The organism is Streptomyces sp. NPDC046727 (assembly GCF_040645635.1).
Classification (GTDB): Bacteria; Actinomycetota; Actinomycetes; order Streptomycetales; family Streptomycetaceae; genus Streptomyces.
In genome coordinates this window covers 68,380-126,050 of sequence record NZ_JBEYYR010000028.1, presented here as the reverse complement: position 1 = coordinate 126,050, position 57,671 = coordinate 68,380, and the positions used below count along the sequence as shown (strand labels likewise).

Annotated in this window: 44 protein-coding genes (1 of these 44 running past the window's edge); 25 read left to right on the top strand and 19 right to left on the bottom strand. The window is 73.1% G+C overall.

Annotation, left to right across the window (positions count from 1 at the left end):
* Positions 1–1,214 carry the 5' portion of an acetoacetate--CoA ligase gene (locus ABZ937_RS29470; protein ID WP_361696369.1) on the bottom strand. The gene continues 754 nt to the left of window position 1, outside the view, so 1,214 of the gene's 1,968 nt are visible here — the first part of the coding sequence; it begins with the start codon at positions 1,212–1,214; its stop codon lies off the left edge, out of view.
* Positions 1,215–1,427: 213 nt separating this feature from the next.
* Here ABZ937_RS29470 and ABZ937_RS29465 point away from each other — a divergent pair, with 213 nt between their 5' ends.
* Positions 1,428–3,788 (top strand): glycoside hydrolase family 31 protein, encoded by a 2,361-nt coding sequence (locus ABZ937_RS29465; RefSeq protein ID WP_361696368.1) that lies wholly within the window; start codon positions 1,428–1,430, stop codon positions 3,786–3,788.
* Between the two features lie 10 nt (positions 3,789–3,798).
* Here ABZ937_RS29465 and ABZ937_RS29460 read toward each other — a convergent pair whose 3' ends face one another.
* Positions 3,799–4,335 (bottom strand): NUDIX domain-containing protein, encoded by a 537-nt coding sequence (locus ABZ937_RS29460; RefSeq protein WP_361696367.1) that lies wholly within the window; start codon positions 4,333–4,335, stop codon positions 3,799–3,801.
* Positions 4,336–4,559: 224 nt separating this feature from the next.
* On the opposite strand from ABZ937_RS29460, the gene ABZ937_RS29455 reads away from it, so the two are divergent.
* The 5 genes from ABZ937_RS29455 to glpK all read left to right on the top strand — a co-directional run bounded on the left by ABZ937_RS29455 (position 4,560) and on the right by glpK (position 10,732).
* Complete coding sequence (locus ABZ937_RS29455; RefSeq protein WP_361696366.1) at positions 4,560–5,012, top strand: zinc ribbon domain-containing protein; 453 nt, start codon at positions 4,560–4,562, stop codon at positions 5,010–5,012.
* A complete protein-coding gene (locus ABZ937_RS29450) occupies positions 5,009–6,199 on the top strand; it encodes a lipid-transfer protein (RefSeq protein ID WP_361696365.1) in 1,191 nt (396 codons plus the stop codon). Before ABZ937_RS29455 ends, ABZ937_RS29450 begins: the two co-directional genes overlap by 4 nt.
* A gap of 134 nt (positions 6,200–6,333) precedes the next feature.
* Positions 6,334–7,986: a GGDEF domain-containing protein gene (locus ABZ937_RS29445; protein ID WP_361696364.1), complete on the top strand. Its 1,653-nt coding sequence runs from the start codon at positions 6,334–6,336 to the stop codon at positions 7,984–7,986.
* A gap of 348 nt (positions 7,987–8,334) precedes the next feature.
* A complete protein-coding gene (locus ABZ937_RS29440; protein ID WP_361696363.1) occupies positions 8,335–9,084 on the top strand; it encodes an MIP/aquaporin family protein in 750 nt (249 codons plus the stop codon).
* Between the two features lie 127 nt (positions 9,085–9,211).
* Positions 9,212–10,732: a glycerol kinase GlpK gene (glpK, locus tag ABZ937_RS29435; protein ID WP_361696362.1), complete on the top strand. Its 1,521-nt coding sequence runs from the start codon at positions 9,212–9,214 to the stop codon at positions 10,730–10,732.
* Positions 10,733–10,891: 159 nt separating this feature from the next.
* Here glpK and ABZ937_RS29430 read toward each other — a convergent pair whose 3' ends face one another.
* The 5 genes from ABZ937_RS29430 to ABZ937_RS29410 are packed head-to-tail and all read right to left on the bottom strand — an operon-like array spanning position 10,892 to position 18,847.
* The gene (locus tag ABZ937_RS29430) at positions 10,892–11,497 is read right to left on the bottom strand and encodes an ATP/GTP-binding protein (protein ID WP_361696361.1); all 606 of its coding nucleotides are present in this window, start codon (positions 11,495–11,497) and stop codon (positions 10,892–10,894) included.
* Positions 11,478–15,116 (bottom strand): hydantoinase B/oxoprolinase family protein, encoded by a 3,639-nt coding sequence (locus ABZ937_RS29425; RefSeq protein ID WP_361696360.1) that lies wholly within the window; start codon positions 15,114–15,116, stop codon positions 11,478–11,480. Before ABZ937_RS29425 ends, ABZ937_RS29430 begins: the two co-directional genes overlap by 20 nt.
* A 24-nt stretch (positions 15,117–15,140) precedes the next feature.
* Positions 15,141–15,536, bottom strand: coding sequence for a DUF742 domain-containing protein (locus tag ABZ937_RS29420; RefSeq protein ID WP_361696359.1), 396 nt, complete (start codon positions 15,534–15,536; stop codon positions 15,141–15,143).
* Positions 15,537–15,545: 9 nt separating this feature from the next.
* On the bottom strand, positions 15,546–15,980 hold the full coding sequence (locus ABZ937_RS29415) for a roadblock/LC7 domain-containing protein (RefSeq protein ID WP_361696358.1): 435 nt from the start codon (positions 15,978–15,980) through the stop codon (positions 15,546–15,548).
* Entirely contained in the window at positions 15,977–18,847 is a 2,871-nt protein-coding gene (locus tag ABZ937_RS29410) for a nitrate- and nitrite sensing domain-containing protein (protein WP_361696357.1), read from the bottom strand. Before ABZ937_RS29410 ends, ABZ937_RS29415 begins: the two co-directional genes overlap by 4 nt.
* Before the next feature lie 419 nt (positions 18,848–19,266).
* Between ABZ937_RS29410 and ABZ937_RS29405 the strand changes: the two genes are divergently transcribed.
* On the top strand, positions 19,267–19,800 hold the full coding sequence (locus ABZ937_RS29405) for a hypothetical protein (RefSeq protein WP_361696356.1): 534 nt from the start codon (positions 19,267–19,269) through the stop codon (positions 19,798–19,800).
* A gap of 117 nt (positions 19,801–19,917) precedes the next feature.
* Here ABZ937_RS29405 and ABZ937_RS29400 read toward each other — a convergent pair whose 3' ends face one another.
* Positions 19,918–21,150: an FAD-dependent oxidoreductase gene (locus ABZ937_RS29400; RefSeq protein WP_361696354.1), complete on the bottom strand. Its 1,233-nt coding sequence runs from the start codon at positions 21,148–21,150 to the stop codon at positions 19,918–19,920.
* Between the two features lie 112 nt (positions 21,151–21,262).
* The gene (locus tag ABZ937_RS29395) at positions 21,263–21,586 is read right to left on the bottom strand and encodes a bifunctional 3-phenylpropionate/cinnamic acid dioxygenase ferredoxin subunit (RefSeq protein ID WP_361696353.1); all 324 of its coding nucleotides are present in this window, start codon (positions 21,584–21,586) and stop codon (positions 21,263–21,265) included.
* A gap of 397 nt (positions 21,587–21,983) precedes the next feature.
* Here ABZ937_RS29395 and ABZ937_RS29390 point away from each other — a divergent pair, with 397 nt between their 5' ends.
* From ABZ937_RS29390 to ABZ937_RS29355, 8 genes are all read left to right on the top strand, one after another.
* The gene (locus ABZ937_RS29390; RefSeq protein ID WP_361696375.1) at positions 21,984–22,727 is read left to right on the top strand and encodes an IclR family transcriptional regulator; all 744 of its coding nucleotides are present in this window, start codon (positions 21,984–21,986) and stop codon (positions 22,725–22,727) included.
* Between the two features lie 260 nt (positions 22,728–22,987).
* Positions 22,988–24,073: an S-(hydroxymethyl)mycothiol dehydrogenase gene (locus ABZ937_RS29385; protein ID WP_361696352.1), complete on the top strand. Its 1,086-nt coding sequence runs from the start codon at positions 22,988–22,990 to the stop codon at positions 24,071–24,073.
* Positions 24,074–24,075: 2 nt separating this feature from the next.
* Entirely contained in the window at positions 24,076–24,267 is a 192-nt protein-coding gene (locus ABZ937_RS29380) for a hypothetical protein (protein ID WP_361696351.1), read from the top strand.
* Between the two features lie 45 nt (positions 24,268–24,312).
* Positions 24,313–26,775 carry an FAD-dependent oxidoreductase gene (locus ABZ937_RS29375; protein ID WP_361696350.1) on the top strand — a complete coding sequence of 821 codons (2,463 nt, stop codon included), beginning with the start codon at positions 24,313–24,315 and terminating at the stop codon, positions 26,773–26,775.
* Positions 26,776–26,903: 128 nt separating this feature from the next.
* Positions 26,904–28,064, top strand: coding sequence for an aromatic ring-hydroxylating dioxygenase subunit alpha (locus tag ABZ937_RS29370; RefSeq protein ID WP_361696349.1), 1,161 nt, complete (start codon positions 26,904–26,906; stop codon positions 28,062–28,064).
* The gene (locus ABZ937_RS29365) at positions 28,057–29,523 is read left to right on the top strand and encodes an aldehyde dehydrogenase family protein (RefSeq protein WP_361696348.1); all 1,467 of its coding nucleotides are present in this window, start codon (positions 28,057–28,059) and stop codon (positions 29,521–29,523) included. Before ABZ937_RS29370 ends, ABZ937_RS29365 begins: the two co-directional genes overlap by 8 nt.
* Positions 29,524–29,542: 19 nt before the next feature.
* Positions 29,543–31,114 carry an amino acid permease gene (locus ABZ937_RS29360; protein WP_361696347.1) on the top strand — a complete coding sequence of 524 codons (1,572 nt, stop codon included), beginning with the start codon at positions 29,543–29,545 and terminating at the stop codon, positions 31,112–31,114.
* Positions 31,115–31,156: 42 nt separating this feature from the next.
* Positions 31,157–32,707 carry a GMC family oxidoreductase N-terminal domain-containing protein gene (locus ABZ937_RS29355; protein WP_361696346.1) on the top strand — a complete coding sequence of 517 codons (1,551 nt, stop codon included), beginning with the start codon at positions 31,157–31,159 and terminating at the stop codon, positions 32,705–32,707.
* Between the two features lie 24 nt (positions 32,708–32,731).
* Here ABZ937_RS29355 and ABZ937_RS29350 read toward each other — a convergent pair whose 3' ends face one another.
* The 4 genes from ABZ937_RS29350 to ABZ937_RS29335 form a co-directional block, all read right to left on the bottom strand.
* On the bottom strand, positions 32,732–37,375 hold the full coding sequence (locus tag ABZ937_RS29350) for a hypothetical protein (RefSeq protein ID WP_361696345.1): 4,644 nt from the start codon (positions 37,373–37,375) through the stop codon (positions 32,732–32,734).
* Positions 37,376–37,411: 36 nt separating this feature from the next.
* Positions 37,412–38,290, bottom strand: coding sequence for a hypothetical protein (locus ABZ937_RS29345; RefSeq protein WP_361696343.1), 879 nt, complete (start codon positions 38,288–38,290; stop codon positions 37,412–37,414).
* 133 nt (positions 38,291–38,423) lie between these two features.
* Complete coding sequence (locus ABZ937_RS29340; protein WP_361696342.1) at positions 38,424–39,953, bottom strand: hypothetical protein; 1,530 nt, start codon at positions 39,951–39,953, stop codon at positions 38,424–38,426.
* A 75-nt stretch (positions 39,954–40,028) separates the two neighbouring features.
* Complete coding sequence (locus ABZ937_RS29335; RefSeq protein ID WP_361696341.1) at positions 40,029–40,730, bottom strand: GntR family transcriptional regulator; 702 nt, start codon at positions 40,728–40,730, stop codon at positions 40,029–40,031.
* A 126-nt stretch (positions 40,731–40,856) separates the two neighbouring features.
* Here ABZ937_RS29335 and ABZ937_RS29330 point away from each other — a divergent pair, with 126 nt between their 5' ends.
* From ABZ937_RS29330 to ABZ937_RS29315, 4 genes are all read left to right on the top strand, one after another.
* Positions 40,857–42,179, top strand: a complete 1,323-nt coding sequence (locus ABZ937_RS29330; RefSeq protein ID WP_361696340.1) for an MFS transporter — start codon at positions 40,857–40,859, stop codon at positions 42,177–42,179.
* A 159-nt stretch (positions 42,180–42,338) separates the two neighbouring features.
* Positions 42,339–43,097, top strand: coding sequence for a 5-oxoprolinase subunit PxpA (locus ABZ937_RS29325; RefSeq protein ID WP_361696339.1), 759 nt, complete (start codon positions 42,339–42,341; stop codon positions 43,095–43,097).
* Positions 43,094–43,711, top strand: a complete 618-nt coding sequence (locus ABZ937_RS29320) for an allophanate hydrolase subunit 1 (RefSeq protein ID WP_361696338.1) — start codon at positions 43,094–43,096, stop codon at positions 43,709–43,711. The genes ABZ937_RS29325 and ABZ937_RS29320 overlap by 4 nt, the downstream gene beginning before the upstream one ends.
* On the top strand, positions 43,708–44,592 hold the full coding sequence (locus ABZ937_RS29315) for a biotin-dependent carboxyltransferase family protein (RefSeq protein WP_361696337.1): 885 nt from the start codon (positions 43,708–43,710) through the stop codon (positions 44,590–44,592). The genes ABZ937_RS29320 and ABZ937_RS29315 overlap by 4 nt, the downstream gene beginning before the upstream one ends.
* Here ABZ937_RS29315 and ABZ937_RS29310 read toward each other — a convergent pair.
* From ABZ937_RS29310 to ABZ937_RS29290, 5 genes are all read right to left on the bottom strand, one after another.
* On the bottom strand, positions 44,589–45,557 hold the full coding sequence (locus ABZ937_RS29310) for an SGNH/GDSL hydrolase family protein (RefSeq protein WP_361696336.1): 969 nt from the start codon (positions 45,555–45,557) through the stop codon (positions 44,589–44,591). The genes ABZ937_RS29315 and ABZ937_RS29310 overlap by 4 nt on opposite strands.
* On the bottom strand, positions 45,554–46,729 hold the full coding sequence (locus ABZ937_RS29305; RefSeq protein ID WP_361696335.1) for a glycosyltransferase: 1,176 nt from the start codon (positions 46,727–46,729) through the stop codon (positions 45,554–45,556). The genes ABZ937_RS29310 and ABZ937_RS29305 overlap by 4 nt, the downstream gene beginning before the upstream one ends.
* The gene (locus tag ABZ937_RS29300; protein WP_361696334.1) at positions 46,726–47,853 is read right to left on the bottom strand and encodes a glycosyltransferase family 1 protein; all 1,128 of its coding nucleotides are present in this window, start codon (positions 47,851–47,853) and stop codon (positions 46,726–46,728) included. The genes ABZ937_RS29305 and ABZ937_RS29300 overlap by 4 nt, the downstream gene beginning before the upstream one ends.
* Before the next feature lie 184 nt (positions 47,854–48,037).
* Complete coding sequence (locus ABZ937_RS29295) at positions 48,038–49,456, bottom strand: HEAT repeat domain-containing protein (RefSeq protein WP_361696333.1); 1,419 nt, start codon at positions 49,454–49,456, stop codon at positions 48,038–48,040.
* A 299-nt stretch (positions 49,457–49,755) separates the two neighbouring features.
* Positions 49,756–50,148 carry an ankyrin repeat domain-containing protein gene (locus ABZ937_RS29290; RefSeq protein ID WP_361696332.1) on the bottom strand — a complete coding sequence of 131 codons (393 nt, stop codon included), beginning with the start codon at positions 50,146–50,148 and terminating at the stop codon, positions 49,756–49,758.
* 323 nt (positions 50,149–50,471) lie between these two features.
* Between ABZ937_RS29290 and ABZ937_RS29285 the strand changes: the two genes are divergently transcribed.
* Both ABZ937_RS29285 and ABZ937_RS29280 read left to right on the top strand, forming a co-directional pair.
* Positions 50,472–50,666, top strand: a complete 195-nt coding sequence (locus ABZ937_RS29285) for a hypothetical protein (RefSeq protein ID WP_258781179.1) — start codon at positions 50,472–50,474, stop codon at positions 50,664–50,666.
* A gap of 52 nt (positions 50,667–50,718) precedes the next feature.
* Complete coding sequence (locus tag ABZ937_RS29280) at positions 50,719–52,329, top strand: ABC transporter ATP-binding protein (RefSeq protein ID WP_361696331.1); 1,611 nt, start codon at positions 50,719–50,721, stop codon at positions 52,327–52,329.
* A 119-nt stretch (positions 52,330–52,448) separates the two neighbouring features.
* Here the strand turns inward: ABZ937_RS29280 and ABZ937_RS29275 are convergent, their stop codons facing one another.
* The gene (locus ABZ937_RS29275; protein WP_361696330.1) at positions 52,449–53,957 is read right to left on the bottom strand and encodes a PLP-dependent aminotransferase family protein; all 1,509 of its coding nucleotides are present in this window, start codon (positions 53,955–53,957) and stop codon (positions 52,449–52,451) included.
* Positions 53,958–54,058: 101 nt separating this feature from the next.
* On the opposite strand from ABZ937_RS29275, the gene ABZ937_RS29270 reads away from it, so the two are divergent.
* The 4 genes from ABZ937_RS29270 (at position 54,059) to ABZ937_RS29255 (ending at position 57,560) form a co-directional block, all read left to right on the top strand.
* Positions 54,059–54,730, top strand: a complete 672-nt coding sequence (locus tag ABZ937_RS29270) for a hypothetical protein (RefSeq protein ID WP_361696329.1) — start codon at positions 54,059–54,061, stop codon at positions 54,728–54,730.
* Positions 54,727–55,503, top strand: a complete 777-nt coding sequence (locus tag ABZ937_RS29265; RefSeq protein ID WP_361696328.1) for a glycerophosphodiester phosphodiesterase — start codon at positions 54,727–54,729, stop codon at positions 55,501–55,503. Before ABZ937_RS29270 ends, ABZ937_RS29265 begins: the two co-directional genes overlap by 4 nt.
* Before the next feature lie 57 nt (positions 55,504–55,560).
* On the top strand, positions 55,561–56,907 hold the full coding sequence (locus tag ABZ937_RS29260) for an MFS transporter (protein ID WP_361696327.1): 1,347 nt from the start codon (positions 55,561–55,563) through the stop codon (positions 56,905–56,907).
* 278 nt (positions 56,908–57,185) lie between these two features.
* Positions 57,186–57,560 (top strand): RNA polymerase-binding protein RbpA, encoded by a 375-nt coding sequence (locus tag ABZ937_RS29255; RefSeq protein ID WP_009187548.1) that lies wholly within the window; start codon positions 57,186–57,188, stop codon positions 57,558–57,560.
* Positions 57,561–57,671: the final 111 nt, after the last annotated feature.

Genomic DNA, 57,671 nt, shown 5'->3' with positions numbered 1-57,671 from the left:
TGCAGCCAGCGGAATCCGTCGGGGGGCAGGGGGGATCCGGTGGTGGCGACGCACCGCACCTTGGAGAGGTCGTGGTCGCGGGACGGGTGGACGCCGGCCTTGCGGCAGGCCATGACGTAGGCGGCGGAGGTGCCGTAGAGGGTGGCTCCGGTGCGTTCGGCCACCCGCCACTGCGCGCCCGTGTCCGGGTAGCCGGGGCTGCCGTCGTACAGGACGATCGTGGTGCCGGTGAGCAGGCCGGAGACGAGGAAGTTCCACATCATCCAGCCGGTCGAGGTGTACCAGAAGAAGCGGTCCTCGGGGCCGAGGTCGCAGTGCAGGCCGAGCTGCTTGAGGTGTTCGATCAGGATGCCGCCCTGCGACTGGACGATGGCCTTGGGGAGGCCGGTCGTGCCGGAGGAGTACAGCACCCAGAGCGGGTGGTCGAACGGGACCGGTTCGAAGACCGGCTCGGCGTCCCCGGCGGTCAGTGCGGACCACTCCAGGGCGCCGTCGGGGGCCTCGGTGCCCAGCAGCGGGATGTGGACGACGGCGCGCAGGGTGGGCAGCTCGCGGCGCAGCTCGGCGACGATCTCGCGGCGGTCGTGCTCCTTGCCGCCGTAGCGGTAGCCGTCGACGGTGAACAGGACGACGGGTTCGACCTGCTGGAAGCGGTCGAGGACGCTGCGGGCGCCGAAGTCGGGGGCACAGGAGGTCCAGACGGCGCCGACGGCCGCCGTGGCGAGCAGCGCGACGACGGCCTGGGGGATGTTGGGGAGGTAGCCGCTGACACGGTCGCCGGGGCGGAGGCCGAGCGCGCGGAGTTCGGCGGCGAGGGAGCCGACCTGGCGGCGCAGCTCGGACCAGGTCATCGGGCGCGGCTCGTGCGTCTCGTCCACGTACAGGAGGGCGGGTTCGTCCCCGCGGTCGGCCGCGGCGCGCAGGGCGTGTTCGGCGTAGTTGAGGGTGGCGCCGGGGAACCACTGGGCGCCGGGCATGGCGCGGTCGCCGAGCACGCGCGCGTAGGGCGTCGAGAACCGCACGTCGAACCACTCCGTGACGGCTTTCCAGAAGGTGTCCAGCTGGTCGACGGACCACCGGTGCAGGGCCGGGTAGCCGCCCTTGTCCGGGGCGCCGTGGTGTTCGGCGGCCCATGCCTGGAACTGGGTGATGCGCGCCTGGGCGATCCGCTCGGGATCGGGCTGCCAGAGCGGCTGGGGGTTCGCGGTCGACATGGGAGGCTCCCGGACTGTGCGCGTCGTGTGCGTCGGTCCGCGCACGGGCTGGGGTGTGCGCGTGACGCGGCTGACAGGGACGATGCCATGTGATCGACTTCTGCACCAGGGTGCGCTCCACATAGTCCATGTCATGGAGATGTGGTCTGGGCACGGGTGAACGACAGTTGAACGACACGCGCGCGTGGGGCGCTCAGTGGCAGGGTGAGCAGCATGGACGGTCGTGACCTGGTGCGTTCGATGAGTGTGGTCGGTTCGGGAAGGGCGGCTCGGGGGTTGCGTACCGTGCGGGCGGCGTGGCGCAGGAGGCGCATCGACGCGGCAGGGCTGCCGCGGCGGGGACCCGAGCGGGCCCGGGTGCCGGGGCAGGTGCAGGGCGTGGAGCCGGGTCCGGGCGGTGGTCTGATCCGGTTCAGCCGCTCCGAGCTGCGGATCCTCGTGGCGGTGAACGGAGCCGTGTTCTGGGGGTGGGACGGCGCGGGCCCGCAGCCGTCGTACGCCCTCGCGGGGGACGGTCCGGAGCCGGATTCGCGGGCGGTGCTGGAGCCGGACAAGGACGGCGGCTGGCGGGTGGTGGCCGAGCGGGTGACGGTCGTCGTGTCGCGGCACGGCGCGGTGCGGGTGTGCACGCCGGGCGGGGTGATGCTGCGGCAGGAGCTGCCGCCGCGCTGGTGGGAGCCGGTCGACGGGGGCGCGGCGCGGTGGATGCAGCGGTCGGAGGTGGCGGCGGACGCCCGGTTCTTCGGTCTGGGCGGGCGCGCGTCCGGGCCCAGGCTGCGGGACGGCAGCTACCGGCTGTGGAACACGGATCCGGGCCGTGCGTTCGGGATCGGTGACGATCCGCTGTATCTGACGATGCCGGTGCAGCTGGTGGTGGCGGACGCCGGCACACATCTGGTGTTCCACGACACCACCTGGGACGGCACGGTGGTCCTGCGGGAGGGTGAGGAGGGCGCCGGGTCGGGCCACGACCGGGCGGGGCGCTGCGAGCTGCGGATGGACGGCGGTCCGCTGCGCTGCTGGGTGATGGTCGGGACTCCCGCGCGCGTGCTGCACACGTGGGCCTCGCTGACCGGGGCGCCCGCGCTGCCGCCGGCGTGGGCGCTGGGGCACCATCACGCGCGGTGGGGCTTCGGCAGCGAGCAGGAGGTGCGCCGGGTCGTCGCGGGCTACCAGGAGCGCGGGCTGCCGCTGGACGCCGTGCACCTGGACATCGACCACTACGACGACCACCAGGTGTTCACGGTCGACCAGGAGCGTTTCCCCAAGCTGCCGGTGCTGGCGGAGGAGCTGCGCCGGGACGGGATCCGGCTGGTGTCGATCGTCGATCCGGCGGTGCGGGCGGAACCGGGCAGCGCCGTGTACGAGAGCGGTTCGGCCGGGGACGCCTTCGTGCGGGACGCGCAGGGCCGTGCGGTGCGGGGTGTCGTGTGGGCCGGCGAGTCGGTCTTCCCTGATTTCACGGACGCACGCGTGCGTGCCTGGTGGGGCGGGCTGTACGAGGAGCGGCTGGAGCAGGGCTTCGCGGGCTTCTGGCATGACATGAACGAGCCGACGTCGTTCAGTGCCTTCGGAGAGACGACGCTGCCGCGGTCGGCCCGGCATGCCCTGGAGGGGCGCGGCGGCGACCACCGGGAGGCGCACAACGTGTACGCGCTGTGCATGGCCCGGGCTGCCTACGAGGGGCTGCGCGAGCTGACGCCCCGGGAGCGGCCCTTCCTGTTCTCCCGCTCGGGCTGGGCGGGGCTGCAGCGGTACGGGGGCAGCTGGTCGGGGGATGTGGCGACGGGTTGGCCGGGGCTTCGGGCGTCGCTGTCGCTGGTGCTGGGGCTCGGGCTGTGCGGGGTGCCGTACTCGGGTCCGGACGTGGGCGGCTTCGACGGCAGTCCGTCGCCGGAGCTGTATCTGCGGTGGTTCCAGCTGGGCGCGTATCTGCCGCTGTTCCGCACCCACGCGAGTCTGCGGGCGGGGCGCAGGGAGCCCTGGGAGTTCGGTGCCGAGGTGCTGGAGCACGCGCGCGTGGCGCTGCTCGAACGCCGGCGGCTGCTGCCGTACTTCATGACGCTGGCGCATCTGGCCCGGCGGACCGGTGCTCCTTATGTGCGGCCGCTGTGGTGGGGGGCGCCGGAGGACCGGGCTCTGCGCGACTGTGAGGACACGTTTCTGCTGGGCGACAGTCTCCTGGTGGCACCGGTCCTCGATCCCGGTGCCGAGCGGCGCGTGGTGCACCTGCCGCGGGGCCGCTGGTACGACACGGCGACGGAGGAGGTCCACGAGGGGCCGGGCCAGGTTCTGGTCGACGCGCCGCTGTCCCGGATACCGGTGCTCGCGCGCGCGGGGGCGGTGCTGCCCGTGCGCGGTGCCGACGGCGGGCTGGAGCTGGAGGTGTGGGCACCCGCGCGCGGACGCACCGGGGGCGGCCTGGTCGTGCCGGGCGCGGGCGAGGGGTGGGAGGAACCGGAGATCGAACGCTACGTCGCCCGGCGGCAGGGCGGCCGGGTGGTGGTCACCCGGGACCGGGAGGACGGCGTGGCCGAGCCGCCCTACCCGGTGCGTGTGCGAGGGCTCGGCTGAATCGGCCGGCTCACACGTAGCGGCCCTCGAACCATGCCTTGACGGCCACCGTGTGCAGCGGGAAGGCCAGTTCCTCGGGCCTGCGCAGGAGCTGCCAGCCCTCGGTCTCGTCCGTGGGACCGGAGGGCGGCAGTCCGTCGGCCGGGCGTTCCGGCAGCAGTCCGAACAGCAGCAGGTGCCCGTCGGGTGAGCTCATGGCGTCCACGAGCCGCACGTCGCGGGCGGCCGCGTCGATGCCGGTCTCTTCCTTGAGTTCGCGTACGACGGCCTGCTTCCAGTCCTCGCGGTCGTCGATGTAGCCACCGGGCAGGGCGATGCCTCCGCGCGCGGGGGCGATGGTGCGGGTGATGACGACCAGGGCCGTGCCCTCGGTGTCGTACACGGGCTGGAGCGCGATCGCGACCGGCAGTGGGTTGCGGTAGGCGACGGCCCCGCAGGACGGGCAGGTGCGCGGCCAGCCGGAAACGCCCTCTCCATAGGGCGCTCCGCAGCTCGAACAGTGGGAGTCCGGTGCGGAGTTGTCAGTTGGGTGCTGAGTTTCGGACACGCGCGGACTGTATCCGATCAGAGGAGGGACGTGTTCCGGCAGTGACGCGTCAGGAACGAGCGGGTCAGGAAGGGCGGCCGGAATCACCCCCGTCGGTCCCGGCCGCCCCTCGTGTACCACGACGCCGTCCGGGGCCGTTCGGTTCACCGAGACGGCCTGCCCATTTCCGGTTGCCCGTGGCACACTTCTGACGCCCTGTCAGATGACGCCACGAGGAGGCCCCTTTGCCGCACACACGCGAGCCCGCGGTCGCCGGCTGGTTCACCGGTGAGGGTGACGGCTTCCGCCTGCTGGGCACCCGGTGCTCGGCCTGCGCCTCGGTCTTCTTCCCCCGCGAGGACGTCCACTGCCGCAACCCGCACTGCGGGGGCGCTCCCCTTGAGGAGGTCCCACTGTCACGAACAGGGCGAATCTGGTCGTACACCGACAGTCGGTACCGGCCACCGTCACCCTATGTGAGCAACCCGGAACTTCCGTGGGAGCCGTACGCGTTGATCGCTGTGGAGCTGGCGGCCGAGCGGCTCGTGGTGCTGGGCCAGGCGGCTCCCGGGATCACCGTCGCCGATCTGACGGTGGGCATGGAGGTGGAGGTCGTCCCCGGTGTGCTCCAGGAGGACGAGGGCACGGAGACGACCTGGACGATCTGGCACTGGCGGCCGACGGGGGTGGCGGCATGACGGTTGACGTGGCGGTGCTCGGCGCGGGCATGCACCCATGGGGCAAGTGGGGTCGCGACTTCGTGGAGTACGGGACGGCGGCGGCCCGCGCGGCGCTCGCGGACGCGGGTCTCGACTGGCGGGACATCGATTCCGTCGTGGGTGCGGACACGGTGCGCGGCGGGTACCCCGGGTATGTGGCGGGAGCCACGTTCGCCAAGGCCCTGGGCTGGCAGGGAGCCCGGGTGACCAGTGTGTACGCGGCGTGCGCGTCCGGAGCCCAGGCCATAGCGGCGGCACGGGCGCAGATCCTCGCCGGCCTCGCGGAGGTGGTCCTCGTGGTGGGTGCGGACGCCGCCCCCAAGGGATTCTTCCGGCCCGCGGGCGGGGACCGCCCCGACGATCCGGACTGGCTGCGGTTCCGCCTGCTGGGCGCGACGAATCCGGCGTACTTCGGGCTGTACGCGCGGCGGCGGATGGCGGTGCACGGGGACACCCCGGAGGACTTCGCGCTGGTCAAGGTGAAGAACGCCGCGTTCGGGTCACTCAACCCGTACGCCCGCTACCGCAAGCGGGTCACCGCCGAGGAGGTGGCCGCCTCCGCGGTGGTCGCCGACCCGCTGCGGCTGCTGGACATCTGCGCCACCTCCGACGGCGGGGCCGCCCTGGTGCTGTCCAGCCTGGACTTCGCGCACCGCCACGGCGTCGGGAGGCCGGTGCGGATCAGGGCGGTGTCGACGGTGACCCCCCGCTTCCCGAACACCGTGCTGGACCTGCCGGACATCGCCACGGACTCGGCGGTCGCGGTCGCACCCCCGGACGAGACCTTCCGGGCGTCCATCGCCCGCGCCGCCTACGAGGAGGCGGGCATCGGGCCCGAGGACCTGTCGCTCGCCGAGGTGTACGACCTGTCCACGGCTCTGGAGTTGCAGTGGTACGAGGATCTGGGACTGTGCGGGGAGGGGGAGGGCGCGAAGCTGCTCCGGGAAGGCGCGACCGCCCCGGGCGGCCGGACACCCGTGAACACCAGTGGCGGACTGGCCTCCTTCGGGGAGGCGGTGCCGGCGCAGGCCATCGCCCAGGTGTGCGAGCTGACCTGGCAGTTGAGAGGCACGGCGGGGGACCGCCAGACCGCCGGGGCGCGGGTGGGCATCACCGCCAACCAGGGGTTGTTCGGGCACGGGTCCGCGGTGGTCGCCGTGCGCTGAACCGAGCCGGGCGAGAGCGACGTACGGAGCGCGTGAGGCGTGGGAGGGCCCACTCTGTGTGATCAGCCCGGAATGCTGCGTGAACGTCTCATGAACTGCGCCTGGGCGTGTGCGGGCAGCGCCATCATGCTCCCGTGCACTCCTGGACGGATACTCTCCGCTTCGCCTTCCAGCCAGTGGTCAACCTGAGGACGGGCGCGGTCGCCGCACTGGAGACACTCGCCCGCCCGGAAACCGGCGACGTCCTGGCCGAGGCCCGCCGGGATCCGGAACTGGACGGCAAGCTCACCGTGTTGGCGTTCCGTGCGGCCGTCCGCAAGGAGCGGCTGCTGCCCCTGCACCTGAACGTGTTCGCGGCCACGCTCGCCGACCTCGGCGGCCTCACACCGCTGCACGACGCCGTGCGCGCGGCGGGCCGCATGCCCTGGGAGGTGACGCTCGACATCGTCCCGCCCTACACGCACGTACCGCAGAGGGCCTTGCTGGAGGCCGTGGCCTCGCTGCGCGAGCAGGGCTTCCGGATCAGCGCGGACGGCATCGGGGAAGGCGACGTACCACTCAGGCTGCTCACCGACCTCTCCCCGGACCTGGTCAAGCTCGACGCCTCGCTGCTGGCCCGGCCGGCCGCGGTGCGGTCGATGCGGACGCTGAGCGAGGAGCTGCGCGCCCTGGTGGCGGTCGAGGGCGTCGAGACGGAACTCCAGTGCGCCGCGGCCCTGTCGGCCGGTGCGCAGCTGGCCCAGGGTGAGCTGTTCGCGCCACCGGCCCGGATCCCCGCAGTGGACGTATACGTTCCGCCCCTCGCCGCCGGTGCCGTGGCCGTGCCCCGGTCCGGGCCGTCGGTGCGGGAGTTCGTGCGGCCCGCCGCCCTACTGCCGCTGACCGCTTCGGCCGGGCAGGTGCGGGCGCTGCTGACCGGCTCTCCGGATGTCTCCGGGGTGCTGCTGACGGACCCGGCCGGCCGACCCGTGCGGTCGGTGCACCGGTCGCGCTTCCTGCTGTCGATGTCCGGCCGCTACGGGCATGCCCTGTACGCCGACCGGCCGGCCTTCAAGCTGGGTGACGCGCCCCGGACGGTCGGCGTCGACGCGACGGCCTGGGAGGTGCTGGACGTGGTGGCGGTCGGCGGCCGGGACCGGACCTCCGACGACGTGGCCGTGGTCGACGGACACGGCCGGTGCGTGGGGGTCGTACGGCTGGCGGATCTGGTGCGGGCGCTTGCCGAGAGCCGGGTCGAGGAGGCGGCCGGACTCAACCCGCTGACGCGGCTGCCCGGTTCGGACGCGATCGTGAGTGAGGTGGACCGGCGGATCTCCGACGGGCGGGCGTTCGCGCTCAGCTGGCTGGACATCGATCACTTCAAGCAGGTCAACGACGGTGCCGGGTTCGCCGCGGGCGACGAGCTGATCCGCGCGGTGGGCCGTGCGCTCCAGCAGGCGGTCGCGGGGCACGCGCGCGTGGGGCACATCGGCGGGGACGACTTCCTGGTGCTGGCCGACGAGGAGGCGCTCGATCCGCTGGTGGCCGCCGTGCTGGACGCGTCCTGGGCGGCGGGCGGACGGCCGGTCACGCTCTCCGTGGCGACCGTCGTCTGCGGTCCGGGCAGCGTGAGCGACCATCACCAGGCCGCCGCCCAGCTCGCCCCGCTGAAGAAGGCGGCCAAGGCGCTGACCGGCGCGAGCTGGGTGCTCGGGCGCGCCGGGTTCCCCGGCCACGAGGTCCGGCGCGGCGGCCCGGGGCCGACGCGGGCGCAGGCCGGATACGCAGCCGTGGAGCCGGGGTGGTGAACGTCCTTCTCGTATACGTCCGTTGCGGCACATCCACATCACCCAGGTCGGCGGACGGTCGGTGTCACCGTCGCCGTCGGCAACCTTGACGCCCCCGGGACGCCGGTGAACACTTCCCGGTGTCAGCCGACATCGCCGTACATTCTCGTCGTTATCAGGCACTGCGGCGCGGGTCTGTCCTGCTCCACGACCCGGCTCTCCAGGGCGGTCCGGCTGCGACGGCACGCTCGTCACGGACGCCGGGCGGGGCGCGGGGCCCTCCCTGCCTTCGGCTGAAGTCGCCAAGGGAACCGTCCTGCACGACAGGGCCGGGGCCGCTCGCCCCGTACCGGCGCCAAGGGAGCCGCCATGAGCAACGGAGACATTTTCGTCGGCGAAGTCATCGGCACCGCGATCCTGATCCTGTTCGGCGCGGGTGTCTGCGCCGCCGTCACCCTCAGACACTCCAAGGCGCGGGCCTCGGGCTGGGTCGTGATCGCGTTCGGCTGGGGCTTCGGTGTGCTCGCGGGCGCGTACACCGCCGCTCCCCTCTCCGGCGGGCAGCTCAATCCCGCGGTCACCCTCGGCATCGCCGTGGACACCGGCGAGTGGGGCAAGGTCTGGGTGTACCTGCTCGGCCAGATCGTCGGCGCGATGCTCGGCGCGGTGCTGGCCTATCTGGTGTATCTCGCCCAGTTCCAGGCCAACGTCCGCACGGAAGGCACGACCGAGGGCACTGCCGGCGAACCCGTGCCGACCCTCGGCATCTTCTCGACCATCCCGGAGATCCGGAACCCGGTCGCCAATCTCGTCACCGAGATCATCGCGACCATCGCGCTCGTCCTGCCCGTCCTCGCCTTCGGGCTCACGCGGGGGCTCGGCGAGTCCGGCACCACCGTGCTGATCGTCTCCTTGCTCGTGGTGGGCATCGGCCTCTCCCTCGGCGGCCCCACCGGCTACGCCATCAACCCGGCCCGCGACCTCGGCCCGCGCATCGTGCACACCTTCCTGCCGATCCCGCACAAGGGCACCTCGGACTGGGGCTACGCCTGGATCCCGGTCGTCGGCCCGCTGATCGGCGGAGCGCTCGCCGGCCTCATCTACCACGCGGCCTTCTGACACCGCCCCGCCGCCGCACCCCCGCTCCCGCGGCTCCGGCTCTCGCCGGCCCGCCTCTCATCCCCCGGCTCCCGATCCGCGCGCGGCCTTCCGGCCCGCGATCCGACCCAGCGACCCAGGGACAGCCATGACGGACACCGCCGACACGTATGTCGCCGCCATCGACCAGGGCACCACGTCCAGCCGCTGCATCGTCTTCGACCACAGCGGCGCGATCGTCGCCGTCGACCAGCGCGAGCACCGGCAGATCTTCCCCCGGCCCGGCTGGGTCGAGCACGACGCCACCGAGATCTGGTCCAAGGTGCAGGCCGTGGTGGCCGGGGCGCTCGCCAAGGCGGGGCTGCGCGCCGACCAGCTGAGCGCCCTCGGCATCACCAACCAGCGGGAGACCACGGTCCTGTGGGACCGCGCGACGGGCAAGCCCGTGCACAACGCGATCGTCTGGCAGGACACCCGTACCGCGGCCCTGTGCGACGAACTGGGCGGCGCGGACGGCCAGGACCGCTTCCGCGAGCGGACCGGTCTGCCACTGGCCAGCTACTTCTCCGGGCCCAAGGTGGCCTGGCTGCTGGACCATGTGCCCGGTCTGCGCCGGCGGGCCGAACGCGGTGAGATCGCGTTCGGAACCATCGACTCCTGGCTGATCTGGAATCTCACGGGCGGCACCGACGGCGGCCGGCACGTCACCGACGTCACGAACGCCGGCCGCACGATGCTGATGAACCTGGACACGCTCCAGTGGGATCCCTCCCTCCTGTCCGCGATGAACGTGCCCGAGGCCGTACTGCCCGAGATCAGGTCCTCCGCCGAGGTGTACGGCACGGCGGTCGGACAGCTGTCCGGGGTGCCCGTGGCGTCGGCGCTCGGCGACCAGCAGGCCGCCGTGTTCGGGCAGGCCTGCTACGACGTCGGCACCGCGAAGAACACCTACGGCACCGGCAGCTTCCTGCTGCTGAACACCGGCAACCGGCCGGTGCCGTCCAAGAGCGGGCTGCTGACGACGATGGGCTACAAGATCGGCGGGGAGGCGCCGGTGTACTGCCTGGAGGGGTCCATAGCGATAACGGGCGCGCTGGTCCAGTGGTTCCGCGACCAGCTCGGGATCATCCGGACCGCCGACGAGATCGAGACGCTGGCGGCGAGCGTCGACGACAACGGCGGCGCCTACATCGTGCCGGCGTTCTCCGGCCTGTTCGCGCCGTACTGGCGTTCCGACGCGCGCGGAGTCGTCACCGGCCTCACCCGGTACGTCACGAAGGCTCATCTCGCGCGCGCGGTGCTGGAGGCGACGAGCTGGCAGACCCGGGAGGTCGTGGACGCGATGTACCAGGACTCCGGGGTGCGGATCAGCACGCTGAAGGTCGACGGCGGCATGACCCGGAACAACCTGCTCATGCAGCACCAGGCGGACGTCCTCGGCGTGCCGGTGATCAGGCCCCGCGTGTCGGAGACGACGTGCCTGGGTGCCGCCTACGCGGCCGGGCTGGCCACGGGCGTGTGGGACGGCCTGGACCAGCTGAAGTCGCACTGGCAGAAGGACGTGGAATGGACACCGGCGATGGGGGCGTCGGTCCGTGACCGCGAGTACCGGAACTGGCGCAGGGCCGTGGAGAAGAGCTTCGCCTGGCTGGAGGAGGACGGGGCGTAGCAGCGCAGAGGTCGCCTCCCGCGCGCGTGGGCGCTCCGCACCGGACCGCGGCCCGTACCCCAGTCGGCGGGGGTACGGGCCGTGCCTGTCGATCGGCGGCGCGGGAAGGCGATGCGCGCGGTCGGACGGCGGCGGAGAGAGAGGCTCCGTGGCGGGCGGTCAGCCGATGACGGCCTGGCGGCGGTCCGCCGCGTAGTCCATCGCGTGCTGGACGAGTCCGATGAGCACCTCTTTGACCGACTCCCGGTCACGGGCGTCGGTCAGCAGGACGGGCACGTCGGCGTCCAGGTCGAGGGCCTGGCGGACGGACTCGACGGGGTAACGGGCGGCTCCTTCGAAGCAGTTGACGCCGACGAGGAAGGGTATGGAACGCCGCTCGAAGTAGTCGACGGCGGCGAAGCAGTCCTCCAGGCGGCGCGTGTCGGCGAGGACGACGGCGCCGAGCGCGCCCTCGGACAGCTCGTCCCACATGAACCAGAACCGTTCCTGCCCGGGCGTGCCGAAGAGGTAGAGCACCAGGTCCTCGCGCAGGGTGATGCGGCCGAAGTCCATGGCCACCGTGGTGGTGTGCTTGCCTTCCACACCGCTGGTGTCGTCGACGGGCCGCCCGGCCTCGGTGAGCAGCTCCTCGGTGCGCAGCGGCCTGATCTCACTGACCGCGCCGACGAGGGTCGTCTTGCCCACGCCGAAGCCGCCGGCCACCAGGATCTTGAGCGTGACGGGCTCGACCGGAGGCTTGCCGCGCTCAGAACGCCCGAAGATCATCGATCTCTTCTCCTGCTTGATGGGTGTCGGGCGACGGTCGGCCGTAGCCGCCGCCACCTGGGGTTTCGATGACGAGTACGTCGCCGGGCCCGACGTCGGCCGAGCCGCTGCCGCCGAGGTCGGTGACCGTGCCGTCGGCGCGCTCCACCCGGTTGGCGCCGAGCGCTCCGGGGGTGCCGCCGGCCATGCCGTACGGGGGCACCCGGCGGTGCTGGGAGAGTGTGGAGACGGTCATCGGTTCGAGGAACCGGATGCGGCGCTCCGCGCCGTCGCCGCCGCGCCACCGCCCGGCGCCGCCGCTCCCCCGCCGGACGGCGAACTCCTCCAGCCTGACCGGCAGCCGCCACTCCAGGATCTCCGGGTCGGTGAGCCGGGAGTTGGTCATGTGGGTCTGGACCACGTCGGCGCCGGGGAAGCCGTCACCGGCACCGGAACCGGAGGCGACGGTTTCGTAGTACTGGTGCCGCTCGTTGCCGAAGGTGACGTTGTTCATGGTGCCGGAGCCCTCGGCCTGGACTCCGAGGGCGGCGTAGAGGGCGCCGGTGATGGACTGCGAGGTCTCGACGTTGCCCGCGACGACGGCGGCGGGCGGCTCGGGAGCGAGCATGGAGCCGGGCGGCACGATGATGTCCAGGGGGCGCAGGCAGCCGTCGTTGAGCGGGATGTCGTCGGCGACCAGCGTGCGGAAGACGTACAGGACGGCCGCGTTGACGACCGCGAAGGGCGCGTTGAAGTTGCCGGCGAGCTGCGCGGAGGTGCCGGTGAAGTCGATGGTGGCCCGGCGCTCGGCGCGGTCGACGCGGACGCGGACCTGGATGACGGCACCGGAGTCGGTCTCGTAGGCGTACTCGCCGTCGTCGAGGGCGTCGATGACGCGGCGGACGGCCTCCTCGGCGTTGTCCTGCACGTGCCGCATGTAGGCCTGGACGACGTCGAGGCCGAACTCGTCGATCATGCGGCGTACTTCGTCGACGCCCTTCCGGTTGGCGGCGATCTGGGCGCGCAGGTCGGCGAGGTTGGTGCGGGGGTTCCGGGTCGGGTACGGCGCCTCGGTGAGCAGGCGGCGGGTCTCTTCCTCGCGGAAGCGGCCGTTCTCGGCGAGGAGCCAGTTGTCGAAGAGGACGCCCTCCTCCTCGATGGTGCGGCTGTGGGCCGGCATCGAGCCGGGAGCGATGCCGCCGATCTCGGCGTGGTGGCCGCGTGAGGCGACGTAGAAGAGGATCCGGGGCTCACTCCGCGTGTCCGTCGCCCGGTCGGAGTCGAAGACGGGGGTGATCACGGTGACGTCCGGCAGGTGCGTGCCGCCGTGGTACGGGTCGTTGACGGCGTAGGTGTCGCCCGGCCGCATGGCGGAGCCGCGACGGCGGATCACCTCTTTGACGCTGGTGCCCATGGAGCCCAGGTGGACGGGGATGTGGGGGGCGTTGGCCACCAGGTTCCCGTCCGGGTCGAACAGGGCGCAGGAGAAGTCCAGCCGTTCCTTGATGTTGACGGACTGGGCCGTGGACTCCAGCCGTGCGCCCATCTGTTCGGCGATCGACATGAAGAGGTTGTTGAAGACTTCAAGCAGAACCGGGTCGGCTTGTGTGTCGAGGTCGGAACTCTGCGTAATCGCCGTGCGTTCCATGAGCAGATGCCCGTCATCGGTCGCGGCGGCCCGCCAGCCGTCGTCGACGACGGTCGTCGCGCCGGGCTCCGTGATGATCGCGGGGCCGGTGACGGTCTCGCCGGGGGGAAGGGCCTCCCGGCGGTGGAGGGGTACGTCGCGCCAGGCGCCGCCGGTGTGGAGACGGACGGTGCCGGGTGCCTCGGAGTGGCCCTCGTAAGGGGCGAGGGCGGACAGATCGGGGGGTGCGGTGATGCCGGTGGCTTCGACGGAGAGGGCTTCCACGACGACCGGGCGGTCGAGTGTGAAGGAGTACGTGGCGCGATGACGTTCTTCGAATGCCTGCCGCATGGCGTCGGGCTCGGCCAGTTCGACGGTGAGGGTGGTGTCGGTGCCGTCGTAGCGCAGCTGGGCGCGGCGGGTGACCTGGATGCGGGCCTCCGGGACGTCCTCGGCGAGCAGTTCGGCCACTGCGGCGGCCTCCAGGTCGTCGGCCGTCTTGCGGATGCCGGTCATGGCGTCGGCTCGCAGGGGAGCCTCTACGGACTGTTCGCGCATGGCCGTGGTGTCGGCGAGGCCGATGCCGAGGGCGGACAGGAGGCCGGCCATGGGGGGTACGAGGACGGTGCGGATGCCGAGCGAGTCGGCGACCCGGCACGCGTGCTGGCCGCCCGCCCCGCCGAAGGTGGTCAGGGCGTACCGGGTGACGTCGTGGCCCTTCTGGACGGAGATCCGCTTCACGGCGTTGGCGATGTTGGCGACGGCGATCTGCAGGTAGCCCTCGGCCACCTGCTCGGGGGTGCGGTCGTCACCGGTGCGTTCGTGGATCTCGCGCGCGAGGGCGGTGAACCGGTCGCGGACGAGGTCGGCGTCCAGTGGCTGGTCGCCGTCGGGCCCGAACACGGCGGGAAAGTGGGCGGGGTGGATGCGGCCGAGCATCACGTTGGCGTCGGTGACGGTGAGCGGGCCTCCGGCGCGGTAGCCGGCGGGGCCGGGGTCGGCGCCTGCCGAGTCGGGGCCGACCCGGTAGCGGGAGCCGTCGAAGTGCAGTACGGAGCCGCCGCCGGCGGCGACGGTGTGGATGTCCAGCATGGGGGCGCGCAGCCGGACTCCCGCGATCTGTGTGGTGAACACGCGCTCGTACTCACCGGCGAAGTGCGAGACGTCGGTGGAGGTGCCGCCCATGTCGAAACCGATGACGCGGTCGAAGCCGGCGCGCTGCGACATACGGGCCATGCCGACGATGCCGCCGGCGGGCCCGGAGAGGATGGCGTCCTTGCCGCGGAACTGTCCGGCCTCCGTCAGCCCCCCGTTGGACTGCATGAACATCAGCCGTACGTCCCGCAGTTCCTCGGCGACGTGCCGCACGTAGCGGCGCAGGACGGGCGAGAGGTAGGCGTCCACGACGGCGGTGTCCCCGCGCGGGACGAGCTTCATCAGCGGACTGACCTCGCTGGACAGCGAGATCTGCGGGAAGCCGATGCGAGCGGCGAGTTCGCCGACGGCACGTTCGTGACCGGGGTGGAGGTGGCTGTGCAGGCAGACGACGGCGACCGCGCGGATCCCGTCGTCGTACGCCTCCCGGAGCGGGCCGGCCAGGGCGTCCAGGTCGGGGGCGCGCAGGACGGTGCCGTCGGCGGCGACGCGTTCGTCCACCTCCACGACCCGTTCGTGGAGCAGCCCGGGCAGCTCGATCCGGCGGGCGAAGATGCGCGGGCGGTTCTGGTAGGCGATGCGCAGGGCGTCGCGGAAACCGCGGGTGACGACGAGGAGGGTGCGCTCGCCCTTGCGTTCCAGCAGGGCGTTGGTGGCGACCGTGGTGCCCATGCGGACGGCCTCGACAGGCTCCTGGGAGCCGCCGAGGAGTTCACGCACACCGGCCACGGCCGCGTCGGCGTACCTGGCCGGCTTCTCGGAGAGCAGTTTGTGCGTGAGCAGCCGGCCGTCCGGGCGACGCGCGACGATGTCGGTGAAGGTGCCGCCTCGGTCGACCCAGAACTGCCAGCCAGTCACGTCACTACCCCGCTTCCGCGCCGGTCACAGCGCCCGGAGGCCGTTGATCACGTCGCGCAGAATACTCTCGTCCGGCAGCTCGGCCGGGGGTACCGGACGGTTCACATGGACGAATTCCGCGTGCACCAGGTCGCCGATGAGCACGCGGACCACGCCGATGGGGAGGTCGAGTTCCGCGGCGAGTTCGGCGACCGACTGCGGCGCGTCCCGGCAGAGCCCGACGATGTCCACGTGTTCGGGGGACAGTGTCGGGTCCGATTCCGGGTCACCGGTGCCGGGCTCCGTGACGACCACCGCGATCAGATCGAGGCGGTGCTGGGCCGCACTCGTGGTGCGGCCCCGTGTCATCGCGTAGGGGCGGACTACCGGCCCGGCCTCGTCGTCGAACCAGTGGCTTCTTCCCTGACCGTCTCCGCTCATGTCATCCCACTACCCGCCTGCGGGCAGATCGGTGCGCGGGGCGGTGCCCAGATGTACGCCGACGCGCTTGACCAGGAGCGTCATCTCGTAGGCGACCTGCCCGACGTCGGAGTCGGCGTCCGAGAGGACGGCGAGGCAGCTGCCGTCCCCGGCGGCGGTGACGAACAGGAAGGCGCCGTCCAGCTCGACCACCGTCTGCCGGACGCTGCCCGCGTCGAAGTGGCGGCCCACGCCCTTGGCGAGGCTGTGGAAGCCGGACGCCACGGCGGCCAGATGCTCGCTGTCCTCCCTGGTCAGGTCCTTGGACACGCCCGTTGGCAGTCCGTCGCCGGACAGGATGACGGCCTTGCGGATGCTGGCGACCCGGTCGACAAGGTCGTCCAGGAGCCAGTTCAGCTCCCCCTTGTTCGTCGCCGAGTGGTCGGTCGCCTTCGGTGCGGTCATCGACCGTCCCCCTTAGTCGTTCCTTGTGCTGTGCCGTTCCGGGCCCCGTCGCCCGCGGCGTTCTCCTCCCGGCCGCGCTGCCAGCCGCGCTGGAGTGAGGCCATCCGGCTGCGGACCTCCTCGGCATCGCGGTCGGCGGGCTGTGCCGCGCTCTCGGCGCGCCGTCCGGTGTTCTGCTTGAGCTGGGGGGCCAGGCTGGCCTGGCGTACGCGCCGGGGCAGCGGGCCGGTGCCCGGTTCGGGGGCCGTGTCGCCGGCGGGTGCGGCTGTGCCGGTGCGGGGCGGTGCCGTGTCTCCCGGGCCGCCGCTGGTGGGCGATGCGGATGTGTCGCCCCGAGGCGGTGCCGTGTCCCCCGAGCCGCCGGAGCCGGGCGGCCTGGTTCGGGTGCGCCGGGGAAGCGCCGGGGCTCCGGACGTCTCGGCGGCGCCCTCGGCCGGGGTCGCGGCGCGGTCCTCGGCGCGGTCGCCGGGTCCGGTGGGGCGCAGGGCGGCGGTACTGCGGCGGCGCGCGGGGAGCGGGGCCGGTCCGCCGGTGCCGGAGCGGCGCGGTTCGGCCTCGGGGTCCGGTTCGCCGCGGCGGGACCGCTGGTCGGTGACGGGCTTGCCGTGCGAGCTGACCAGCTTGGGCGTGTGCCGCCGTGGCAGCGGTACGGCTCCGCGGTCGCCGGTCTCGTCGCGTGCGAGCCGGTCGGCCTGCGGGGTGGCTGTCTGCTCGTCGCCGCCCGGGCGGGGGCGGCGGTGGCGGAACAGCCCGCCACGCTCGCTCTCTTCGTCCGCGAGGGCGCCGGGGAAGTCGTCCAGCGCGTCGAGATCGACGGGCGCCTCCAGCTCGACCGGGCCGTCCAGCAGGGAGGTCGGCAGGCCGGGCAGCTGCAGCGGTCCCGAGGACGGCCCACCGGTATGGCCCAGCGCCTGCTCGGTGCCCTTGGCGGGGCGTTCCCGGTCGAGGCGGAAGCCGATGCCGTTGGTGTCCGGGACGTCGTCGGTGAGCAGCGCGTCGGGGATGAACAGCACGGCGGTGGTGCCGCCGTACGGCGACGGCTGGAGGGAGACCCGTACGTTCTGGCGCTGGGCGAGGCGGCTGACCACGAACAGGCCGAGCCGGTCGGTGTCCGAGAGTTCGAACTCGGGAGTCTCGGCGAGACGCAGATTGGCGTCCAGGAGTGCCTCGGCCGTCATGCCGAGACCCCGGTCGTGGATCTCCAGGGTGAAGCCGTTGGCGACCCGCTCGCCGATGACCTGGACCGCGGTGTGCGGGGGCGAGAAGACGGTGGCGTTCTCCAGGAGCTCGGCCACGAGATGGGTGAGGTCGGCGACGGCGGGTCCGGTGACGGCGACCCGCGGCAGGCGCCGGACCTCGATGCGCTCGTAGTCCTCGACCTCGGCGACGGCGGCGCGGACGACGTCCATCAGCTGCACGGGCCGGCGCCACTGCCGGGACGGCGCGGCGCCGGAGAGGATCACCAGGCCCTCGGCGTGCCGACGCATCCGGGTGGTGAGGTGGTCCAGGCGGAACAGGTCGGCGAGTTCGTCGGTGTCCTCGGTCCGGCGCTCCATGCTGTCGAGCAGCGTGAGCTGCTTGTGCAGCAGCACCTGGCTGCGGCGGGCGAGGTTGACGAAGACCTCGGAGACGCCGGCCCGCAGCTCGGCCTGCTTGACGGCGGCCTCGACGGCGGCGCGCTGCAGGGTGTTGAGGGCCTGCCCGACCTCGCCGATCTCGTTCTTGTCGTACTCCAGGCGCGGCACCTCGGTCTCGACGTCGACCTGTTCGCCCGCGGACAGCCGGCGCATCACGCTGGGCAGCCGGACACCGGACGCCTCGTGCGCCTCCAGGCGCAGCTGACGCAGGTCGCGGACGAGGGTCCGGCCGACCCGGACGGAGAGGACGACGGAGAGCAGCAGTGCGACCAGGCCGAGCACACCCGCTACGGCCGCCTGCACGATGACGCCCATGGCCACGGGGTGGACGCGGTCCTGGAAGCGGTCGCCCGCGTGGTCGTCCAGGGAGCCGAGCTCGTCCAGGGCCGTTGCCGCGGCGGAGTCCCAGCTCTTGGCGCTGACGCCACGGGGGGTGCCGGAGTCCGTGGCGAGGACGGATCGTTCGGCCGCGTGGAGCGGAGCCGTGGTGGCGTTGTTCCAGAAGCGTTCGTAGCGTTCGCGCTCCGCGGCGGGCAGCAGCGGGAGGCTGATGTCGTACAGGAGGGTGCGCTGGGCGACGAGGTCGGAGATCTCGCGGGTCTCGTCGCGGGTGAGCCGGCCGACGACGAGGGAGGAGCCGAGCAGGGCGTCCTCGCGGGAGAGCAGCTCGCGGGCGCGGGTGATGTTGACCAGGGCGCGAGCCTCTTTGTCGACCTCGACGTCGTCGATGCCGTCGAGGGAACTGAGCAGCGCGTAGCAGGGCTCCACGAGGCGGTTGTAGTGGACGAGCGCCTGGGCGCGGGTGACGGTGCCCTCCTCGACGCTGCGGCGCAGGGGGTCGAGACCGCGGAAGGCGTCCAGGACGGCCGTCAGCTGCTCGCTGTCGTCCGCGTCCATGCCGGACCGGACGTCCTGTTCCTTGGCGTTCTCGCGGATCCTGGAGACGGCTCGGTCGGTGGCGGTGCGGGTACGGTGCAGTGCCGAAAGTGCTTCGGAGGCCCGTGGGTCGGCGAGGTAGACGAGGGTCTGGCGGCGCTCCTGCTGCAGGACGCGGACGGTGTCCTCGGTGGGGTAGCCGATGTCCTCGACGATGTCGGACACGCGGAACAGCTGGGCCACTTCACGCCCCGTGAGTACCGTGGCGAAGCCCCAGACGGCGGTCAGGGACACCAGCGGCACGAGAAGCAGCGCCACGATCTTCCGGCGGATCGACTTCCCGCGAAAGCGCATGGCCTCCCCCAGCTCGACCCCCGCCGGCCGGGGGGCTCATGTCTGTCTACAAACGGCGCGAGCCTACTACCGCCCCACAGTTAACTCGAAGACATGTCCGGAGGATGAACTTCCGCATCAGCGGCGAGACATGACGAGTTGTCCGGGCATTGCGGGAGATTGCCACCACGATCCGGAGACCCGCGCCCGGCCGGTGGCAGCGTCACGGTCGGGCGGTTGGCCGGAATTTTTCGCCAGGTGGGAATCTTCGCGCCGTGTCGTTCGTCCTTCTCTATGGGAAATGGGGGCGGAATGGGCCACAGGAGCCGTATCCCGCACCCCGGCGGCGTAAAACAGCGCAAGCCGGGCAGCCACTGGGGAGTCGGGGTCTGAGGACACCGGGGGCGAGCGGTCTGCTGGCGGTGGGGAGTGACACGGTGATGGGCACGGCGGAGCGGCGCGAGGCGCCCGAGGAGAGCGTGGCGGGGCGCTCGCGGATGCGGTGGGGGCGGCAGGCGCCGGATCGGGACATTCCGGCGCCCGCCCGCGCCCTGGAGTCCGCCGACGATGAACAGTGGCAGAGCTACCGGCCGTTGTGGGTCGAGGAGCCGGCGCGCCGGCACCCGATGCCCGACCCGGTGCGGACGGCGGCGGTGCGGGCGCTCCTCGTCATCGCGGTGACGCTGATACAGGCGATGGTGGCGTTCCTGTGCACGCTGGCCGGCTCCTGGCTGGCGTTCCCCATGGTGATCAGCAGTGTGGCGAGCACGGTGGTGGCCACCTGGGCCGTGGTCGACGTATGGGTGACCCGCCAGGTGTGGAGCCAGCGGTACGGCGTGGTCTCCGAGCCGAGCAGCACGGCCCGGGCCCTTCGGCGGGAGCGGCGCGCCCGTCGCCGCCAGGAGCGGGCTGCCCTGCGGGAGGAGGAGCGGATACGCCGCAGGGGCGGCGCCGGGCAGCTGTCGCACTCCTGACCCGGGCGGACGGCACTCGGGACTCCGGCGGACGGCGCTCAGGGCGAGGGGACGAGGCCGAGGGGACCAGGGGGCGCCGGTCGGGACCGGTCCGGCGAGCGCGGCGGCCCCGTCCCGTCACAGCGCGGCCGGCTCCACCCTCGGCCGATCCTCCGACTGCCGGTCGCCCGGCTTCCGTTCCTCCCGTGGCCGCTCCCGCTGGAGTTCGCGCCGGGCCCGCATGAACGCGCGGGGCCGGTCCACTCCGAGCACGGCGACGGTGCGGCCGTCCCGTTCATAGCGGGCGAGGAAGCCGGACCCACCGGGCACTCCGTCGTCGGTGATCTCCCCCTCGGCGACACGGACGGTGTCGCCCTCGCGGTACCGGCCGGCGAACTGGATCCGGGAGTCGTACTGGTCGGACCAGAAGTACGGCACCGGCCGGGCGGTCGCGAGGGTGCGGCCCGCGAGCAGGTTGGTCACGGCGACGCGGGGCTGCTCGGTGGCGGAGGTCCAGTGCTCGGCCCGGGTGCCGCCGACGCGGGCCACGTCGCCGACCGCGACCACCTGGGGCAGGGCGGTCACACAACCGTCGTCGCACAGCACGCCGTCATGCAGGGCGAGGGTCGAGCCCGTCAGCCAGGCGGTGTTGGGGACGGCTCCGATGCCGACGATCACGATGTCGGCGGGCAGGGTGCGGCCGTCGGCGAGGTCGACCCCGGTCACGGTGGCGCCGCCCCGGAGTGCGGCCACGCCGGTTCCGGTGACCAGCTCCACGCCACCGCGGCGGTGCAGTGCGGCGCACACCGCGGCCATCTCCGCCCCGAGTTGGGGCACGAGGGGCAGCGGTGCGGCCTCGACCACCGTGACCGTGTGGCCGAGCCGGGCACACGAGGAGGCGGTCTCGGCGCCGATGAAGCCGCCCCCGATGACGACGACCCGGCGGGGCCCTTGGGTGAGGTCGGCGCGCAGGGCGCGGGCGTCGTCCAGGGTGCGCAGCGTGTGCACGCCGGCGAGTCCCTCGCCGGGCAGCCGGCGGGCGGCGGCGCCGGTGGCGATGACGACGCCGTCGGTGGGCACCGTACGGCCGTCGCCGAGAAGGACGGTGCGGCCTCGGGGGTCGAGCCCGCGGGCACGGACGCCGAGCAGCCACTCGGCGTCGAGTCCGGCGGTCTCGTCGGCATCGGTGAGCGCCAGTCGGCTCTCGTCGGCGCGGCCGATGAGGAAGTCCTTGGAGAGAGGAGGGCGGTCATACGGGCGATGGGGTTCGTCGCCGACGATCACCAGTCGGCCGCCGAAGCCCTGGGCGCGTAGCTCACGGGCTGCGTAGAGCCCGGAGAGGGAGGCGCCGACGATGGTCACGGTCCTCATACGGCACGGCTCCTGGCGTCGGGGGCGAGGGTGGGCCGGTGGGGGCGAGCCGGTGCCGTACCGGGCGGACGGCCGAGGCCGGCGGAGACGGGGCTCCGGTGCCTGGGGGCGCTCATGCGGCCGTACCCTCCTGCGCGCCGAGGTGGACGTGCACGACGCCGTCCTCCACGGTGACGCGGTGAGTGCGCACGGGGTGCCGGGCCGGCAGGCAGGTCGGTTCACCGGTGCGCAGGTCGAACGAGGCCGCGTGCAGCGGGCACTCGACCAGGCAGCCCTCCAGCCAGCCCTCGGAGAGGGACGCGTCCTGGTGGGTGCAGGTGTCGTCGATGGCGTAGAGCTCGCCGTCCTCGGTGCGGAACACGGCGATCGGCGGCGTGGTCGCGACGCGGACGGACTCGCCCTCGGGGAGGTCTTCGAGGCGGCAGACGGGAATCACGGGCCCCCCTCTCGGTCCGGGACGCTCGGTCCGGGACCTGCTCGATGCAGGCGTCAGGGATGCTGCCGGGAGCCCGGACCCACGTCGGTCCGGCCCGGGGAAGCGGCAAGGGAGTGGCGGACCGTCGACGGTCCGGGTGGTCCGGCACCCTTCCGGGATCCGGACGCTTCGGTAACATGATGTTTCGTATGGCGCACGAGCTAGCGCTATGCGCAACAGAATCCGGGCGGGACGACCGTCGCGTCAAGGGCTTCCCGCAGATGCGGCCCGAACCGGGCCCACAGGTGGTGAGAGTTGAGCCATGACCCGCACGCAGAAGCAGTCTGACCGCGGCGAGGAGACCACGCAGACCCCAGGGACCCCGGAGAGGCAGAGCGGCCGCGGAGCGGCCAGTGCGGTGCAGTCGGTGGACCGCGCCGTGAGCGTGCTGGAGATCCTCGCCCGGCACGGCGAGGCGGGCGTCACCGAGATCGCCGAGGAGCTGGACGTCCACAAGTCCACGGCGTTCCGGCTGCTCGGCGTCCTGGAGAACCGCGGCCTGGTGGCCCAGGCCAAGGACCGCGGGAAGTACTACCTGGGGGCCGGCGTACTGCGCCTGGCGGGGGCGGCGGCAGTGCGTCTCGACATCTCGCAGGAGGGCGTCCCGGTCTGCCGGGAGGTCGCCGACGAGCTGGGCGAGACGGTCAACATCGCCGTGCTCGACGAGGACGCGGCGGTCAACATCATGCAGGCCCGCGGCACCGCGTCCGTCACCGCGCAGAACTGGCTGGGCAGACGCACCCCGCTGCACGCCACCTCCAGCGGCAAGGTGCTCCTCGCGCACATGCCGCCGACCCTGCGCGAGGGCCTGCTGGCGCGGACGCTGCCGCGGTTCACGGACCGTACGATCACCGGCGCGGCGATGCTGCGCGCCGAGCTGGAGGCCGTGGTCGGGCAGGGCTACGGGGTCACGATCGAGGAGCTGGAGCTGGGGCTCGCGGCCGTGGCGGCACCGGTGCGCGCGCACGACGGCAAGGTGATCGCGGCGATCAGCGTCTCGGGGCCGGTGTACCGGCTCAACGCCGACCGGCTGCCGGAGGTGGCCAAGCGGACGGTCGCGGCCGGCGCCGAGCTGTCCCGGCGCATGGGGTACGGCTTCTGACCGAGCGGCGGACGAGCACCCCAGGCCAGGCCCCTTCGCCACCCGGCGTCGGCCCCCGGCAGAGACGCACATGACCCGAACCACGGCGCGGGACCGGTGACTCGCCGGTCCCGCGCCGTCGTGTGTCCGAGAGATTTCGTCCCCCGGGTTCCTTTTGCCAAGGGTTAACGCGCACCCCTTGACGGCCCCGTGACGCCGTTCTCAAGATGTTCCCCACCACGCAACCCATCGTGCAATGCGCAACAGCAGAGGAGCTTGTCGTGCCACACGAGGTCCGTGCCGTAGTCGCTGTGAAGAAGGGCGCACCCGTGGAGGTGCGGACGATCGTCGTCCCCGACCCGGGGCCCGGTGAGGTGCTCGTCGATGTGCAGGCGTGCGGGGTGTGTCACACGGATCTCCACTACCGGGAGGGCGCGATCACCGACGACTTCCCGTTCCTGCTGGGCCATGAGGCGGCCGGCACGATCGAGGCGGTCGGCCCGGGGGTCACCGACCTGAAGCCCGGCGACTACGTCGTCCTGGCCTGGCGGGCGCCGTGCGGCACCTGCCGTTCCTGCCGTCGGGGCCGGCCCTGGTACTGCTTCGACTCCCGCAATGCCGCGCAGCGCATGACCCTGCCGGACGGCACCCCGCTCACCAACGCCCTCGGCATCGGTGCCTTCGCCGAGAAGACGCTGGTCGCGGCGGGCCAGGCGGTGAAGATCGACCCGGCCGCGCGGCCCGAGGCGGCCGGCCTCATCGGCTGCGGGGTGATGGCCGGTTACGGCGCCGCGGTCAACACCGGCAACGTCGGCCGCGGTGACTCGGTCGCCGTCATCGGCTGCGGAGGCGTCGGCAACGCGGCCATCGCGGGCGCCTGTCTGAACGGCGCCATGAAGGTGATCGCCGTCGACATCGACGACAGGAAGCTGGACCAGGCGGAGAAGTTCGGCGCCACGCACACCGTGAACTCCCGGGGCACCGACCCGGTGGAGGCGGTCCGGGAACTCACCGACGGCCACGGCGTGGACATCGCGATCGACGCGGTGGGCCGCCCCGAGACGTTCCTCCATGCCTTCTACATGCGCGACCACGCCGGCCTGCTGGTCCAGGTCGGTGTCCCCGCGCCCGAGATGAAGGTCGAACTCCCGCTGATCGACGTCTTCTCGCGCGGCGGCGCCATCAAGTCCTCCTGGTACGGCGACTGTCTGCCGAGCCGGGACTTCCCGTTCCTGATCGACCAGTACCTCTACGGCCTGCTCGACCTCAACGCGTTCGTGTCCGAGACGATCGCCCTGGACCAGGTGGAGGAGGCGTTCGGCAAGATGCACCGCGGTGAGGTGCTGCGCTCGGTGGTGGTCCTGTGAGCGTGGGCGGGGCGGTACACGCCGAACGCGCCGTCACTTCCGGCGCCGCCGGCCGCTCGTACTCCGACCGCCCGGCCATCGAGGCCTTCCCCCGCGCGCGGCTGCTGACCCTGTCGGGCGCCACCGTCGTCCACACCGGCCACGGCCAGGACGCGACGATCGCCGCCGAGCGGCCGAACGTCCCCGCGCCCTGAGCGACTCCCCCGCACCTGCCATCCCCGCCACCACCAAGGAGGGGCATGTCCAGCACACCCGAAACACGGTCCCAGGGACCCCGCGTCGTCGTCATCGGCGCCGGCATCGTCGGCTGCTCCCTCGCCGACGAGCTGACCGCCCGCGGCTGGACGGACGTCACCGTCCTCGAACAGGGCCCCCTGCCCGCCCCCGGCGGCTCCACCTCGCACGCGCCGGGACTCGTCTTCCGGACCAGCCCGTCCAAGACCCTCGCGGAGTTCGCCCGGTACACCGTCGAGAAGTTCCGCTCCCTCGAAGTCGACGGCGTCTCCTGCTTCGAACAGGTCGGCGGCCTGGAGCTCGCGACCACCCCCGAACGCCTGGCCGAGCTGCACCGCAGGGCCGGCTACGCGGCCTCCTGGGGCATCCGCGGCGAGATAGTGAGCACCGCCCGCTGCAAGGAACTCTGGCCACTGCTGGACGAGTCGGTCGTCCTCGGCGGCTTCCACACCCCGGACGACGGCCTGGCCCGGGCCCTCCTCGCGGCCCGCGCCCAGATGGACCGCGCCGCCGCGCGCGGCGCCCGCTTCCTGGACCGGCACACGGTCACCGGCATCGAGCAGCGGGACGGCCGGGTCACCGCGGTCGTCACCGACCGGGGCGCCTTCCCCGCCGACCACGTCGTCTCGGCGGCCGGATTCTGGGGGCCGGTCATCGGCCGCATGGCCGACGTCGACGTACCGCTGCAGCCCCTCGCCCACCAGTACGCGAAGACCCGGCCGCTGCCCGCGCTGAGCGGCGCCACGGCCGAGGCGACGCGGCCCATCCTCCGCTTCCAGGACCGCGACCTGTACTTCCGCGAGCACGCCGACCGCATCGGGATCGGCTCGTACGCGCACCGGCCGATGCCGGTGGACCCGTTCGCGGTCCTGGCGTACGACGAGGCGCGCGCCCGGGACATGGAGATGCCGTCCTCGTACCCGTTCACCGCCGAGGACTGGGCGCCGAGCTGGGAGGACTGCCGGCGGCTGCTGCCCGCGCTGCGGGAATCCGAGATCGAGACCGGGTTCAACGGGGTCTTCTCCTTCACGCCGGACGGTATGCCGTTGCTCGGCGAGGCCCGGCGGTTGCGGGGCTTCTGGCTGGCCGAGGCGGTCTGGGTGACCCACTCGGCCGGGGTGGCGAAGGCGGTGGCCGAGTGGATGGTCGACGGGCGGCCGTCCATCGACGTGCACGAGTGCGATCACACGCGGTTCGAGGAAGCGCAGCGTTCACCGTCGTACGTCCGTGAACGTGGTTCACAGCAGTTCGTCGAGGTGTACGACGTCCTGCACCCCCTGCAGCCCATGGAACAACCGCGTCCGCTGCGGGTGAGCCCCTTCCACGCCCGTCAGCAGCACCTCGGCGCCTTCTTCCTGGAGGGCACCGGCTGGGAACGCCCGCACTGGTACGAGGCGAACGCCCCGCTCGTGGACGCCCTCGGCGAGCTGCCCGAGCGCGACGCCTGGTCGGCCCGGTACTGGTCCCCCATCGCCGCCGCCGAGGCGTGGGCCACCCGCGAGAAGGTCGCCCTGTACGACATGACCCCACTGCGCCGCCTGGAGGTGACCGGTCCCGGCGCCCTCGCCTTCCTCGACCGCATGACCAGCAACAACCTCCGCAAGAAGCCCGGCGCGGTCACCTACACCCTGCTCCTCGACGAGACCGGAGGCATCCGCTCCGATCTCACCGTCGCCCGCCTCGCCCCCGACCGCTTCCAGGTCGGCGCGAACTCCCCCGCGGACCTGGACCGGCTGCTCCGCCACGCGCCCGCCGACGTGCAGATCCGCGACATCACCTCCGGCACCTGCTGCATCGGCGTCTGGGGCCCCCTCGCCCGCGCCCTCGTCCAGCCCCTGACCGGCGACGACTTCTCCCACGAGGGCTTCGGCTACTTCCGGGCCAAGCAGACGTACCTCGGACACGTCCCGGTGACGGCGATGCGCCTGAGCTACGTCGGCGAGCTGGGCTGGGAGCTGTACACCACCGCCGACCTGGGCCTCAGGCTCTGGGACACGCTGTGGGAGGCCGGGCAGGACCTCGGGGTGATCGCCGCGGGCCGGTCCGCCTTCAACTCCCTGCGGCTGGAGAAGGGCTACCGCGCCTGGGGCACCGACATGACCGACGAGCACACCCCCTTCGAGGCGGGCCTCGGCTTCGCGGTCCGCATGGACAAGGAGGACTTCGTCGGCAGGGCGGCGCTCCGGCGGGCCGGGGAGCCCTCCCGCCGGCTCACCCCGCTGCTCCTGGACGACCCCGCCGCCGTGGTCCTCGGCAGGGAGCCCGTGTACGTCGACGGCGCCCCGGCCGGCTACGTGACCAGCGCGTCGTACGGCTACACGCTAGGCCGCTGTGTCGCCTACGCCTGGCTGCCGGCCGGTCTCGCCACCGGCACCGGCGTGCACATCGAGTACTTCGGCGAGAAAGTCCCGGCCACGGTCGCCGACGAGCCGCTGTTCGACCCCGAGATGACCCGCATCCGTCGCTAGGCGGTCCGGCCCACCACCACCGGCTCCAGCCACGGCGCCGACCTGGCGCCGACCGGTTCCACCACGCATCCGATCGGCCTGTTCGACCCCGCCCGCCTCGCCGCCGCGCCCTCCCGAGGAGCCCGCCCGTGACGACGCCACCGACCTCCCCCCGCCCGATCTCCACGAGCCCGGCCCCGCCGAGCCTCATCGCGACACTTCCGGGCCACTACTACACCGACCCGGCGATCTTCCGGCAGGAGCAGGAGCTGCTCTTCGAGTCCCTGTGGTTCTGCGCGGTCCGCAGTGCCGACCTGGACAGGCCGGGCGCCTTCCGTACCGTGCAGGTGGGCCGCGAGAACATCGTCGTGACGCGGACCCGTACGGGTGAGCTGCGCGCCTTCCTCAATGTGTGCCGACACCGCGGGGCGCGGCTGTGCACCGAGGAGTCCGGCGAGGTGCGGCGCAGCCTGCAGTGTCCGTACCACGCATGGACGTACGACCTTGACGGCAAGTTGATCGCCGCGCCCAACTTGATCAAGATGCCCGACGTTGATCGAGTCGAGTACGGGTTGATCAAGGTGGCCCTGCGCGAGTGGCTGGGCTACGCCTGGGTGTGTCTCGCCGCCGAACCGCCCTCCTTCGAGGACACGGTGATGTACGCGGCCGTGGAACGGCTCGGCGACGCCGCCGCCATCGAGCACTACGGCACCGAGCGGCTGGCCCTCGGCAAGCGCATCAGCTACGACGTGCGGGCCAACTGGAAACTGATCGTCGAGAACTTCATGGAGTGCTACCACTGCGCGACGATCCACCCCGAACTCACCGAGGTGCTGCCTGAGTTCGCCGACGGCTACGCGGCCCAGTACTACGTGGGCCACGGCGCGGAGTTCGGTTCGGAGATCAGGGGCTTCACGGTCGACGGCAGCGAGGGCTTCACCAGGCTCCCCGAGGTGACGGACGACCAGGACCGCCGCTACTACGCGATCACGATCAAGCCGACCGTGTTCGTCAACCTCGTCCCCGACCACGTCATCCTCCACCGCATGTTCCCGCTGGCCGAGGACCGCACGGTGGTGGAGTGCGACTGGCTGTACGCGCCCGATGTGGTGGCCTCCGGAACGGACGTCTCGAAGTCCGTGGAGCTGTTCCACCGTGTCAACGTCCAGGACTTCGAGGCGTGCGAGCGCACCCAGCCGGGGATGTCCTCGCGCGCGTACCGCGGCGGCGGGGTGCTGGTCCCGAACGAGCACCACATCGGCATCTTCCACGAGTGGCTGCTGACCCGGCTGGGAGACGCCCATGCCTGATCTCTTCATCGACGGCGCATGGCGGGGCGCCCGGGACGAGCGCACCCGGGAGATCCGCTGCCCCGCCGACGGCTCCCTGGTCGGGGTCGTGGACGAGGCCGGCGGCAAGGACACCGCGGAGACCGTCGCGGCGGCCCGGCGCGCCTTCGACGCCGGCCCCTGGCCGCACACACCGGCCGCCGAGCGCGCCGACCTGCTCCTGCGGGTCGCCGACCTGCTCGCCCGGGACAAGGACGCCCTCGCCCGCGCCGAGTCCCTGGACACGGGCAAGCGGCTGGTGGAGAGTGCGTACGACATCGACGATGTCGTCAACTGTTTCCGCTACTTCGGGCGGCTGGTCGCGAGCGAGACCGGGCGCGTGATCGACACCGGGCGGGCGGACGTCGACAGCCGCGTGGTGTACGAGCCGGTCGGCGTCTGCGCCCTGATCACACCCTGGAACTACCCGCTGCTGCAGACCGCGTGGAAGGTCGCCCCCGCGCTCGCGGCCGGCAACACCTTCGTGCTGAAGCCCAGCGAGCTGACCCCGCACACCGCGATCCACCTGGTCCGGCTGCTGGCGGAGGCGGGGTTGCCGCCGGGGGTGGCCAATCTGGTGCTGGGCGCCGGTCCGGAGGCGGGCGCTCCGCTCGGCGACCATCCGGACGTCGACCTGGTCTCCTTCACCGGCGGCCTGGAGACCGGCCGCCGGCTGATGGCCGCGGCGGCCGGCACGGTGAAGAGGGTCGCCCTCGAACTCGGCGGGAAGAACCCCAACATCGTGTTCGCGGACGCCGACTTCGCGGCGGCCGTCGACATGGCGCTGACGGCGGTGTTCCTGCACTCCGGGCAGGTCTGCTCGGCCGGGGCCCGGCTGCTGGTCGAGGACGCGCTGCACGACCGGTTCGTGGACGAGGTCGTGCGGCGGGCCGAGCGGATCCGCCTGGGCGGGCCGTTCGACGAGCGGGCGCAGACCGGGCCGCTGATCTCGGCGGCGCACCGGGCCAAGGTCGAGGCGTATGTGGCGCGGGGGCTCGCGGAGGGGGCGGTGCTGCGCTGTGGCGGTGCCCGGCCCTCCAGCCCCGGCCACGACGAGGGCTTCTACTACCTGCCGACCGTCCTGGACGAGTGCACGAGCGGCATGTCCGTCGTCCGGGAGGAGTCCTTCGGGCCGGTGCTGACCGTCGAGCGGTTCACCACCGAGGAGGAGGCCGTCCGGCTCGCCGACGACACGGTCTACGGCCTCGCGGGCGCCGTGTGGACCGGCGACGAGGCCAGGGCCGCACGGGTCGCGGGGCGGCTGCGGCTCGGCACGGTCTGGATCAACGACTACCACCCGTACGTGCCGCAGGCCGAGTGGGGTGGCTACAAGCAGTCCGGGTCCGGGCGCGAGCTCGGGCCGGCGGGGCTCGCGGAGTACCGCGAGACGAAACACATCTGGCGCAACACGGCGCCGGCACCGCAGGGCTGGTTCGACTGACAGCCAGAGGAGTCCGCTCATGACGATCACCGAGCAATCGCCAGGCCCGCACGACCACGACGACACCGAACTCGCCGAGTTCGGCTACCGGCCAGAACTCAAGCGCACCCTGGGCAACTTCCACACCTTCGCCGCCGGGATCAGCTACATCTCCATCCTGACCGGCACCTTCCAGTTGTTCTACTTCGGCTACGGCAGCGGCGGTCCGGCCTACTGGTGGTCGTGGCCGATGGTGTTCGTCGGCCAGTTCATGGTGGCCCTGTGCTTCGCCGAACTGGCCGCCCGCTATCCGGTGGCCGGCTCGGTCTACAACTGGTCGAAGAAGATCGGCAATCCACACCTGGGCTGGCTCGCCGGGTGGATGATGTTGATCGCGTCCATCGTGTCCATCTCGGCGGTCGCGCTCGCCTATCAGTTGACGCTGCCGCAGATCTCGTCCACGTTCCAGTTCGTCGGGGACGGCACCGGGACGTACGACGTGGCGACGAACGCGGTCGTCCTGGCGGCCGTGTTGATCCTGTTCACGACGCTGGTCAATGCGTTCGGCGTCAAGTTGATGGCCACGATCAACACGGCGGGCGTGTTCATCGAGTTGATCGCGACCGTTGTATTGATCATCCTGTTCGCCGTCCACATCACCCGTGGTCCTCACGTAGTCATGCAGACGAACCACACCGGAGCCGGCTACTCGACGGGTTACCTCGGCGCCTTCCTGGTCGCCTCGCTGGCGTCCGCGTACGTCATGTACGGCTTCGACACCGCCGCCTCGCTCGGCGAGGAGTCCCTGGACCCGTCCCGGAACGCCCCGCGCGCGATCATCCGGGCGATCGTCGCCTCCTTCGTCCTGGGCGGCCTGGTGCTGCTGCTCGCCCTGATGAGTGTCTCCAGCCTCAAGGGCGACAAGCTGTCCACCGACGGCCTGCAGTACGTGGTGCTCGACGTGCTCGGCCCGACGGCCGGCAAGGCGATGCTGTGGTGCGTGCTGATCGCGGTCACGGTGTGTGCGCTGGCCGTCCACACGGCGGCGATCCGGCTGGCGTTCGCGATGGCCCGGGACAACAACCTGCCCGCGTCCTCGCTGATGGCCCGGGTCAGCCCCCGCTTCCAGACCCCGGTGCTGCCGGCGGTGATCATCGGTGTGCTGGCGCTGGCGATCCTCGTGGTCAACATCCGCCAGCCGCAGATCTTCACGGTCGTCACCAGCATCGGCATCGTCATGATCTACCTCGCCTATCTGGGCGTCACCGCGCCGATGCTGGTGGCCCGGCTGCGCGGCAGGTGGCAGCCCGCGGGCGAGGGAAGGTTCTCCCTGGGCCGCTGGGGCCTGCTCGTCAACATCGTCGCGGTGGTGTGGGGCGCGGCCATGACGGTCAACCTGATCTGGCCGCGCGCCTCGGTCTACAACGCGTCCGCGCCGTACCACTGGTACCTGCGCTGGGGTGCGGTCCTCTTCGTCGCGGTCATCGCGGGCGGCGGCTTCGCCTACTACTGGTTCGTCCAGCGGCACCGCACCGGCGTGCTCGCCGAGCACCGTCTGGAGGCCGCGCCCGCCGCCCCGAACGCTCCCCTCGCCGCCCCGGCAGCCGACTGATTCCGCCTGATCACGCCCGATCCCGACTGGCCAGGAGGTCACATGAGCATCGATGAGTTCGACTACGTCGTGGTCGGCGGCGGCACCGCGGGCAACGTCGTGGCCGCCCGGCTCTCCGAGGACCCCTCGGTGACGGTGTGCGTGCTGGAGGCGGGCCCCAGCGACGTCGGCGACGACGACGTCCTCAAGCTGGAGCGCTGGATGGGGCTGCTGGAGTCCGGATACGACTGGGACTACCCCGTCGAGCCGCAGACCAGCGGCAACAGTTTCATGCGGCACGCGCGCGCGAAGGTGCTGGGCGGCTGTTCGTCGCACAACTCCTGTATCGCCTTCTGGGCGCCCGCGGAGGACCTGGACGACTGGGCGGCCCAGGGCTGTACGGGCTGGAGCGCGGCCGACCTGTTCCCGCTCTACCAGCGGCTGGAGAGCAACGACGCGCCCGGCGACCACCACGGCCGCACCGGCCCGGTGAAGGTGCGCACGCTGAAGGGCGAGGACCCGTGCGGCACCGCCCTGCTGGAGGCGTGCGCGCAGGCCGGCATACCCACGGTCCCGTTCAACACCGGCCGGACGGTGGTGCGCGGGGCCAACTGGTTCCAGATCAACTCCGACGAGAACAACATCCGCCAGTCCTCGTCCGTGGCGTATCTGCACCCGGTGCTGGGCAGGCGTCCGAATCTGGACGTCCGGACCGGGGTGCGGGCCAAGAAGCTGGTCCTGGAGGGACGGCGGTGCGTGGGCGCCGAGTACCTGGACCCCGATCTGGTGCACACGCGCGCGGTACGGGCCCGGCGCGAGGTGATCGTCTCGTGCGGCTCGATCGACTCCCCCAAGCTGCTCATGCTGTCCGGCATCGGCCCGGCCGGGCATCTGCGCGAGGTCGGTGTCGAGGTCGTCGTGGACGCCCCGGGCGTCGGCGAGAACCTCCAGGACCACCCCGAGGGCGTGATCATGTGGGAGGCCGAGAGGCCGATGACCACCACGTCCAGCCAGTGGTGGGAGGCGGGCATCTTCTACGACACCGAGCCCGGCCTGGACCGGCCCGACCTGATGTTCCACTACGGGTCCGTGCCCTTCGACATGAACACCGCCCGCTGGGGCTACCCCACCTCGGAGAACGCGTTCTGCCTCACCCCCAACGTGACGAAGGCGAGGTCACGCGGCACGGTACGGCTGCGGACCAGGGACTACCGGGACAAGCCCAGGGTGGACCCCCGGTACTTCACGCACGAGCACGACGTGCGCGTGATGACGTACGGGCTGAAGCTGGCCCGGCGCATCGCCGCGCAGCCGGCGCTGAGCGGCTGGGCGGGCGCGGAGCTGGCGCCGGGCCCGGACGTCCGGACCGATGACGAGTTGCTGGACTACGTCCACAAGACGCACAACACCGTCTATCACCCGTCCTGCACGGTGAAGATGGGCGCCGACGGCGACCCCTCGGCCCCGCTCGACGCGCGGCTGCGGGTCAAGGGGGTCGAGGGGCTGCGGGTCGCCGACGGGTCGGTGATGCCCGACTTGATCGCCGTCAACCCGTGCATCACGACGATGATGATCGGGGAGAAGTGCGCCGACTTGATCAAGGAGGACAGCTGATCAATGAGTCGGTCAACCTATTGATCAGCTTGTGGACGGCGTCGGCTTCTTGAACATCCGTGTCGCCGTGATCTCGCTGTGCACCGCTTCTCCGGCCTGAGGCTGCTGGGGCAGCCCGGGCCGGAGGTGCTCCTCCACGCTGATGTACTTCAGGCCCGCCCTGAGGTCGGCGTCGTTGCGCAACCGGATGACCAGCGGGAACTCGGCCAGCGCGGTCGTGTCGAACAGGCCCGTGGTGTACAGCAGCTGGACGCCCAGCGCGTCGGACACGGCGCGCTGCAGTTCCAGCAGATACGTCGCGTTGGCGCGGCCGATCGGGTTGTCCAGGAACAGCGTGCCGGCGTGCCGGTGCTTGTCCCGGCCCCGGTCGTTGGAGCGCAGCGCGGCCATCGTGCAGTACAGCGCGATGGCGGCGGTGAGCAGCTGGCCGCCCGAGAACACGTCGCCCATCTGGCCGACGGGGACGCGCTCGGCGCGCAGTACGGCGTCGGGCTTGAGGATCTCGACGGCCACGCCCTTCGGCTGGAGGGCCGCCGCGACGCCCCGCAGCAGCAGGGACATGCCGTCGCGGCGCAGGTCGGAGTTCTTCCTGACGGCCGCGCGCGTGGCCTCGTCGATGACCTCGCCGAGCCGTTCGACGAGGGTGGCGTGGTCGGGCTCCTCGAAGCGGATGCGCAGGAACTCCTGCCCGGACCACTCGCCGAGCCCCTCCGGCAGCCGGGAGAGCCGCTGGGCGGACCGCAGCGTCGCCAGGGCCGACTCCACGAGACCGCGCAGCCGGTCCACGATCGAGTCGCGGTTGCGCTCCAGCTGGGCCAGCTCGTCCGTCAGGACACGCAGCCGGGGTGCGAACGCGTCCGCCCACTTCTGGGCGTGCTCGGGCAGCGCGGAGGCGGGCAGCTCGCGGATCTGCTGCCGGGCCGGGGTGCGCACCTGCTCGTAGCGCGTGGAGTTGGCGTGCCGGACGAGGACGTCGCTCGCCTCGCGCACGGCCGCCTCGGCGGCGGACAGGTCGGCGGCGCAGCCGCGCAGCGAACGGCGGGCCTCGGCGGCGGAGTGCCGGGCCTCCTCCAGGCTGCCCGGGTACGGCTCCGGCTCCTCCTGCTCCTCCTCGGGAGTGTGCTCGCGCAGCAGGTCGCGGAGCATGGCGGCGATCTCGTCGAAGCCGCCGGCCCCGTCCTCGGCGGCGCGGTGGGCGTCCAGCAGCTCCGCGTGCGCCTCGCGGGCCTCGTCCAGCGCCTCGGCGCGGGCGGCGAGTTCGGCCGTGGCGGTGCGCAGCAGCGCCTGGGCGTGCTCGGCGTCGCGCGGGACGAGTTCCTCGGGCAGCTCGGTGTGTGCCTCGCCGTCCTCGGGCGCGTGCCGCTCCGCCTCGCCGCGCAGCCGGCCGAGCTGCTCGCTCGCGGTCGACATACGGGTCTCCAGGAGCTGCACCAGCTCCTCCGCGCGCGCGGCGGCGGCCTGCCGGGAGGGCCCGTCGGAGCCGTCGGGCGACTGGAGCAGCTGCTCGGCCCGGGTGCGGACCTTGTTGCTGAGCCGGTCCAGTTCGGCGCGGGCGGCGCTCTCGTCGCTCTCCGCGCGGGCCTGCTCGGCGCGCAGGTCGGCGCCGACACCGACCTTCTCGTACACCTGGGACGCGGCCCGGTAGGCCTCGCGGAGGGCGGGCAGGGACGCCTTCGGCGCGTCCGTGTCCTCGACGGGTACGTCGTCGGGGGCGCCGGCGATCTCGGAGCGCTCGGCACGCAGGGCGCGCGCGGTGCGGCGGGCGTCGTCGGCGGCGCGCTGGGCGGCGCGGCGGTCCTCGTCGGCGGCGCGGGCGCGCTCCAGGCATGCCTGGGCGCGGGCCTCGGACTCGGCGGCCTCGTCGGCGAGTTCGCGCAGCTTCACCTGCCAGCCGGCGCGCTCGCGGAGCCGGAAGGCGAGGCCGGCCAGGGCGTCGGCGGCGCGCCGGGCCTTCTGTGCGGCCTCCTGCCGCTCGTCGCGGACGTGCACCGCCTCGGCGGCGATCTCGTCGGCCTCCGCGCGCGTGGTCCGTGCCTCGGTGAGTTCGGCCTCGGTCTCCTCGGCGAACGCGCGGGCCTCCAGGGCCGCCTGGGCCAGCTCGGTGAGGCGCCCGGCGGGGCAGCCGGTGCGCCAGGAGGCGAGCCGCGCGGCCAGTTCGCGGTCCTTGCCGAGCCGGGCGGCGAGGGTGCGGATCTCCTCGTCGCGCTCGGTGGCCCGCGCGCGGAGTGCCTGTCGTTCCTCGTCGGCGGCGTGCTCGTCGTGCATGGCCGGGTTCGGCGGCACCAGGAACACGTCGCCGGGGGTGGCGCCCGTGGCGGGGGGCGGGGCGAGCAGCGCGGCGGCGGTGCCGACGGCGACGGCCGAGCGGGGCAGCAGGGCGGCGTCACCGAGTGCCTCGCGGGCCCGCGCGTGCGTGTCCGGGTCGGTGATGATCACGCCGTCGACGAGTTCGGGGCGGGCGGCGAGCACACGCGCGTGGTCGGCGGGGTCGACGGCCTGCGCGAGGTAGCGCCAGCCGGGCAGCGCCGGGATGCCGTGCTCGCCGAGGAACTCGACGGTGGCCAGCACGTCCGGGCCGGGCGGCAGCAGCCCGCCGTCACCGAGGGCGCCGAGGATCCGGGCGTCGTCGGCGGCGGCCGTCCGCAGGTCGAACAGGTGCCGCTCGGCGGTCGACACGGCGTCGTCGAGCAGTGCGCGCAACTCGTCGGCGAAACGGTCGAGTTCCTCGGGGGCGAGCGCGCCTTGGGCGGAGTCGGCGGCCGGTGGGCGTGTGCTGTCGGCGTCTTCCGTCCTCGGCGCGGGCACACGTGCCGTCCCGGGGGCGCCCGGCAGGCTCAGCAGCTCCGCGAGCCGCTCCTCGGCGGCCAGCGACTCGGCGAGGCGCCGCTCGGCCTCGTAGGACCGCTCGGCGGCGGTCGCGGCGTCCGCCGCGCGGGCCGCGGTCAGCTCGGCGCGGGACTCGGCGGAGGCCGCCTCGCGCGCGTGCTCGGTGGCCTTGCGGGCGGCTTCGCGGGCCGCGTCCCAGGCGGCCACGGCGCTCTTCTCGGCGTCGCTGGCGGCGAGCGCGGCACGGGCCGGGTCGGCGTCCGGGGCGCTGTCGTCCAGCCAGCCCGCGCGGACGGCCTCGGCGGTCTCCTGCTCGACCTCGGCGAGGCGCTGGCGCAGGTGCCCGGCCTCGCTGCGGGCCCGCTGCGCCTCGGTGGCGGCGGCGGTGGAGTCGCGGTAGGCGGAGTCGCTGACCTCCTGGAGGGCGGCGGAACGCTCCTCCTCCTCGTTGGCCAGGGTTTCGGCGCTCTCGGCGGCGGCGTGCAGGGCCCGTACGAGGTCCACGGCGGCTTTGGCGCGGGCGGCCAGGGCGGGGGCCGCGTCCCGTTCGGCCTCCTGGATGGCGGCGGACACGCGGGCGACGCGGTCGGCGGCGGCGCGGTGGCGCAGCACGGCCTCGGCGGCCTGCCAGGCGGAGTGCAGGGTGCGGGCGTCGGCCAGCTCGCGCTTCTGCGCGGCGGCGGACTTCTCGGCGGCGGCGAGCGCCAGGGAGGCGTGCCGGTAGGCGAGTTCGGCGGCGATGAGGGCGCTGCGCTCGCGGGCGCCCTCGGAGTGCGTGACGGCGTACGCGGCGGCCGTGACCCGCTGGGCGAGGTCGCCGGCCCGGACCCGCTCCCGCACGGCCCGCGCGGACAGCCGCCGGGCCAGCGTGCGGGTACGGCGCTCGGCGCCCGCGTGGACGTCACGCGCGCGTGAACGCGCCTCGGCCGCCTCCACGATCCGGCCGAGCAGGTCGGCCGAGCCGGCGGTGAAGTCCCGTTCGGCGATCAGCTCGGCGCGCCGGCCCAGCTTGTTGCCGAAGCCGCTGACGAGGTCGGCGAGGCCGTCGGTGTCACGGGTGTCGGTGACCGCGCGCAGCAGCAGGTCGGTGAAGTCGGAGTCCTTCTTGACCGCGAAGAGGCCGGCCGCCTCGCCCTCGTCGGCGTTCATCTCGCGCTGGTAGCGGAAGAGTTCGGGGTCGAGTCCGAGGTCGCCGAGGTGCTCGGTCCAGCGCTCGTGGATCTCCTCCCAGTGCACCTCCAGGTGCGGGTAGGCCTTGCCGGCCTCCATGAGGGCGTCGCGGAAGCCCTTCATGGTGCGTCGGCGGCCGTGCGCGCCGGAGGTGCCCTCGACGGGCGGCCGTACGGCGGTGGCCTCGGCGACGGGCAGGTTGTCCAGGCTCAGGCCGGGGCCGGGGCGGAAGGAGTACCAGGCCTCGGCGAACTTGCGCGGGTCGTTGGAGACCTGCCGGCCGCGCCACTCGCTGACCTTGCCGACGACCACGCACTCGCCGGTCTGCACGTGCTGCCACTCCAGGGCGACATGGCCGCAGTCGTCGGCGAGCAGGAACTTGCGCAGCACACCGGAGCTGGCGCCGCCGAGGGTGTTGCGGTGGCCCGGGAGCATCACCGAGAAGATCAGCTTGAGCAGGACGGACTTGCCGCCGCCGTTCTCCAGGAACAGCACGCCCGCGGGCGCGGGGCGGCGCGGCGGGCCGGACGGCTCCTCCTCGAAGAACTCCGCCTGCATGGGCGCCGGGTCGGGCACGGGCTCGCCGACACCCCGCAGGTCAAGCACGGTGTCGGCGTAGCGCGCACCGGCGGGACCGATGGAGTAGAGGCGGACCCGGGACAGCTCGTACATGGCGGACTCTCGTAAGTCTGGTGAAGGTGCGGTGGTTCAGGAGTGGAACGGCAGCCCGGCGTCGGCCACCAGGTCCAGGTCGTCGGTGTCCTCGGCGGGCAGCAGGCTGGCCGTGCCGTCGGTGACCGGGACGACGCCCAGCTCCAGCAGTTCGGCCAGGGCGGCGCTGCCCGCCATGTCGCGGACCTGGAGCTGGTAGCGGGCCGTGGTGCGGTACGTGCCGCCGCTGTCGTCGCCGGTGCGCTGCAGGAAGCCCGAGTCGGTGAGGAAGGCGAGGGCCTTCGCCACGATGCCGGTGGTGGAGGCGGCCGGCCGGCGGGCGTCCTTGGTGGCGCCGGTGGCGCTGCGTCTGGCCCAGATCCGCCAGGCGGCCTCCAGGCCGGGCGCGTCGGTCGCCGGGTCGGTGTTCTCGCCCTGCTCCTCGGCGCGCTCCTCCAGGCGCCGGCAGGCCTGCCGGACGAAGGCGTCGACGCCGTTGACGGTGACCCGACCGATGTAGGAGTCGTCGGCCAGGTCCTCCGGGCGGGGGAACGCCAGCGCGGCGACCGCGAGATGGGCGAGTCCGTGCAGGAAGCGGTCGCCGGAGTCGGCGGCGGTGCGACGCGCGTAGTCACCCATGCGGACGGCGAAGACGGAGTCCTCGGCGGCGGTCACGGCCATCCCCGCGCGCGGGGACACCTCCAGCACGACGAGCCCCAGACCGGCGGCGACGGCGTCCGCGAGCCGGGCGAACGCCGGGTCCTCGCGGTAGCGGCGCAGCAGCTCGGTGTACTCCTGGTCGCGCGCGGGCGCCAGCTTGGGCTGGAGTCCGAAGGCGACGAGCCGCGCCGCGTCGGCGGCGTCGGCGGGGGTGACGGCGGTGGACGCCGACGGGGCGGGAGTCTCCGCCTCACTCCACTCGGCGGGCTCGCTCACGGACTCAACTCCTTGATCTTGAAACTGAGGGCGGGTGCGACTCGCCCAGGGGCGCGGGGAACTGCGCGACCGGCCCCGGACGGCCCGCACACGCATGGCGACCCGCAGCTTCCCGGTGCTTCCGGCGGAGCGTTCACGCTGCTTCCGTCCGGTCCGCGGCCATCCCCGCCGCGTCCAGCAGAGCCGTGCCCACGATCAGGTCCGCCCCGCCGAACTCGGGATCGTCCAGCTCGGTCCCGTCGTCCACGGCGAACAGCAGCTTCTCCTCGCCCTGCCGGTAGGCGGTGCCGACGGCGGGGCTGGCCGCGTGGACCGCCAGCAGGGCGACCAGGTAGGCCAGATCCGGGTCGCCGGTCCGCCGGGCCTCGGCCAGCAGCCCCGACAGCCTCCGCGGGGCGTCCGCCGGCAGGTCCAGCAGTTCCGTCGCCGCGGCCAGCTGCTCCTCGCTGAACCGGCTGTCGTCCGGCGTCGCGATCAGGTCGGGCTCGGGCATCTCGGCACCCAGGTGCTCCCGCTCCACGGGCGGCGTCAGCAGTATGTCGACGAGGTCCGCGACCCGGACGGACACCGGCGTGCGCAGGCCGGTGCCGCGCGCGAAGAACGCGTCCGTGACCCGGATCGCCTGCTCCAGGGGCAGCGGCAGGACAGGGGCGACGAGATGGCCGTAGAGGTCTATCCCGGCCGTCGTCGCCGGCGTGGCGAAGGCCTGCCGGTCCTGTTCGGCGCGGAACAGCGGGCCCGCCTCCAGCAGGCGCGACTGGAGCTGGGTGTGGCGCCGGATGCAGTCCTTGACGATGTCGACCAGCTCGGCGGCGCGGCGCTTGTGCTCGGGGTCCTCGGTCTCGTCGCGGGCCTTGCGGATGTTGGTGAGGATGGCGTTCTCGTGGCGGTAGCGCTCGGCCACATGGTCCAGGGCCTCGGCGATCATGTCGGGGACGGCGCCCAGCCAGTCCACCGCGCGGACGTTGCGCCGGGTGGCGTCCAGGGCCCGGCGGAGCGTCTCGGAGTACTGGACCGTGCGGTAGCGGGCCTGCTCGGCGGCGAGCTGGGCGTCGGCGAGCCGACCGCGGCTGATCAGCACCTCCAGCTTGACCTCGGCGGCGATCTGGGCGCTGGTGACGTCGGTGTCGAGGGCGCCGACCAGGACGTTGACCGCCTCGTCCGTCGTGCGCAGGTACACCGTGCCGCCGGGGCCGGGGACCTCCTCGATCAGCTTGAAGTCGTAGTCACGCCGGACGTACGTGCCGTCCGGCGCGAAGGTGCCGTAGACCGCGCGGAAGCCGCGGTCCACGCTGCCGACGTTGATCAGGTTCTCCAGGACCCAGCGGGCCACGCGCTCGTGCTCGGCGGCGGGCCGGTGCGGGGCCTGGGCGGCGATGCGCGGGACCAGCCGGGCCACGATCTGCTCGTGGTCGGCGCCCGTGTCGAAGTCCATGTTCAGCGTGACCAGGTCGATGGCGGCCAGCGCCACCTCGGCCATCCCGTACACCGAGTACTCGCCGGCCAGGTTGGCCTTGCGCGCGTCCAGGTCGTGCAGCGGCGCGGTGCAGGCGAGCGCGCGCAGCCGCCGCGCCAGCCCCTCGTCGGCGGCCGGGCCCGGTGCCGGGCGCGGCCCCGCGCTGAGCTGGGGCGGAACGCTGTCCGTCGATGCAGGCGAAGTCACGGTGCACAGATTAGGTCCTCGGTCTGACATCGGCCCAAACGGCACGGATGGCACCGCCGGGGCCGGGGCGCGCGCCTAGGGGGCGCCGTCCTCGCCGACCCGTCGCCGGTAGACCTCCACGACCCGCTCCAGCGAGTCCGCGAGGTAGGTCTCCAGCAGCCGTTCCGCGCCGCGCCGGTTCCCGGCCTGCAGGGCCCGCAGGATCTCGTCGTTGCGGGCGAGGTACGGCTCGTGCAGCCGGCGCGGGTCGTCCACGACGTGGAAGGCGAGCCGCAGCTCGGCGAAGACACTGCGCATCAGCTCGTCGGTGCGTTCGCTGCCGGCCAGGGCGACCAGTTCCCGGTGGAAGTGGATGTTGGCCGTACCCAGCGCCTTCCAGTCATTCTCCGTGGCCGCCGTCCGCCCCTCCTCGACCGCCGCGATCAGTCCTCCCAGGCGGTACGGCGGCCCGCCGAGGCCGCGGACGACGGCGCACTCGACGAGGGAGCGGGTGCGGTAGATGTCCTCCACGTCCTCGACGGTCAGGACCCGGACGAAGACGCCTCGGTTGAGTTCGTGGATCAGCAGGCGCTCGTGGGTGAGCAGCCGGAACGCCTCGCGCAGGGTGTTGCGGGAGACGCCGAGCGCCCCGCCGATGCTGTCCTCCGACAGCCGGGTGCCGGGCGGGAAGTAGCCCTCGGAGATGCGGCTCCTGAGGATGTCCGAGACCCGCTCCGCGGTGCTGGTACGGCCCAGGAGGACGCGGTCGCCGGCCAGTCCGGTCAGCTGCTCTGCCATGCCCGGAATTCAATCGCAGACACCAGAACGAAACAACGTAGGTATTGAAGGATCGTTGAACGATCCTCTACGGTGCTCCGCACGGCTCACTTCCCAGCACCCTCCGTCCCCCTCTGCGAGGTGCCCATGAGCACGACTCCCCCGCCCCGGTCCGCGCCCTCCACGGGCGTACGGCCGGCGGACGGCGAACGCGCCGCCGAGGACGGCGCGTTCGGCTGGCTGCAGGCCCTCGGCCCGCGCGGCCGGCGCGCGTTCGCCGGAGCCTTCGGCGGATACGCCCTGGATTCCTACGACTACTTCACGCTGCCGCTGAGCATGGTGGCGCTCGCGGCGTACTTCGGCCTCGACAGCGGCCAGACCGGCCTGTTCACCACCGTCACGCTCGTGGTCTCGGCGGTCGGCGGCGCGGCGGCCGGCGTGGTCGCGGACCGGGTGGGCCGGGTCCGGGCCCTGATGATCACGGTGATCACGTACGCCGTGTTCACCGTCGCCTGCGGCTTCGCGCCCACCTACGAGACGCTGCTGGTCTTCCGCGCCCTCCAGGGCCTCGGCTTCGGCGGCGAGTGGGCCGTGGGCGCGATCCTGGTCGCCGAGTACGCGAGCGCGCGCCACCGGGGCCGTACGCTCGGCGCCGTCCAGAGTTCCTGGGCGGTCGGCTGGGGTCTGGCGGCGATCGTCTACACGCTGGTCTTCTCCTTCGCCGACGACGACCTGGCCTGGCGGGTGATGTTCTGGACCGGCGCGCTGCCCGCGTTGCTCGTGGTGTGGCTGCGCCGCCGGGTGCACGACGCGCCCACGGCGACGGCGGCCCGTGAACAGGATCCGGGGCGGGGTTCGTTCGCGGCGATCTTCCGGCCGGGCCGGGACGGCACGCCGGGCCTGCTGCGCACCACGGTCTTCGCGGGCCTGCTGTCCACGGGCGTGCAGGGCGGCTACTACACGCTGGCGACCTGGGTGCCCACGTACCTGAAGTCCGAGCGCGGTCTGTCGGTCGTCGGCACCGGCGGCTATCTGACCTTCCTGATCTCCGGCGCGTTCCTCGGCTACCTGACCGGCGGCCACCTGACGGACCGGCTCGGCCGGCGGAACAACATCTGGCTGTTCGCGCTGCTGTCGGCGCTGTGCATCCTGGCGTACGCGAACATCCCGCACGGCGCCGACACCCTGCTCCTGGTGCTCGGTTTCCCGCTCGGCTTCTGCATGTCGGCGATCTTCAGCGGCTTCGGCTCCTATCTGAGCGAGCTGTACCCGACGGCGGTGCGCGGCACCGGGCAGGGCTTCACGTACAACACGGGCCGCGCGGTGGGCGCGGTCTTCCCGACCCTGGTGGGCTTCCTGGCGGACAGCTGGGGCGTCGGCGGCGCGCTGGTCTTCGGCGCGATCGGCTACGGCCTCGCCGCGCTGGCGCTGCTCGGCCTGCCGGAGACGCGCGGGAAGGAGCTGGCGTGACGCGGGTGCACCGTACCGAGGGCCTGGCTGCCGCGCGCGGGCGGGCGGGCGGATGCCGGATGTCCCTGACCGACGACCGAGACGAGCGGTACCGGCCGGTCGGCATCGACTGAGGCCGGCCGTCCGAGAACCCGCACGAGAACCGGAGACACGAGCACCATGACCGCGATCGATCTGAACGCCGACCTCGGCGAGGGCTTCGGCCGCTGGCGGCTGACCGACGACGAACAGCTGCTGTCCGTCGTCACCAGTGCCAACGTGGCCTGTGGCTTCCACGCCGGGGACGCGGCCACCATGCGCCGGGTGTGCGAGCTGGCGGCCGAGCGCGGGGTGACGATCGGCGCGCAGGTCTCCTACCGGGACCTCGCCGGTTTCGGGCGGCGCGCGATGGACGTGCCGCCCGCCGAGCTGGCGGCCGAAGTGGCTTACCAAATCGGCGCCTTGGAGGTGTTCGCGCGGGCGGCGGGGGCGCGCGTGGCGTACGTCAAGCCGCACGGCGCGCTCTACAACCGGGTCGTGCGCGACGAGGAGCAGGCCCGCGCGGTGATCGAGGGCGTGCGCCTGGCCGACGCATCGCTGCCGGTGCTGGGTCTGCCCGGCTCGCGGCTGCTGGAGCTGGCCGCGGAGGCGGGGCTGCCGGCCGTCACGGAGGCGTTCGCGGACCGCGCGTACACCGACGAGGGCACGCTGGTGCCGCGCGGCCGGGAGGGCGCCGTGGTGACCGACCCGGACGCCGTCGTGGAGCGCTCGGTGAGCCTCGCACGCTCCGGCGCGGTCATCGCGCACTCCGGCGCGCGGATTCGGGTGCGCGCCCGGTCGCTGTGCCTGCACGGCGACACGCCCGGCGCGGTCGGCCTGGCCCGTCGGGTGCGCGAGCGGCTGGTGGCGGCGGGCGTGCGCGTGGAGGCGTTCGCGTGAGGGCACTCCCCGTCGGCGACGACGCCCTGCTCGTGGAGGTGTCCTCCGGGGCGGAGGCGCAGGCCCTGCACGCGGAGCTGCTGCGGCGCCGCGCGGAGGGCGCGCTCACCGTCCGCGAGATCGTCCCGGCGGCCCGTACGGTCCTGCTCGACGGGCTGGACGACCCGGCCCGCTGGGCGGCGGCACTGACCGCCGCGCGGATCCCGGAGGCGCCCGCACGCGCGCGTGAGCTGGTCGAACTGCCCGTCCGCTACGACGGCCCGGACCTCGCGACGGTCGCCGGGCACTGGGGGGTGACCGAGCGGGAGGCGGCCCGCATCCACGCGGGCACCGAGTTCACGGTGGCCTTCTGCGGGTTCGCCCCCGGCTTCGGCTATCTCACCGGGCTCCCGGGCCGCTACGACGTCCCGCGCCGCGCCACCCCGCGCACGGCGGTCCCCGCCGGTGCCGTGGCGCTGGCCGGGCCGTACACGGGGGTGTACCCGCGCTCCTCACCGGGCGGCTGGCAGCTGATCGGTACGACGGACGCGGTCCTGTGGGACCACGCGCGCGTGCCGGCCGCTCTGCTGGCACCGGGGACGCGTGTGCGGTTCGTGCCGGTGGAGGGCGCATGACCGATCGTGCTCTCGTGGTGGTGCGCGCCGGGGCGCTCACCACCGTGCAGGACCGCGGACGGCCGGGGTACGCGCATCTCGGCGTGCCGCGCTCCGGTGCGCTCGACCCGCCCGCGGCGGCGCTGGTGAACCGGCTCGTCGGCAATCCGCCGGACGCCGCCGTCCTGGAGACCACGCTCGACGGCTGTGCGCTGCGCCCGCGTTCGACGGTGACCGTCGCGGTCGGCGGCGCGCCCTGCCCGGTGACGGTGGGCGGCCGCCCGGCCGCGTGGGGCGCCCCGGTCGTGGTGCCGGCGGGCGCGCTGCTGGAGGTGGGCGCGGCCACGGCCGGCGTGCGCGGCTATGTGGCCGTCTCCGGTGGTGTCGCCGTGGAGCCGGTCCTCGGCAGCCGCGCCACCGACCTGCTGTCCGGCCTGGGCCCGGCCCCGCTCGCGGACGGTGTGGTGCTGCCGCTGGGCATCCCCGCCGGGCCCCCCGCGCGTGTGGACGGCGCGCCGCAGCCGCGTCCGCCGGCGGAACTCGTGCTCCGGGTGACCCCGGGCCCGCGCGACGACTGGTTCACGGCGCGGGCGGTCCGGGATCTCGCCACGCGCGCGTACCGGGTCTCACCGGCGAGCAACCGCATCGGGCTGCGCACCGAGGGGCCCGCGCTGGAGCGTGCCCGGCCCGGTGAACTCCCCAGCGAGGGCGTGGTTCTCGGTGCCGTCCAGGTGCCGCCGGACGGACGCCCGGTGGTCTTCCTCGCGGACCATCCGACCACCGGCGGCTACCCGGTGATCGCGGTGGTCCGCGCCGCCGACCTGCCGGCCGCCGCACAGGCGCTGCCGGGCACCCCGGTCCGGTTCGTACCGGTACGGCGCCGCCGCTCCTCGACGGCCTAGACGGTCTCGACGGCGCCCTCCGGCAGGACCGCACACCGGTCGGTACGCCGCCGCTGCGCGGGAACGGCCTCCACACCACCCACAGCGTCCTTGTCGGCGTGGCGCCGCTGCGCCTCGGTGCCGTCACCGGGAGCCTCCGGGAGGGCCGCGAGGGCCGCCGAGACCGCGGCCGACGCGCGCAGGTCCAGGCGGGCGCCGGTGCCCCGCGCGCGGTGGTGCAGCTCGTCGGCGGCGAGGCGCAGCAGCTGCGGCAGCAGGTCGTTGCAGCGCCGGACGACCCACCCGGTCCCGGCCGTGGCCAGCCACCACAGGCTCGCCGTGCGGGTCGGCGCGGGGAACTCCGGCTCGGGCGAGGGCGGTTCGCCGGTCGCGCGGCCCGCCTCGGTGAGCAGCGCGTGGCAGCGGACGGCGAGCTGCCGGTGGCCGCGCTCGCCCGGGTGCAGCCGGTCGGCGCTCCACAGGCTCCGGTCGGTGATCCAGACACCGTCCGCCGCGTGCAGATGGACGGCTCCGTACCGCTCGGACAGCGCGTGGACCACCGTGTTGACCGCCCGCTGCCGGCGGGCCAGCGGGCGGGCCAGCGCGGCCGGGAGGCGGAGCATGGCACCGGGGTCGGGCAGGCAGGCGGTGAGCAGGGTGGCGCCCTGGCGGGCGAAGGCCGCGTAGACCTGGTCGAGGTGGGCGGCCACGGCGTGGATGTCGAAGGTGCGGCGCAGCGTGTCGTTGACACCGATGACCACGGACACCAGTTCGGGGCGCAGCTCCAGGGCGGCCGGCGTCTGCCGTTCCAGCACGTCCCGGGTCTGCGCCCCGCTGACCGCGAGGTTGGTGAACCGTACGTGGTCGCCGTGCTCGGCGAGGGAGGGCGCCAGCAGCGCGGCCCAGCCCCGCCAGCCGTCACCGGCCGGGTCGCCCACGCCCTCGGTCAGCGAGTCCCCGAGGGCGACGAAGCGGACGGGTCTCATGCCGCGGCCTCCGGCAGGGCGGGACGGGAGTCGGCGCGGCGCAGCACCCCCGCGTCGTGGGCCGCCAGGAAGGCCTCCACGGCGGTTCCCCAGCCGAAGCACTCGGCACGCGCGCGTGCCGCTTCGCGCCGCTGGGGCTCGCGGCGCTCCAGGAGCAGTTCCACGGCGTCCGCGAACGCCTCCCCGCCGCCGGCCGCGGTGGCCCCGGCGGCCCCGATGACCTCGGGCAGCGCGGACGAGGCGCTCGCCACCACGGGCGTGCCGCACGCCATGGCCTCCAGTGCGGCGAGCCCGAAGGTCTCGGCGGGCCCGGGGGCGAGGCACACGTCGGCGGACGCCTGGAGCGCGCCGAGGGCGGCCCGGTCGGAGAGGTGCCCCAGGAAGGTCACCGGGAGCCCGCGGTCCCGCGCGCGCTGCTCCAGCCGGGCCCGCAGCGGCCCGTCCCCGGCCACCACGAGCACCGCCCGCCGGCCCCGGCCGAGCAGCGCCTCCAGGGCGTCCAGGGCCGTGCCGGGGCGCTTCTCCACGGACAGCCGGGAGGCCATCACGAGCAGCGCCTCGTCCGCGCGCGCGTGGCGCTCGCGCAGCCCCCGGTCGCGCAGCGCGGGGTGGCGTTCCATCAGGTCGACGCCGAGGGGGGCGCGTACGACGTTGCGCGCGCCGATGCGCACGAACTCGCGCTCGGCGAACTCGGTGGTGCACACCACCCGCGCGTAGACGTGCGCGGTGCGGGTGTTCAGGGCGTCGGCGGCGCGCCGGGCGAGGTGCTCGGGCAGGCCCCAGGTGCGCAGCACGCCGTCGGCGGTCTCGTGGGAGACCATCACGGCGGGCACGCGCGCGCGACGGGCCCAGCGGCCGGTCCAGCGCAGGGTGGTGCGGTCGGAGACCTCCAGGCGGTCCGGGGCCAGCTCCTCCAGCAGGGCGGCCACGCGCCGCTTGTCGGTGAGGACGCGGTAGCCGCCGGTGCCGGGCAGCGTCGGGCCGGGCAGGGTGATGACCCGGCCCTGCTCGGTGTCGCAGTCGGTGTGCCGTTCGCCGGGCACGATGAGGACGGGTTCGTGGCCCGCGGCCCGGAAGCCCTTGCCCAGTTCGCGCAGGGCGGTGCGCAGACCGCCGGAGGCGGGGGCGACGAAGTTGGCGAGGCGGACTATGCGCAGGGACGGTCCGGTCATGCCGCCACCGCCGTCCTGCGGGCCGCGAGGACCTCGTCGTAGTGGTCGATCAGCCGGTCGCCGATGGCGGCCCAGGTGCGGCCCTCGACCGTCGCGCGAGCGGCGGCGCCGTACGCGGCCCGCTGCGCGGGGTCGGCGGCGAGGGTGCGGACGGCCTGCTGCACGGCGTCGGCGTCGCGCGGCGGGACGAGCAGGCCGGTGCGGCCGTGGGCGACCAGGTCGAGCGGGCCGCCGGCGGCGGGCGCGATCACCGGGACACCGCTGGCCATGGCCTCCTGGACGGTCTGGCAGAAGGTCTCGAAGGGGCCGGTGTGCACGAACAGGTCCAGCGAGGCGAAGATCCGGGCCAGGTCGTCGCCGGTGCGGCGGCCCAGGAAGACGGCGCCGGGCAGGGCCTCGGTCAGATGGGCCTGGCTGGGTCCGTCGCCGACGACGACGACCCGCACGCCGGGCAGCCCGCAGACTCCGGAGAGGAGTTCGACGTGCTTCTCGGGGGCGAGCCGGCCGACGTAGCCGACGATCAGTTCGCCGTTCGGGGCGAGTTCGCGGCGCAGCGCCTCGTCACGGCGCCATGGCTGGAAACGTACGGTGTCCACGCCGCGCGGCCACAGCCGTACCCGCGGTACGCCGTGCTCCTCCAGGTCGGACCGGGCGGCGCTGGAGGGGGCCAGGGTGCGGTCGGCGGCGGCGTGCACGGAGCGGATCCGGCGCCAGGCGGCGGCCTCCCCGGCGCCCATGTAGGTGCGGGCGTATCCGGCGAGGTCGGTCTGGTAGACGGCGACGGCGGGGATGCCGAGCCGGGCGGCGGCGGCCATGCCGCGGACGCCGAGGATGAAGGGGCTGGCCAGGTGGACCACGTCGGGGCGGTGCGCGACGAGGGCGGCGGCGAGGCGCCGGCTGGGCAGCGCGACGCGGACCTGGGGGTAGCCGGGGAGCGGAAGGGAGGGGACCCGGACGACCGGGCACGGGGCGTCCGTGTCCGGGCCGCTGCCGGGTGCGGGGGCGGGGGCGACGACGAGCGGGTGGTGACCGCGGTCTACGAGGTGCCGGGCGGTCTGGAGCGCGCAGTGGGCCACGCCGTTCACATCGGGGGGAAAGGATTCGGTCACGATGACGACACGCATACGGGTGTTGTCGCCGTGCCGGACGTGCCCGCGTCAACTTCGATCTTTCCGCCCGGGGAACGTCCCATGAGCGTTGGACTGCACACCCGAGCGGGTCAGGCGGCCGTCATGGCCGCCTGACCCGCGGGTCACCCGGTGTTCACCCGGCAGGTACGCGTCCGCGCCGCGAGCCGGCGGGTGAGGGTCAGCCGAGGGCCGCGTCCGGTCCGAAGCGGCTGCGTACCGCGGTCTGCACCTCGGCCTCCTCGGCCGGGTCGGCGGCCAGTCGGCGCAGGCGCTCCACGACCCGGGTGTCACCGGTCTCGGCGTGCCGGGCGGCGATCTCGCGGGTGGTCTCCTCGCAGTCCCACAGGCATTCGACGGCGAAGCCGGTGGCGAAGGAGGGGTCGGTGGCGGCCAGCGCGCGGGCGGCACGGCCGCGGAGGTGGGAGGAGGCCGTCTCGCGGTAGATGTGGCGCAGGACGGGGGCCGCGCAGGCGATGCCGAGGCGGCCGGCGCCGTCCACGAGGGTCCACAGGGTGGGCGCGTCCGGCCCCTCTCCGCGTACGGCCTCGCGGAGGGCGCCGAGGACGAGATCGCGGTCCTGGGTGCCGCCCCGGCAGGCGAGCATACGGCCGGCGGCGGCGCCGAGCGCGTCGGGGCGCTGGGCCCAGCCGCGCGCGCGGTCGACGGCGGCGACGCTGCGCATCCGTTCGAAGGCGTCGACGGCGGCCTCCAGGACGGGTGCCGTGCCGTCGGTGACCGCGATCTCGATCAGGTCGAGGGCGGCGGGGTCGTTGCTGTCGGCCAGGTAGCGCAGGGCGGTGCAGCGGGCGCCGTCGATGCCCGACCTGGCGGCCTGGAGGATCTCGGGCCGGTCCTCGGGGCCGGCCACGGCGACCAGGCAGCGGGCGGCGGGCACGTGGAGGGCGGCGCCGCGCTCCATGCCCTGCTGGGCCCACTCGAAGACGGCGCGGACGCTCCACCCCGGCCGGGGCCCCGTTGGTCGCATCTGGCGCTGCCAGCGGTCGAAACAGCCGGCTTCCTGGGCGGCACGCACACGCGTGGCGATCGATTCGCGCGGATCCTCGGCCCACAGCCGCCAGGGCCGTGGCTCGAAGGCGTCGCGTACGGCGGTGGCCAGTTCGGCCTCGCCCTCGGGGTCGGTGCCGAAGCGGGCCAGGACGGGGGCGGCGAGGGCGCGCAGGCCCGCGTCGTCGTCCCGCAGGGCCAGCTCGTCCAGCGCCCAGGCCCAGTTGGAGCCGTGCGCGGCGTACCTGCGCAGCAGTTCGAGGGCGTCCCGCCTGCCGTAGGAGGCGAGGTGTCCGAGGACGGCCAGGGCCAGGCCGGTGCGGGACTCGTCGGTGTCGACGATGTCCTCGGGGTCGAAGAGGTGCGCCTCCACGGCGTCCAGCTCGCCGTTCAGGTCGAGGTAGAGCCGGGCGTAGTACAGGGAGCGGTTCTCCACCTGCCAGTCGTGGCGGGGGTCGCGCAGCACACAGTGGTTCAGGGCCGCGAGCGCCTCGGCGCGCGGGGCGGTAAGCGCATGCAGGGTGCCGTCGCCGCGCCCCCTCTGGAGGAGGCCGAGCAGCGTACCGCTGGGCGCTATGACCGGATCGAACATGGGAAACAGCCTCACATCAAGCGTCGACGCAACCGGGGAACACGCATTACCTGGCCGCGTGACACAACGTCGGAGCGCCCGCCGTCTCTTGCTTGCTGTAGACCATCTCTCTCTGCCTCTCGTCGGTGGCCCATGCGGACCGCATCACGGCCCGCGCGGTGCGGCAACACCTGCCCAGCCATCGCGTCCGTGAATCACGACGTCATGATGACCCGCGGTGTGTGCTGCCGCGACCGTATTTCCGGCGGCCCTTTACCGCCTCCCCCGTTTTCTGTGTCGTACCTGGTCAGGACACTGCTTCAGTGTGCGCCGAACAGTTCCAGGAGTTCCGTCTTGCCGAACATCCGGGCCGTGTCGACGGCCGACGGCGTACCGGCGGAAGGATTGGCTCCGCCTTCCAGGAGAGCCTTGATCACGTCCGTCTCACCCTTGAAGACGGCACCCGCGAGCGGGGTTTGACCCCGGTCGTTGACCTGGTCCGCCGCCGCGCCGCGGGCGAGCAGCGCACGCACCGCGTCGGCGTGACCGTGATAGGCGGCGAGCATCACCAGGGAGTCGCCGCGGTCGTTGGTGAGGTTGGCCGGAACACCCGCGTCGACATACGCCACGAGCGCCTCGGTCTGCCCCTGCCGGGCCAGATCGAAGATCTTGGTCGCCAGCTCCACGACCTCGGGGTCGGGAACTTCACTCATCGGCGGGACCGCCTCTCCATGCGCGTTCGGGGACTGCTTCGGGGACTGAGCGAGCGTACGGCAGCGAGCGGGGCACGACCGTACGGGTGAATCGCCAGCGTACTGGCTCCTGCGGCACATGACCCGATGTGCCCGAGGTAAAGATCAGCAACAGGCCTAGTCGGAAGCAACAGGGCTGGTCAACCGGTTCAAAGCCAACTCCCCCGAGTGGGGGAAATTATCCGATTTTCATCCAGTTGCACCTTTAATCGTATGGATACATCCTGTGATCCTGGAAGAACTCACGGTGACTGTCCCCCACCTTCGACACCAGGAGACCCGAAATGATCCTCTCCCTGTCAGGCGTCCTGCTGCTCGGCATCATCGTCTTCCTCTTCTTCCGGAAGGACGGACTCAAGGGCTCGCACGCATGCACCTCGGCACTGTTCGGCTTCTACCTGGCCAGCACGGGCATCGCCCCCAGCATCAAGGCAGGCGGCGAGAGTCTGGCCAGCCTCCTCGGCGGCATCAAGTTCTGACGCCGCCCCTCCCGCCGCCCCTCCCACCCGCTCGCACCACCAGGAGACAGCAGTGGCCCGGCGCCCTCTTCCCCGCATTCTGAGCAAGGACAGCGCCCAGATCGCCCGGACGCAGATCGCCCGGAGCAGGGAGCTGGCCCGGACGGCGGCCGACAGCGCCACCGACGTCCTCCACCCGCTGATCACCGTGACGCGCGGGCTGCGACTGCTGGCCTCGGCCGGCCGGCGCAGGTGGGCGGACACGCCCAAGGACAAGCGCGGGCCACTGCTGTTCCTGGCGGCCTCCGTGATCCTGGTCGTGGCCCTCGTTCCGTACGGTCCGCTGCTCGCCGTCATCACCGTGATGGCGGCAGCGGCCTGGCAGGGCCGCGACCGTACCCCGCGGGCGCCCGAAGGGCCCGACGAGTCCCAGGCCGAACGGCTCCGGACGCTGTACGAGGCCCTGGTGCCGTACTTCTCCGGCGCCGAGGACCCGGCGCCGCTGTACGCGCACGGCGGGGAGTGGGAGAAGGCCTTCACGGCGCACGAGTTCGACGACGCCGGGCGCGTCGGGCACCTCGTGATCCGCTACCCCGCCTACTTCCCGGACGGCGAGCCCGAGGCCCGCGCGCGGATCGAGCTGCTGCTCGCCGCGAAGGCGGGGCGGGGCCGTGAGTACCACTTCGCGTGGGACGAGGCGGGCAACCAGCTCACGGTGAGCGTCCTCGCGCCGCTGCCCGCCGACATCCCGGCCCAGCGCTTCGTCACCGCGCCGGGCGAGACCGTCCTCGGCTTCACCGACCCGAGCGAGGTCCAGCGCACGCTCCCGCTCTCCTACGGAGAGGAGCGGATCGACGTCCCCCCGGTCGTGTGGCGCACCGGCATCCGCTCCACCGAGCCGCACCTGCTGGCCATGGGCCACCCCGGAAGCGGCACGTCCACACTGCTGCGCTCCATCGCCCTGCAGGCCCTGCAGTACGGCGATGTGCTGATCGTCGACGGCGGCGGAACCGGCGAGTACGCCTGTCTGACCGGCCGGGACGGCGTACTGGCCGTGGAGTGCGCGCTCCCGGGGGCACTGGCCAGCCTGGAGTGGGCCGCGCAGGAGACCGAGCGGCGGCTCATCGCGATCAACCTCGCCCGGCAGGCGGGCGACCCGCCGCCCGAGGACACCAGGCGCCCGCTGTGGATCCTGCTGGACCGGCCCGGCGTCTTCGCGCACCTCGCCGCGACGGACGGCCGCAAGGACCCGCAGGCGCTGCTCCAGGTTCCGCTGCGGCACGGCCGGGCGGCGAACGTGACCGTGGTCGTCGCCGAGCAGATCGACAGCGCGGAGGCGCTCAGCGACGCGGTACGGCAGCACACGCGCGCGCGTGTCGTGCTCGGGACCGCGGCGCCGCGGCAGGTGGAGGCGGTGCTCGGGGTGCCGCCGCACACCACGTCGCCGGGACATGTGCCGCCGGGGCGGGGGTACGCGCGGCTGGGGTCAGGTCCGGTGCACCGGCTTCAGGTGCCGCGTACGCCGGATCCGTACGACGACGCCACGAGTGATGCCGACCGGCAGGCGGTGCTGGAGCTGCTGCCGGCACGGGCCACCGCGATGGAGGCGGAACCGACGGACCTGGTGAAGCCGACGGCCGAGAAGACCCCGGTGACCGCGGAGCCTGTGGCGGCCGAGAGCTAGCCGGGCACCCTGCGCCGGCCGGCGTTCCGCTCGCCACGCCGGTGGGTGCCGCTGCGCCCACCCGTGCCGCCCCCGCGGCACGACTGCCCGCAGCTACGCGGGTACGAAACCCGGACGGCCTACGCCACGAACGTGCGCGGTGCCTCCGTGCCGCCCGTCGCGCCCGACTCCACCAGGCGGGCCGCGGCGGCGAGCCGGGTCGCCGCTTCCTCCGCCACCGCTCCCCCGACGGTGAACGGAAGGCGTACGTAGCCCTCGAAGGCGCCGTCGACACCGAAGCGGGGGCCGGACGGGACACGGACGCCGGTTCGCTCGCCCGCTTCGGCGAGCCGGGAGCCGGAGAGACCGCCGGCCCGGACCCAGAGGGTCAGGCCGCCCTGGGGAACCTCGAACTCCCAGTCGGGAAGCTCCCGGCGGAGGGCCGCGACCAGCGCGTCGCGGTTCTCGCGGGCCTGCGCGCGGCGCAGCTCCACCGCCTGTTCCCAGCCACCCGTGCTGAAGAGCCAGTTCACGGCCAGCTGTTCCAGCACCGGCGTGCCCAGGTCGGCGTACGCCCGCGCGGCGACCAGGCTGCGGATGACGTCCGGCGCCGCCCGCACCCAGCCGATCCGCATCCCCGCCCAGAACGCCTTGCTGGCCGAGCCGACCGTGATCACCGTGGAGCCGGCCGGGTCGAAGCCGCACACCGGGCGGGGCATCCCGCCGTCCCGGAAGTCCTCGTCGAGCCAGAGTTCGGACATCGTCTCGTCGGCGACGAGCACCGTGCCGGCCGAGCGGGCCGCGTCCACCAGCCGCCGCCGCTGGTCCTCGTCGGCGAGCGCCCCGGTGGGGTTGTGGAAGTCGGCGACCACGTAGGCGATGCGCGGCGCCGCCTCGCGCAGGACCTGCCGCCAGCGGTCCATGTCCCAGCCCGAGAGGCCCTCGGCCATCGCGACGGGGACCAGCCGGGCGCCCGCCTCGCGCATCAGCTGGAGGATGTTGGCGTAGGACGGGGACTCGACGGCGATGCGTTCGCCGCGGCCCGCGAAGAGGTGGCAGATCGCGTCTATGGCGCCCATCGCACCGGTCGTCACCATGATCTGCTCCGGCATGGTGGGGATCCCGCGCGCGGTGTAGCGCTCGGCGATCATCGAGCGCAGGGCGGGCAGCCCGGCCGGGTAGTCGCCGTGGGTGTGGGCGTACGGCGGCAGCTCCTCCAGGGCGCCCTGCACGGCCCGGGTCAGCCACGGCTCGGGCGCCGGCAGCGAGGCACAGCCCAGGTCGATCACCGAGCCGAGGGCCTCCGGGGGCAGCGGTTCCAGGCCACGGGCCGGGATCGGGTTGCCGGCCGGAACGGCGGTCCAGCTGCCCGCGCCGCGCCGGGACTCCAGGAAGCCCTCGCCGCGCAGCGCCTCGTAGGCCGCCGCGACGGTGGTGCGGCTGACGGAGAGGGACAGGGCCAGTTCGCGTTCGGCGGGGAGGCGCGCGGCCACCGGGACGCGGCCTTCCAGCACGAGCAGCCGGATGCCGTCGGCGAGGGCGCGGTAGGCGGGGGGACGGCGGGTGCCGGGGCCGGCCGGGCGGTCCTGCTGGGAATTGAGGAGACGGGCGAGCTGCGCGGCACCCATTGCCGAGGTCCACTGCGCCATGAGATCAGTCCACCTTCCCCGAATTGGCCATGGATGGCGATTCCACCCAAGCCACAGAGTGTCATGAGTCAGGCCACCGCCACCACTCAGGGGGTTTTCCCGTGTCCACTCCCAGCGCGCCCGCTTCCGGTCGCAGTCTCGGACGACGGCTGATCCAGCTGTACACCGGACTCGCGCTGTACGGCGCCAGCTCCGCGCTGCTCGTGGCGGCGGGACTGGGACTGGAGCCGTGGAACGTGCTCCACCAGGGCCTCGCGGAACTGACGGGACTGAGCATCGGGGTCGTGTCGATCATCGTCGGCGCGGCCGTGCTGCTCCTGTGGGTCCCGCTGCGCCAGCGGCCCGGGCTCGGCACGGTCTCCAACGTCTTCGTGGTCGGTCTCGCCATGGACGGCACGCTCGCGCTCCTCCCGGACGCGCGCTCCCTCGCCGTGCGTGTGCCGGTCCTGCTCGCGGGGATCGTGCTGAACGGCGCGGCGACCGGCCTGTACATCTCGGCGCGCTTCGGTCCCGGCCCGCGCGACGGGCTGATGACGGGCCTGCACCGGCGCACCGGCCGGTCGATCCGGCTGATGCGGACGGCGATCGAGGTGGCGGTGGTGGTGACCGGGTTCGTCCTGGGCGGCACCATCGGCGTGGGCACCGTGCTGTACGCCGTGTCCATCGGCCCGCTGGCGCAGCTGTTCCTGCGGGTGTTCGCCGTCCCGTCGGCATCGGCGGGCGGCACGGTCGTTGCCGGCGCGACACCCGAGCGGGTCATACTGCGACCGTGAGCCTCACGACACCGCCACCGCGCCACCCCTACCTGGACCACCCCGGGCCGATCGCCTTCGCCCACCGGGGCGGGGCCGCCGACGGCCTGGAGAACACCGTGGCCCAGTTCCGGCGCGCGGTGGAGCTGGGCTACCGGTACATCGAGACGGACGTGCACGCCTCGGCGGACGGCCGGCTGGTCGCCTTCCACGACACGACCCTGGACCGGGTCACCGACGGCGCGGGCCGGATCGCCGACCTGCCGTGGGCGGAGATACAGCAGGCGCGCGTGGCCGGCCGTGAACCGGTGCCGCTGTTCGAGGAGCTGCTGGAGACCTTCCCCGAGGTGCGCTGGAACGTCGACATCAAGGCGGAGCCGGCGCTGCGGCCCCTGCTGGAGCTGATCGAGCGCACGAACGCCTGGGACCGGGTCTGCGTGGGCTCCTTCTCCGAGGCGCGCGTGCTGCGCGCCCAGCGGCTGGCCGGGCCGCGGCTGGCCACCTCGTTCGGCACCCGCGGGGTGCTGAACCTGCGGCTGCGTTCCTGGGGGCTGCCGGCCGCGGTGCGCCGGTCGGCCGTGGCCGCGCAGGTGCCCGAGGCCCAGTCGGGCGTGCCCGTGGTCGACCACCGTTTCGTCCGCGTCGCGCACGCGCTCGGGCTGCAGGTACATGTGTGGACCATCAACGAGCCGGAGCGGATGCACCGGCTCCTGGACCTGGGGGTTGATGGCATCATGACCGATCACATCGACACGTTGCGCAAGGTCATGGAGGACCGCGGCGTCTGGGTCTGACCGCCCGGCCGCCTGGGCCCGAGCCTTCGCAGGAGAAGCGGGGAAGCGAGGGCACGGGTGAGCACCGACACCGTGCGGACGGAGACGGCGGACGCGACCGCCGGCCTCAGACGCGAGCAGCGTGGCTGGTACGTCTACGACTGGGCCTGCTCGGTCTATTCGACGAGCGTCCTCACAGTGTTCCTCGGCCCGTACCTGACCTCGGTCGCCGAGCGGGCCGCGGACGGCGGCGGCTATGTGCACCCGCTGGGCGTCCCGGTCCGCGCGGGTTCCTTCTTCGCCTACTCGGTGTCCCTGTCGGTGATCGTGGCGGTCGTCCTGATGCCGCTGGTGGGCAGCGCGGCCGACCGCACGGGCCGTAAGAAGCCGCTGCTCGCCGCGGCGGCGTACACCGGCGCGGCGGCGACCACGGGGATGTTCTTCCTGGACGGCGACCGCTATCTGCTCGGCGGGGTGCTGCTCGTCGTGGCCAACGCGGCGCAGTCCGTCGCGATGATGCTCTACAACTCCTACCTGCCGCAGATCGCGCCGCCGGACCAGCGCGACGCGGTCTCCTCCCGGGGCTGGGCCTTCGGCTACGCGGCGGGCTCCCTGGTCCTCGTCGCCGATCTCGTCCTGTACTCGGCGCACGACTCCTTCGGCCTCTCCGAGACCGCCGCGGTCCGCGTCTGCCTGGCCTCGGCCGGCCTGTGGTGGGGCGCCTTCACGCTCGTGCCGCTGCGCAGGCTGCGTGACCGGCACGCGCGCGTGGAGCGCACCACGTCACCGGGGCTGCGGCAGCTCGCGGCGACGGTCCGGGACATGCGCCGGCATCCGCTGACGCTGGCGTTCCTGCTGGCGTACCTCGTCTACAACGACGGCATCCAGACGGTGATCACCCAGGCGTCCGTCTACGGCTCCGAGGAGCTGGGACTCGGGCAGTCGACGCTCATCGGGGCCGTGCTGCTGGTGCAGGTGCTGGCCGTGGCGGGGGCGCTGGCGATGGGCCGGCTGGCGCGGACGTACGGGGCGCAGCGGACGATCCTGGGCTCGCTCGTGGCGTGGACGCTCACGCTGGCGGCCGGCTGGTTCCTGCCCGCGAAGGCGCCGGTGTGGTTCTTCGTGCTGGCCGCCGGGATCGGCCTGGTCCTCGGTGGCAGTCAGGCGCTGTCCCGGTCGCTCTTCTCGCATCTGGTGCCTCCGGGCAAGGAGGCCGAGTACTTCTCGGCGTACGAGATGAGCGACCGCGGGATGAGCTGGCTGGGCCCGCTGCTGTTCGGCGTGACCTACCAGCTGACCGGAAGTTATCGGTCCGCGATCATCTCGCTGGTGGCCTTCTTCGTCATCGGCTTCGCCCTGCTCGCGCGGGTCCCGGTGCGGCGGGCGATCGGCGAGGCGGGCAACCCGGTTCCGGAAAAGATCTAGCGCCGATTTAGCACTCGGCGTGAAAGGGCGGTAGTGTACGCGTTTGGCCTGCCAGGCGTACCGTTACTGCGCGTCAAAGATGCCGAAACGCTGGGTGACATCTGCTAGCAGATGTGACAAACCGGGCGCCTGTGGGTAGAACAAGGGGCGGCTACGACGGCGACGCATGACCCGGAACGGGACTCGGAACGGGAATCTTTACCGCCGACCGGACGTTGACCGGATGACGACGACAGCGACACCTGTCCTGTGGGCGACAAGCCCGGGAGGCACGATTCATGAGTGAGCGAGCTCTTCGCGGTACGCGCCTCGTAGTGACCAGCTACGAGACGGACCGCGGTATCGACCTGGCCCCGCGCCAGGCCGTGGAGTACGCATGTGAGAAGGGGCACCGCTTCGAGATGCCCTTCTCGGTCGAGGCGGAGATTCCGCCGGAGTGGGAGTGCAAGGTCTGTGGGGCCCCGGCACTCCTGGTGGACGGCGACGGCCCTGAAGAGAAGAAGGCCAAGCCCGCGCGTACCCATTGGGACATGCTGATGGAGCGGCGCACCCGCGAGGAACTCGAAGAGGTCCTCGAGGAGCGCCTGGCGGTTCTGCGCTCGGGGGCGATGAACATCGCGGTACACCCCAGGGACAGCCGCAAGAGCGCGTAGTCCCTTGCGGGGCTAGGCCTACAGCGCACACAACGACCGCGGGCGCCGTACGTGATTGGACTCCGTCAACGGCATGGCGCCCGAACACGGCCGTGGCCGCCCGGAGTTCAA

What these genes read in the sequence shown, in the direction of transcription:
- ABZ937_RS29465 (WP_361696368.1), top strand. Translation starts at nt 1,428, where the DNA reads ATGGACGGTCGTGACCTGGTGCGTTCGATGAGTGTGGTCGGTTCGGGA.
- ABZ937_RS29450 (WP_361696365.1), top strand. Translation starts at nt 5,009, where the DNA reads ATGACGGTTGACGTGGCGGTGCTCGGCGCGGGCATGCACCCATGGGGC.
- ABZ937_RS29440 (WP_361696363.1), top strand. Translation starts at nt 8,335, where the DNA reads ATGAGCAACGGAGACATTTTCGTCGGCGAAGTCATCGGCACCGCGATC.
- glpK (WP_361696362.1), top strand. Translation starts at nt 9,212, where the DNA reads ATGACGGACACCGCCGACACGTATGTCGCCGCCATCGACCAGGGCACC.
- ABZ937_RS29430 (WP_361696361.1), bottom strand. Translation starts at nt 11,497, where the DNA reads ATGATCTTCGGGCGTTCTGAGCGCGGCAAGCCTCCGGTCGAGCCCGTC.
- ABZ937_RS29420 (WP_361696359.1), bottom strand. Translation starts at nt 15,536, where the DNA reads ATGAGCGGAGACGGTCAGGGAAGAAGCCACTGGTTCGACGACGAGGCC.
- ABZ937_RS29415 (WP_361696358.1), bottom strand. Translation starts at nt 15,980, where the DNA reads ATGACCGCACCGAAGGCGACCGACCACTCGGCGACGAACAAGGGGGAG.
- ABZ937_RS29410 (WP_361696357.1), bottom strand. Translation starts at nt 18,847, where the DNA reads ATGCGCTTTCGCGGGAAGTCGATCCGCCGGAAGATCGTGGCGCTGCTT.
- ABZ937_RS29405 (WP_361696356.1), top strand. Translation starts at nt 19,267, where the DNA reads ATGGGCACGGCGGAGCGGCGCGAGGCGCCCGAGGAGAGCGTGGCGGGG.
- ABZ937_RS29400 (WP_361696354.1), bottom strand. Translation starts at nt 21,150, where the DNA reads ATGAGGACCGTGACCATCGTCGGCGCCTCCCTCTCCGGGCTCTACGCA.
- ABZ937_RS29375 (WP_361696350.1), top strand. Translation starts at nt 24,313, where the DNA reads ATGTCCAGCACACCCGAAACACGGTCCCAGGGACCCCGCGTCGTCGTC.
- ABZ937_RS29365 (WP_361696348.1), top strand. Translation starts at nt 28,057, where the DNA reads ATGCCTGATCTCTTCATCGACGGCGCATGGCGGGGCGCCCGGGACGAG.
- ABZ937_RS29360 (WP_361696347.1), top strand. Translation starts at nt 29,543, where the DNA reads ATGACGATCACCGAGCAATCGCCAGGCCCGCACGACCACGACGACACC.
- ABZ937_RS29355 (WP_361696346.1), top strand. Translation starts at nt 31,157, where the DNA reads ATGAGCATCGATGAGTTCGACTACGTCGTGGTCGGCGGCGGCACCGCG.
- ABZ937_RS29350 (WP_361696345.1), bottom strand. Translation starts at nt 37,375, where the DNA reads ATGTACGAGCTGTCCCGGGTCCGCCTCTACTCCATCGGTCCCGCCGGT.
- ABZ937_RS29335 (WP_361696341.1), bottom strand. Translation starts at nt 40,730, where the DNA reads ATGGCAGAGCAGCTGACCGGACTGGCCGGCGACCGCGTCCTCCTGGGC.
- ABZ937_RS29330 (WP_361696340.1), top strand. Translation starts at nt 40,857, where the DNA reads ATGAGCACGACTCCCCCGCCCCGGTCCGCGCCCTCCACGGGCGTACGG.
- ABZ937_RS29325 (WP_361696339.1), top strand. Translation starts at nt 42,339, where the DNA reads ATGACCGCGATCGATCTGAACGCCGACCTCGGCGAGGGCTTCGGCCGC.
- ABZ937_RS29315 (WP_361696337.1), top strand. Translation starts at nt 43,708, where the DNA reads ATGACCGATCGTGCTCTCGTGGTGGTGCGCGCCGGGGCGCTCACCACC.
- ABZ937_RS29310 (WP_361696336.1), bottom strand. Translation starts at nt 45,557, where the DNA reads ATGAGACCCGTCCGCTTCGTCGCCCTCGGGGACTCGCTGACCGAGGGC.
- ABZ937_RS29305 (WP_361696335.1), bottom strand. Translation starts at nt 46,729, where the DNA reads ATGACCGGACCGTCCCTGCGCATAGTCCGCCTCGCCAACTTCGTCGCC.
- ABZ937_RS29300 (WP_361696334.1), bottom strand. Translation starts at nt 47,853, where the DNA reads ATGCGTGTCGTCATCGTGACCGAATCCTTTCCCCCCGATGTGAACGGC.
- ABZ937_RS29295 (WP_361696333.1), bottom strand. Translation starts at nt 49,456, where the DNA reads ATGTTCGATCCGGTCATAGCGCCCAGCGGTACGCTGCTCGGCCTCCTC.
- ABZ937_RS29290 (WP_361696332.1), bottom strand. Translation starts at nt 50,148, where the DNA reads ATGAGTGAAGTTCCCGACCCCGAGGTCGTGGAGCTGGCGACCAAGATC.
- ABZ937_RS29285 (WP_258781179.1), top strand. Translation starts at nt 50,472, where the DNA reads ATGATCCTCTCCCTGTCAGGCGTCCTGCTGCTCGGCATCATCGTCTTC.
- ABZ937_RS29275 (WP_361696330.1), bottom strand. Translation starts at nt 53,957, where the DNA reads ATGGCGCAGTGGACCTCGGCAATGGGTGCCGCGCAGCTCGCCCGTCTC.
- ABZ937_RS29255 (WP_009187548.1), top strand. Translation starts at nt 57,186, where the DNA reads ATGAGTGAGCGAGCTCTTCGCGGTACGCGCCTCGTAGTGACCAGCTAC.